This is a genomic window from Pseudomonas sp. zbq_18 (assembly GCF_043102245.1).
In the GTDB taxonomy this organism is placed as follows: Bacteria; Pseudomonadota; Gammaproteobacteria; order Pseudomonadales; family Pseudomonadaceae; genus Aquipseudomonas.
On sequence record NZ_JBICIT010000025.1, the window covers coordinates 1 to 56,507 of the forward strand.

At 62.9% G+C, this 56,507-nt stretch carries 53 protein-coding genes, 1 other RNA gene and 1 pseudogene (1 of these 55 running past the window's edge); 18 read left to right on the top strand and 37 right to left on the bottom strand.

Features of this window, described 5'->3' with window-relative positions; translation table 11 throughout:
- Positions 1-174 precede the first annotated feature (174 nt).
- From msrQ to ilvC, 4 genes are all read right to left on the bottom strand, one after another.
- The gene (msrQ, locus tag ACF8C6_RS18520; protein WP_392500672.1) at positions 175-804 is read right to left on the bottom strand and encodes a protein-methionine-sulfoxide reductase heme-binding subunit MsrQ; all 630 of its coding nucleotides are present in this window, start codon (positions 802-804) and stop codon (positions 175-177) included.
- Complete coding sequence (gene msrP / locus ACF8C6_RS18525) at positions 804-1,805, bottom strand: protein-methionine-sulfoxide reductase catalytic subunit MsrP (protein ID WP_392500673.1); 1,002 nt, start codon at positions 1,803-1,805, stop codon at positions 804-806. The genes msrQ and msrP overlap by 1 nt, the downstream gene beginning before the upstream one ends.
- A gap of 63 nt (positions 1,806-1,868) precedes the next feature.
- Entirely contained in the window at positions 1,869-2,696 is an 828-nt protein-coding gene (pssA, locus tag ACF8C6_RS18530) for a CDP-diacylglycerol--serine O-phosphatidyltransferase (protein ID WP_277689236.1), read from the bottom strand.
- A gap of 156 nt (positions 2,697-2,852) precedes the next feature.
- On the bottom strand, positions 2,853-3,869 hold the full coding sequence (ilvC, locus tag ACF8C6_RS18535) for a ketol-acid reductoisomerase (protein WP_277689235.1): 1,017 nt from the start codon (positions 3,867-3,869) through the stop codon (positions 2,853-2,855).
- A gap of 125 nt (positions 3,870-3,994) precedes the next feature.
- Here ilvC and ilvY point away from each other — a divergent pair, with 125 nt between their 5' ends.
- Positions 3,995-4,876 carry an HTH-type transcriptional activator IlvY gene (gene ilvY / locus ACF8C6_RS18540; protein ID WP_392500675.1) on the top strand — a complete coding sequence of 294 codons (882 nt, stop codon included), beginning with the start codon at positions 3,995-3,997 and terminating at the stop codon, positions 4,874-4,876.
- A gap of 40 nt (positions 4,877-4,916) precedes the next feature.
- Here the strand turns inward: ilvY and ilvN are convergent, their stop codons facing one another.
- Positions 4,917-5,408: an acetolactate synthase small subunit gene (gene ilvN, locus ACF8C6_RS18545; RefSeq protein ID WP_068829612.1), complete on the bottom strand. Its 492-nt coding sequence runs from the start codon at positions 5,406-5,408 to the stop codon at positions 4,917-4,919.
- A gap of 2 nt (positions 5,409-5,410) precedes the next feature.
- The gene (locus tag ACF8C6_RS18550) at positions 5,411-7,141 is read right to left on the bottom strand and encodes an acetolactate synthase 3 large subunit (RefSeq protein WP_392500676.1); all 1,731 of its coding nucleotides are present in this window, start codon (positions 7,139-7,141) and stop codon (positions 5,411-5,413) included.
- Between the two features lie 413 nt (positions 7,142-7,554).
- On the opposite strand from ACF8C6_RS18550, the gene ACF8C6_RS18555 reads away from it, so the two are divergent.
- Positions 7,555-7,989 carry a DUF4124 domain-containing protein gene (locus ACF8C6_RS18555; protein ID WP_392500677.1) on the top strand — a complete coding sequence of 145 codons (435 nt, stop codon included), beginning with the start codon at positions 7,555-7,557 and terminating at the stop codon, positions 7,987-7,989.
- Between the two features lie 19 nt (positions 7,990-8,008).
- Here the strand turns inward: ACF8C6_RS18555 and ACF8C6_RS18560 are convergent, their stop codons facing one another.
- From ACF8C6_RS18560 to mrcB, 3 genes are read right to left on the bottom strand one after another with little or no spacing between them, the layout of a single operon-like run.
- Positions 8,009-8,338, bottom strand: coding sequence for a YqcC family protein (locus tag ACF8C6_RS18560; RefSeq protein ID WP_392500678.1), 330 nt, complete (start codon positions 8,336-8,338; stop codon positions 8,009-8,011).
- Positions 8,338-9,060 (bottom strand): tetratricopeptide repeat protein, encoded by a 723-nt coding sequence (locus tag ACF8C6_RS18565; RefSeq protein ID WP_392500679.1) that lies wholly within the window; start codon positions 9,058-9,060, stop codon positions 8,338-8,340. The genes ACF8C6_RS18560 and ACF8C6_RS18565 overlap by 1 nt, the downstream gene beginning before the upstream one ends.
- Before the next feature lie 17 nt (positions 9,061-9,077).
- Positions 9,078-11,396 carry a penicillin-binding protein 1B gene (mrcB, locus tag ACF8C6_RS18570; RefSeq protein ID WP_392500681.1) on the bottom strand — a complete coding sequence of 773 codons (2,319 nt, stop codon included), beginning with the start codon at positions 11,394-11,396 and terminating at the stop codon, positions 9,078-9,080.
- A 117-nt stretch (positions 11,397-11,513) separates the two neighbouring features.
- Between mrcB and ACF8C6_RS18575 the strand changes: the two genes are divergently transcribed.
- The 5 genes from ACF8C6_RS18575 to ACF8C6_RS18595 all read left to right on the top strand — a co-directional run bounded on the left by ACF8C6_RS18575 (position 11,514) and on the right by ACF8C6_RS18595 (position 15,442).
- Entirely contained in the window at positions 11,514-13,076 is a 1,563-nt protein-coding gene (locus ACF8C6_RS18575; RefSeq protein WP_392500682.1) for an AAA family ATPase, read from the top strand.
- Positions 13,077-13,132: 56 nt separating this feature from the next.
- The gene (locus ACF8C6_RS18580) at positions 13,133-13,477 is read left to right on the top strand and encodes a pentapeptide repeat-containing protein (RefSeq protein WP_392500683.1); all 345 of its coding nucleotides are present in this window, start codon (positions 13,133-13,135) and stop codon (positions 13,475-13,477) included.
- On the top strand, positions 13,474-14,232 hold the full coding sequence (locus ACF8C6_RS18585) for a class I SAM-dependent methyltransferase (RefSeq protein WP_392500684.1): 759 nt from the start codon (positions 13,474-13,476) through the stop codon (positions 14,230-14,232). Before ACF8C6_RS18580 ends, ACF8C6_RS18585 begins: the two co-directional genes overlap by 4 nt.
- Before the next feature lie 30 nt (positions 14,233-14,262).
- Positions 14,263-14,535 (top strand): TfoX/Sxy family protein, encoded by a 273-nt coding sequence (locus ACF8C6_RS18590; protein WP_392500686.1) that lies wholly within the window; start codon positions 14,263-14,265, stop codon positions 14,533-14,535.
- A 106-nt stretch (positions 14,536-14,641) separates the two neighbouring features.
- Positions 14,642-15,442, top strand: coding sequence for a cyclic nucleotide-binding domain-containing protein (locus ACF8C6_RS18595; protein ID WP_277689222.1), 801 nt, complete (start codon positions 14,642-14,644; stop codon positions 15,440-15,442).
- Between the two features lie 297 nt (positions 15,443-15,739).
- Here ACF8C6_RS18595 and ACF8C6_RS18600 read toward each other — a convergent pair whose 3' ends face one another.
- Both ACF8C6_RS18600 and ACF8C6_RS18605 read right to left on the bottom strand, forming a co-directional pair.
- Positions 15,740-16,753, bottom strand: coding sequence for a DUF481 domain-containing protein (locus ACF8C6_RS18600; protein ID WP_392500688.1), 1,014 nt, complete (start codon positions 16,751-16,753; stop codon positions 15,740-15,742).
- Positions 16,754-16,850: 97 nt separating this feature from the next.
- On the bottom strand, positions 16,851-17,849 hold the full coding sequence (locus ACF8C6_RS18605) for a DUF481 domain-containing protein (protein ID WP_392500690.1): 999 nt from the start codon (positions 17,847-17,849) through the stop codon (positions 16,851-16,853).
- On the opposite strand from ACF8C6_RS18605, the gene ACF8C6_RS18610 reads away from it, so the two are divergent.
- Both ACF8C6_RS18610 and ACF8C6_RS18615 read left to right on the top strand, forming a co-directional pair.
- Positions 17,848-18,249, top strand: a complete 402-nt coding sequence (locus ACF8C6_RS18610; RefSeq protein WP_392500691.1) for an MGMT family protein — start codon at positions 17,848-17,850, stop codon at positions 18,247-18,249. The genes ACF8C6_RS18605 and ACF8C6_RS18610 overlap by 2 nt on opposite strands.
- An 85-nt stretch (positions 18,250-18,334) precedes the next feature.
- Entirely contained in the window at positions 18,335-19,924 is a 1,590-nt protein-coding gene (locus ACF8C6_RS18615) for an AmpG family muropeptide MFS transporter (RefSeq protein WP_392500693.1), read from the top strand.
- A 1-nt stretch (position 19,925) separates the two neighbouring features.
- Here ACF8C6_RS18615 and ACF8C6_RS18620 read toward each other — a convergent pair whose 3' ends face one another.
- Positions 19,926-20,762, bottom strand: coding sequence for a mechanosensitive ion channel family protein (locus tag ACF8C6_RS18620; protein WP_392500695.1), 837 nt, complete (start codon positions 20,760-20,762; stop codon positions 19,926-19,928).
- 112 nt (positions 20,763-20,874) lie between these two features.
- On the bottom strand, positions 20,875-21,354 hold the full coding sequence (locus tag ACF8C6_RS18625) for a YajQ family cyclic di-GMP-binding protein (RefSeq protein ID WP_277689216.1): 480 nt from the start codon (positions 21,352-21,354) through the stop codon (positions 20,875-20,877).
- A 142-nt stretch (positions 21,355-21,496) separates the two neighbouring features.
- Between ACF8C6_RS18625 and ACF8C6_RS18630 the strand changes: the two are divergent.
- The 4 genes and pseudogenes from ACF8C6_RS18630 to ACF8C6_RS18645 all read left to right on the top strand — a co-directional run.
- Positions 21,497-22,468: pseudogene (locus ACF8C6_RS18630) on the top strand (response regulator); the annotation flags it as partial.
- Entirely contained in the window at positions 22,465-23,379 is a 915-nt protein-coding gene (locus tag ACF8C6_RS18635) for a putative 2-dehydropantoate 2-reductase (protein WP_392500697.1), read from the top strand. The pseudogene ACF8C6_RS18630 and the gene ACF8C6_RS18635, both read left to right, overlap by 4 nt.
- Before the next feature lie 44 nt (positions 23,380-23,423).
- A complete protein-coding gene (locus ACF8C6_RS18640; RefSeq protein WP_392500699.1) occupies positions 23,424-25,445 on the top strand; it encodes an ATP-binding protein in 2,022 nt (673 codons plus the stop codon).
- Between the two features lies 1 nt (position 25,446).
- Positions 25,447-26,022 (top strand): cob(I)yrinic acid a,c-diamide adenosyltransferase, encoded by a 576-nt coding sequence (locus tag ACF8C6_RS18645; protein WP_392500700.1) that lies wholly within the window; start codon positions 25,447-25,449, stop codon positions 26,020-26,022.
- Positions 26,023-26,095: 73 nt separating this feature from the next.
- Here the strand turns inward: ACF8C6_RS18645 and ACF8C6_RS18650 are convergent, their stop codons facing one another.
- The 4 genes from ACF8C6_RS18650 to secA all read right to left on the bottom strand — a co-directional run bounded on the left by ACF8C6_RS18650 (position 26,096) and on the right by secA (position 31,864).
- Positions 26,096-27,040 (bottom strand): Nudix family hydrolase, encoded by a 945-nt coding sequence (locus ACF8C6_RS18650; RefSeq protein ID WP_392500702.1) that lies wholly within the window; start codon positions 27,038-27,040, stop codon positions 26,096-26,098.
- Entirely contained in the window at positions 27,037-27,675 is a 639-nt protein-coding gene (locus ACF8C6_RS18655; RefSeq protein WP_392500704.1) for a glutathione S-transferase family protein, read from the bottom strand. Before ACF8C6_RS18655 ends, ACF8C6_RS18650 begins: the two co-directional genes overlap by 4 nt.
- 123 nt (positions 27,676-27,798) lie before the next feature.
- On the bottom strand, positions 27,799-29,016 hold the full coding sequence (argJ, locus tag ACF8C6_RS18660) for a bifunctional glutamate N-acetyltransferase/amino-acid acetyltransferase ArgJ (protein ID WP_392500706.1): 1,218 nt from the start codon (positions 29,014-29,016) through the stop codon (positions 27,799-27,801).
- 115 nt (positions 29,017-29,131) lie between these two features.
- Positions 29,132-31,864 (bottom strand): preprotein translocase subunit SecA, encoded by a 2,733-nt coding sequence (secA, locus tag ACF8C6_RS18665; protein ID WP_392500707.1) that lies wholly within the window; start codon positions 31,862-31,864, stop codon positions 29,132-29,134.
- 235 nt (positions 31,865-32,099) lie between these two features.
- On the opposite strand from secA, the gene ACF8C6_RS18670 reads away from it, so the two are divergent.
- Positions 32,100-32,546, top strand: a complete 447-nt coding sequence (locus ACF8C6_RS18670) for a DUF721 domain-containing protein (RefSeq protein WP_392500708.1) — start codon at positions 32,100-32,102, stop codon at positions 32,544-32,546.
- Between the two features lie 58 nt (positions 32,547-32,604).
- On the opposite strand, the gene lpxC is transcribed toward ACF8C6_RS18670, so the two are convergent.
- The 18 genes from lpxC to rsmI form a co-directional block, all read right to left on the bottom strand.
- Positions 32,605-33,516: a UDP-3-O-acyl-N-acetylglucosamine deacetylase gene (gene lpxC / locus ACF8C6_RS18675; RefSeq protein WP_392500709.1), complete on the bottom strand. Its 912-nt coding sequence runs from the start codon at positions 33,514-33,516 to the stop codon at positions 32,605-32,607.
- 112 nt (positions 33,517-33,628) lie between these two features.
- A complete protein-coding gene (gene ftsZ / locus ACF8C6_RS18680; RefSeq protein WP_277689205.1) occupies positions 33,629-34,828 on the bottom strand; it encodes a cell division protein FtsZ in 1,200 nt (399 codons plus the stop codon).
- A gap of 54 nt (positions 34,829-34,882) precedes the next feature.
- Positions 34,883-36,127: a cell division protein FtsA gene (ftsA, locus tag ACF8C6_RS18685; protein ID WP_392500710.1), complete on the bottom strand. Its 1,245-nt coding sequence runs from the start codon at positions 36,125-36,127 to the stop codon at positions 34,883-34,885.
- A 20-nt stretch (positions 36,128-36,147) separates the two neighbouring features.
- Positions 36,148-36,975, bottom strand: a complete 828-nt coding sequence (locus tag ACF8C6_RS18690; RefSeq protein ID WP_392500743.1) for a cell division protein FtsQ/DivIB — start codon at positions 36,973-36,975, stop codon at positions 36,148-36,150.
- A gap of 32 nt (positions 36,976-37,007) precedes the next feature.
- Entirely contained in the window at positions 37,008-37,949 is a 942-nt protein-coding gene (locus tag ACF8C6_RS18695; protein ID WP_392500712.1) for a D-alanine--D-alanine ligase, read from the bottom strand.
- Complete coding sequence (gene murC / locus ACF8C6_RS18700; RefSeq protein WP_392500745.1) at positions 37,946-39,352, bottom strand: UDP-N-acetylmuramate--L-alanine ligase; 1,407 nt, start codon at positions 39,350-39,352, stop codon at positions 37,946-37,948. Before murC ends, ACF8C6_RS18695 begins: the two co-directional genes overlap by 4 nt.
- Positions 39,353-39,386: 34 nt before the next feature.
- Positions 39,387-40,457 carry an undecaprenyldiphospho-muramoylpentapeptide beta-N-acetylglucosaminyltransferase gene (murG, locus tag ACF8C6_RS18705; protein ID WP_392500713.1) on the bottom strand — a complete coding sequence of 357 codons (1,071 nt, stop codon included), beginning with the start codon at positions 40,455-40,457 and terminating at the stop codon, positions 39,387-39,389.
- A complete protein-coding gene (gene ftsW / locus ACF8C6_RS18710; protein ID WP_392500715.1) occupies positions 40,447-41,670 on the bottom strand; it encodes a putative lipid II flippase FtsW in 1,224 nt (407 codons plus the stop codon). Before ftsW ends, murG begins: the two co-directional genes overlap by 11 nt.
- Positions 41,667-43,013 (bottom strand): UDP-N-acetylmuramoyl-L-alanine--D-glutamate ligase, encoded by a 1,347-nt coding sequence (gene murD, locus ACF8C6_RS18715; RefSeq protein ID WP_392500716.1) that lies wholly within the window; start codon positions 43,011-43,013, stop codon positions 41,667-41,669. The genes ftsW and murD overlap by 4 nt, the downstream gene beginning before the upstream one ends.
- Positions 43,014-43,018: 5 nt before the next feature.
- Positions 43,019-44,101, bottom strand: a complete 1,083-nt coding sequence (gene mraY / locus ACF8C6_RS18720; RefSeq protein WP_277689198.1) for a phospho-N-acetylmuramoyl-pentapeptide-transferase — start codon at positions 44,099-44,101, stop codon at positions 43,019-43,021.
- Positions 44,102-44,103: 2 nt separating this feature from the next.
- The gene (gene murF / locus ACF8C6_RS18725; protein ID WP_392500718.1) at positions 44,104-45,477 is read right to left on the bottom strand and encodes a UDP-N-acetylmuramoyl-tripeptide--D-alanyl-D-alanine ligase; all 1,374 of its coding nucleotides are present in this window, start codon (positions 45,475-45,477) and stop codon (positions 44,104-44,106) included.
- Positions 45,470-46,933 carry a UDP-N-acetylmuramoyl-L-alanyl-D-glutamate--2,6-diaminopimelate ligase gene (gene murE, locus ACF8C6_RS18730; RefSeq protein ID WP_392500720.1) on the bottom strand — a complete coding sequence of 488 codons (1,464 nt, stop codon included), beginning with the start codon at positions 46,931-46,933 and terminating at the stop codon, positions 45,470-45,472. Before murE ends, murF begins: the two co-directional genes overlap by 8 nt.
- Positions 46,933-48,684 (bottom strand): peptidoglycan D,D-transpeptidase FtsI family protein, encoded by a 1,752-nt coding sequence (locus ACF8C6_RS18735; RefSeq protein WP_392500721.1) that lies wholly within the window; start codon positions 48,682-48,684, stop codon positions 46,933-46,935. The genes murE and ACF8C6_RS18735 overlap by 1 nt, the downstream gene beginning before the upstream one ends.
- Positions 48,681-48,974 (bottom strand): cell division protein FtsL, encoded by a 294-nt coding sequence (gene ftsL, locus ACF8C6_RS18740; protein WP_392500723.1) that lies wholly within the window; start codon positions 48,972-48,974, stop codon positions 48,681-48,683. The genes ACF8C6_RS18735 and ftsL overlap by 4 nt, the downstream gene beginning before the upstream one ends.
- Complete coding sequence (gene rsmH / locus ACF8C6_RS18745; RefSeq protein WP_392500724.1) at positions 48,971-49,912, bottom strand: 16S rRNA (cytosine(1402)-N(4))-methyltransferase RsmH; 942 nt, start codon at positions 49,910-49,912, stop codon at positions 48,971-48,973. The genes ftsL and rsmH overlap by 4 nt, the downstream gene beginning before the upstream one ends.
- Positions 49,913-49,914: 2 nt before the next feature.
- Entirely contained in the window at positions 49,915-50,370 is a 456-nt protein-coding gene (gene mraZ / locus ACF8C6_RS18750; RefSeq protein WP_043309109.1) for a division/cell wall cluster transcriptional repressor MraZ, read from the bottom strand.
- A 297-nt stretch (positions 50,371-50,667) separates the two neighbouring features.
- An RNA gene (gene rnpB / locus ACF8C6_RS18755) (RNase P RNA component class A) lies at positions 50,668-51,015 on the bottom strand.
- A 40-nt stretch (positions 51,016-51,055) separates the two neighbouring features.
- Positions 51,056-51,925 carry a 16S rRNA (cytidine(1402)-2'-O)-methyltransferase gene (rsmI, locus tag ACF8C6_RS18760; protein WP_392500726.1) on the bottom strand — a complete coding sequence of 290 codons (870 nt, stop codon included), beginning with the start codon at positions 51,923-51,925 and terminating at the stop codon, positions 51,056-51,058.
- 124 nt (positions 51,926-52,049) lie between these two features.
- On the opposite strand from rsmI, the gene ACF8C6_RS18765 reads away from it, so the two are divergent.
- The 4 genes from ACF8C6_RS18765 to ACF8C6_RS18780 all read left to right on the top strand — a co-directional run bounded on the left by ACF8C6_RS18765 (position 52,050) and on the right by ACF8C6_RS18780 (position 55,456).
- Complete coding sequence (locus ACF8C6_RS18765) at positions 52,050-53,861, top strand: penicillin-binding protein activator (protein WP_392500727.1); 1,812 nt, start codon at positions 52,050-52,052, stop codon at positions 53,859-53,861.
- On the top strand, positions 53,857-54,210 hold the full coding sequence (locus ACF8C6_RS18770) for a YraN family protein (RefSeq protein WP_392500747.1): 354 nt from the start codon (positions 53,857-53,859) through the stop codon (positions 54,208-54,210). The genes ACF8C6_RS18765 and ACF8C6_RS18770 overlap by 5 nt, the downstream gene beginning before the upstream one ends.
- A 122-nt stretch (positions 54,211-54,332) precedes the next feature.
- Positions 54,333-54,926, top strand: coding sequence for a phosphoheptose isomerase (locus ACF8C6_RS18775; RefSeq protein ID WP_277689190.1), 594 nt, complete (start codon positions 54,333-54,335; stop codon positions 54,924-54,926).
- Entirely contained in the window at positions 54,923-55,456 is a 534-nt protein-coding gene (locus ACF8C6_RS18780; RefSeq protein WP_392500729.1) for a BON domain-containing protein, read from the top strand. Before ACF8C6_RS18775 ends, ACF8C6_RS18780 begins: the two co-directional genes overlap by 4 nt.
- 45 nt (positions 55,457-55,501) lie before the next feature.
- Here ACF8C6_RS18780 and ACF8C6_RS18785 read toward each other — a convergent pair whose 3' ends face one another.
- Positions 55,502-55,915 (bottom strand): ClpXP protease specificity-enhancing factor, encoded by a 414-nt coding sequence (locus tag ACF8C6_RS18785; protein ID WP_392500731.1) that lies wholly within the window; start codon positions 55,913-55,915, stop codon positions 55,502-55,504.
- 17 nt (positions 55,916-55,932) lie between these two features.
- Positions 55,933-56,507: the 3' portion of a glutathione S-transferase N-terminal domain-containing protein gene (locus tag ACF8C6_RS18790; protein ID WP_392500733.1), read on the bottom strand. 43 nt of this gene lie beyond the right edge of the window; only the last 575 of its 618 coding nucleotides appear in the window; its start codon lies off the right edge, out of view — the gene reads right to left on this strand; its stop codon occupies positions 55,933-55,935.

Below are 56,507 nucleotides of genomic sequence, written 5' to 3' on the forward strand. Positions count from 1 at the left end.
TTCGATCAAAACCGACCAAAGCACTGACAGAGCAAAACCACCACCCTGCCAGCCCGGCGCATTCTATCCGAATCAGCCGCCAGCGCAACCCTTTTATTCATCTAACTCGCTGATTAACAAGGAGTTTTCAGATCAGGCAGCGCTGTAAGAGGCGCGCATTATAGGCCCCAGAACTTACCCGTCAACGGCTTTTTGCGAAGTTTTTGTCATCTTCGCCCCCGCAACCGACAAACGTCCTGCGAACAAAGGTAGGCGAAGCGCCAGCAAGACAACTCCGCAAGCCGCATAAACAGACCATTCAGCAATATCTGAGCGTACAACCCACAGCATATGTAGCAGCGCCAACCCAAGAATCACATAGACACTCTTGTGCAGCTGACGCCAACGGGTGCCCAAGCGCCGCTGGCTATACCGATTTGACGTCAGCGCTAGCACTGACAATCCCAGCAAAGCCATCACCCCCACAATGATATAGGGGCGCTCACTCAAATCAGCCCGCAACCGCTCCATATTCAGCCCAAGAATGAACAGCAGGTAGCCCGTCATATGCAGCAGGACATAAGCAAAACACCACAAACCCAATTGTCGACGCACAGCCAGCCAGCCAGCCCAGCCAGTCAAACGCCGCAATGGCGTCATGCTCAGTGTGAACAACAGCAGAATCAACGCACCCTGCCCCAACCTGTCCACAAGGACCTTGCCGGGATCAGGCCCCGTCAGCTGCATCATTCCCTGGTAAAGCCAAAACAAAGGGAGCGACAGTGCCACCGCGAACACAGCACCCCGCCAAAGCGAATAGCGCATCAGTAGTACTTCCGTAAGTCGAGGTCACCATAGAGTGACGCCACTTCGTCATAGCCATTGAACAGCCGAGTCGGTATTACATTGGGGCTAAACAGGCTATTGGGCAGGCGCCGCTCGGTAGCCTGACTCCAGCGCGGGTGATCCACCTGCGGATTGACGTTGGCATAGAAGCCGTACTCGTCGGGCGCGAGGCTCTCCCAAGTCGTCCTTGGCTGCTCCGCCACAAGACTGATACGCACGATGGACTTGATGCTCTTGAAGCCATATTTCCATGGCACCACCAAGCGCAACGGCGCACCATTCTGATTAGGCAGAACGCGACCATAGAGCCCCACAGCCATAATCGTCAGAGGGTGCATGGCTTCATCCATGCGCAGACCTTCGACATAAGGCCAGTCAATCAGCGAGAAGCCCGAGCGGACTCCGGCCATCTGCTCTGGCGCCACTCGCGTTTCGAAACGCACGTATTTCGCAGCGCCCGTAGGCTCGGCGCGCTTGATCAACTCGGCCAGCGGAAAGCCTAACCAGGGAATGACCATCGACCAAGCCTCGACACAACGCAATCGGTAGATCCGCTCCTCCAGGCGATGCGGCTGAACCAAATGCTCCAGAGAAACCACGCCCGGCTTGGCGACCTCACCATCGATCATTACCGACCACGGCTCCACCTCCAGCTTGCCTGCATAACGCGCAGGATCACCTTTGTTAGTGCCGAACTCGTAGAAGTTGTTGTAACGGGTAACGTCGGAATACGGCGTCAGCGCCTCGTCACCTGCAGTGACCGCCTGCCAGTGCACCTGGGGTAGCTTGCTGGCGAACCATGCGGGTGAAGCGCCTGCCTCGACATCGGCATAGCGCGCCTCATCTGCATAGGCAGTCGTCGCCCCCGCAGCTAGCGCACCAGCAGCTGCAGACAGAAAACGACGACGAGACAGATAAACAGACTCAGGGGTAACTTCGGATTCGCGCGCAGCGGAAACGGGAGGAGTCTTGATGAGCATAGCGGGCTCCACAACCTTGACGACTGATGCGCCAATAGACTGCGGAGCCGGGGAAAAATTACATCACTCGACCGATTTGCGGCGACGCATTTGCAGCAGGTATTGCACCGGACCGGATACTGCATAGGCGAGGAAGATCAGCAGCAGGATACGGGGCGGATCGCTGAAAACCACTGCAAAGACCAGCACAACCACCAGAATCGCCACGAAGGGTACGCGGCCTTTGAAGTCGAGATCCTTGAAGCTGTAGAACTTGATATTGCTGACCATCAAGACACCCGCCATCGCCACCAGCAGCGCATAAAGCATGACCACCGGCACCGGCATATCCACGCCGTCGACACCAAAGTCCTTCAGCGCCCACACCATGCCGGCCACCACACCAGCCGCCGCGGGACTGGCCAAGCCAACGAACCACTTCTTGTCGACCTTGCCGATCTGGGTATTGAAGCGAGCCAGACGCAGAGCTGCGCAAGCCGTGTAGATGAACGCTACGGTCAGACCGACATTACCCAGCTCGGACAACGCCCACTGGTATGCCAGCAATGCCGGAGCCAGGCCAAAAGCCACCATATCGGACAGCGAGTCGTACTCGGCGCCGAAGGCGCTCTGGGTATTGGTCAGGCGGGCAACTCGCCCATCCAGACCATCCAGCACCATGGCAATGAAAACCGCGACAGCCGCATATTCGAACTTGCCGTTCATGGCGCTGACGATGGCAAAGAAACCGGCAAACAAATTGCCCGTGGTGAACAGGTTGGGTAGCAGGTAGATCCCCCGATGGCGCACTTTGCGGCCTTCGTCGTCATGCCCTTCTTCGACATGCTCATCGATAGGCAGCAGGCTTTCTTCTTCGGAGCTCTTGGCAGAGTCCTCGGGGCGTTCGTTCATGAGCAATACCTTGCAGCGGTTAAATACGATTACGACCGGCGCCAGCACTCGAGGTTCGCTGGCAACGCCGTTCAGCGAGAAGGCTTTATACCAGAAGCCACCCGACGCATAAAAAAACGCGGCCTAAGCCGCGTTCTTTTCGAGCGTCAGATGACCTTAGTTCTTGGTCTTGTCGACGATCTTGTTGGCAGAGATCCACGGCATCATGGCACGCAGCTTCTCACCCACCACTTCGATGCCGTGTGCAGCATTGTTGCGGCGGTAGGCGGTCATGGACGGGTAGTTGGCAGCGCCTTCGCTGATGAACATCTTGGCGTATTCGCCGTCCTGAATGCGCTTCAGAGCGTTGCGCATGGCCTGGCGGGACTCGGCGTTGATCACTTCCGGGCCGGTCACGTACTCGCCGTACTCGGCGTTGTTGGAGATCGAGTAGTTCATGTTGGCGATGCCGCCTTCGAACATCAGGTCGACGATCAGCTTCAGCTCGTGCAGGCACTCGAAGTAGGCCATTTCCGGGGCGTAACCGGCTTCGACCAGGGTGTCGAAACCAGCCTTGACCAGCTCGACGCAACCGCCACAGAGAACAGCCTGCTCACCGAACAGGTCGGTCTCGGTCTCGTCCTTGAAGGTGGTTTCAATGATGCCGGTACGGCCACCGCCGACGCCTGCGGCGTAGGACAGAGCAACGTTCTTGGCGTTGCCGGAAGCGTCCTGATAAACAGCGATCAGGTCAGGGATACCGCCACCCTTGACGAACTCGGAACGCACGGTGTGGCCCGGGGCCTTCGGCGCGATCATGATCACGTCGAGGTCGGCACGCGGAACAACCTGGTTGTAATGGATGGAGAAGCCGTGGGAGAAGGCCAGGGTGGCGCCCTTCTTGATGTTTGGCTCGATCTCGTCCTTGTACAGGCGGCCCTGGAACTCGTCCGGGGTCAGGATCATGACCAGGTCGGCGTTGGCAACGGCAGTGGCCACATCGGTGACTTTCAGGCCATGGGCCTCGGCCTTGGCGACAGTAGCGGAGCCTTTGCGCAGACCGATGGTGACGTCCACACCGGAGTCCTTCAGGTTGCACGCCTGAGCGTGGCCCTGGGAGCCGTAGCCGATCACGGCGACTTTCTTACCCTGGATGATGGAGAGGTCGCAGTCTTTGTCGTAATAAACTTTCATGTTCTTGGCTCTTGTAGATCGAATGGGATGAGGTGCACAGCACCGCTACGGGGGCACCTTAAGCGATCGCACCCATTGCGTAAAATGATATATTTGCAACACAACATGCCGATATATGAAACGCAATGGATAGCCACGCACTCAGACTTTTCCTCGCCCTGGCGGACAACCTGCACTTCGGCAAAACCAGTCGCGAGCAGCATGTCAGTCCTTCGGCGCTCAGCCGCAGCATCAAGCAACTCGAAGACGAACTTGGCGCCAGGCTGTTTCTGCGCGACAACCGCTCGGTTCGCCTGACCCGCGAAGGGCAGCAGTTCCGCACATACGCCCAGGAAGTCATGAACGGCTGGCAAGCTATCCGTCAGGCATTCAAGCAGGATCAGCTGATCCTGCACGGCGAGCTTTCCCTGTATTGCTCGGTCACCGCGAGCTACAGCTTCCTGTACGACATTCTGAGCAGCTTCCGGCAGAACTACCCGCGTATCGAAATGAAGCTGCACACCGGAGATCCGGAAAAAGCGGTTGAACGTGTGCAGCAGGGCTTGGAAGACCTCGCCATCGGCGCTCGCCCGGAAACCCTGCCGGCCGACATTGAATTCCAACCCATCGCCCGCTCCGAGCTGCGCTTTATCGGCCCGCAGTCATCCCAACTGCTCAGCGACGAGCAGTTGAAACACCCCAGTGCGGAAAGCTGGCAGGACGTGCCGATGATCCTTTCCGAAGAGGGCCTCGCGCGGGCGCGCACCGACCGCTGGCTAAAGAGCCATAACATCAAACCGCGTATCTACGCCCAGGTCAGCGGCAACGAGGCCATCGTCAGCATGGTCAGCCTGGGCTTCGGCATTGGCGTAGTGCCGCAGATCGTCTTGGATAACAGCCCACTGACCGCACGCATCCGCCTCTACGACATCCAGCCGCCCCTGACCGCCTATGACATCGGCCTGTTCGCCCTGCAGAAACGCCTAAAGGACCCGCTGATCGCCGCGTTCTGGAACCGCCAGAAATAAAAAGCCCCGCACTGGGCGGGGCTTTTTCACAACATGCCGATCAGATGCTCAGCACCTTGTCGCCACGCGCAATGCCGGTGACACCACTGCGCACGGTTTCCAGAATCGACGCAGTGCCGATGGCCTGGATGAAGCTGTCCAGCTTGTCGCTGGTTCCGGCCAACTGGATGGTGTAGACACTGCTGGTCACGTCGACGATCTGCCCGCGGAAGATGTCGGTGGTGCGCTTGACCTCGGCGCGCTGGGCTCCGGTGGCCTTCACTTTCACCAGCATCAGCTCGCGCTCGATATGGGCGCTTTCCGACAGGTTCACCAGCTTGACCACTTCGATCAGTTTGTTGAGGTTCTTGGTGATCTGCTCGATCACATCGTCATGACCCACGGTGGTCAACGTCAGACGCGACAAGGTCGGGTCTTCGGTTGGCGCCACGGTCAGGCTTTCGATGTTGTAGTTACGCTGAGAGAACAGGCCAACGATGCGCGACAGTGCGCCCGGTTCGTTTTCCAGCAACAGGGAAATGATATGGCGCATGGTCAGGTCCGCTCCGTCTTGCTCAGCCACATGTCACGCATGGCACCACCGCGAATCTGCATCGGGTACACGTGCTCGCTGGTATCCACGGCGATGTCGAGGAACACCAGACGGTTCTTCATGGCGAAGGCTTCTTCCATCTTCGGCTTGAGGTCTTTCAGGTCGGTGATGCGCATGCCCACGTGACCATAGGCCTCGGCCAGCTTGACGAAGTCAGGCAGCGACTCCATGTAGGAGTGCGAGTAACGGCTGCTGTACTGCATGTCCTGCCACTGGCGAACCATGCCCAACGCACCGTTGTTCAGGTTGATGATCTTCACCGGCAGGTCGTACTGCAGGCAGGTCGACAGCTCCTGAATGTTCATCTGAATGCTGCCTTCGCCGGTCACACAAGCCACGTCGGCATCCGGGAAGTTCAGCTTGACGCCCATGGCAGCCGGGAAGCCGAAGCCCATGGTGCCCAGGCCACCGGAGTTGATCCAGCGGTTAGGCTTATTAAAGCGGTAGTACTGCGCCGCGAACATCTGGTGCTGACCGACATCGGAGGTGATGAAGGCATCGCCCTTGGTCACTTCGCTCAGGGTCTCGATCACGGTTTGCGGTTTGATAATGCTGCCGTCACCCTCGTTGTAAGGGAACAGACGGCCACTGCCGCGCCACTCGTCGATCTGCTTCCACCAGCTGGCAACGGTGTCCTTGTTCGGGGTTTCACCGATTTCCTTAAGGATGGCGACCATCTCGGTCAGCACACTGTCGACCGGGCCAACGATCGGGATGTCGGCCTTGACGGTCTTGGAGATCGAAGCCGGATCAATGTCGATATGAATGATCTTGGCGTTCGGGCAGAACTTGGCACCGGTCTCGCCGTTGATCACGCGGTCATCGAAGCGCGCGCCCACCGCCAGGATCACATCGGCGTGGTGCATGGCCAGGTTGGCGGTGTAGCTGCCGTGCATGCCGAGCATGCCGACGAACTGGCGGTCGGTGCCCGGGTAGGCGCCCAGGCCCATCAGGGTGTTGGTCACCGGAATATTGAGCATGCGCGCCAGTTCGGTCAGCTGCTCGGAAGCGCCGCCCATGACCACGCCACCGCCGGAGTACATGACCGGACGCTTGGCGGCCAGCAGCATTTCGGCAGCCTTGCGGATCTGCCCGGAATGACCACGGGTAGCCGGGCTGTAGGAACGCAGCTTGACCTTCTTCGGATAGCTGTACTCGAACTTCTGGGTCGGATCACCCATGTCCTTGGGAATATCCACGACCACAGGGCCGGGACGACCGGACTGGGCCAGGTAGAAGGCCTTCTTGATCACTTCGGGAATTTCCGAAGGGTGCTTGATGATGAAGCTGTGCTTCACGATCGGCCGGGAGATACCGACCATGTCGGTCTCCTGGAAGGCGTCGGTGCCGACCACGGTGCTGGGCACCTGACCGGAGATGACCACCATCGGAATCGAATCCATATAAGCGGTAGCGATGCCGGTGACGGCATTGGTCGCCCCCGGACCGGATGTCACCAGTACCACGCCGGCCTTGCCGGTGGCGCGGGCGTAGCCGTCCGCCATATGGGTAGCAGCCTGCTCGTGACGAACCAGAATGTGGGTCACTTCAGGCTCTTTGAACAGAGCATCGTAGATGTGCAGGAGGGCACCGCCCGGGTACCCGTAGATGTACTTCACGCCTTCGTCACGCAACGAGCGGACGACCATTTCAGCGCCGGATAAAAGCTCCACGTTGTTCACCTCTAAAACGCCAGATTACCACCCGACAACGAGTGGTCCTTGAAGTAGGTCTTACTGGTCGGCAGACGAGCGCGACTGTGGTCGCGAATAGTGCAGGGGCCTGCTTGACGAGTAGCGGAACGGCCCAATCTTGCGGAGCCTTTCCTTCCCAGCGCGAGGTAACGCGTTGCGGGTGTAACGGGGGTCGGCACGGATAGCGCCTTTTTCCACTGAGCTGAAGGACGCTTGCGGCGGACTCCACTACAGCAGGAAGACGCGATTGTTCGGATTACTGAACGGCAAGTCAAGCTGTAACACGCAGTTTATTGCAATCGCGGCTTGTGACCTGGCGCAGGATGAAGATTCGCGGGATTTGGTTATAGTAACCGGCAGGTTTTTGCTGCCGACATCAAGAAGGATATGACATGCGTCGCATGATTCTCGCGTGCAGTGTGCTGCTCGCCCTGAGCACCACCGTTAGTGCTGGCCAGATCTACAAGTGGGTGGACGCACAGGGCAATGTTCACTTTGGCTCGCAGCCGCCGGAGGGCCAGAAAGCAGCCGAGGTGAACCCCAATATTTCCCAACCCAAGCCACCCGCCCCGCAGGTAACCGCCACGCCAGCAGATAGCGAAGACGCCGTGCAAGAAAAGCTCGACCAGCAGGCACGCGAGGACGTGGCCAAGAATGAAGCAGAGAGAAAAGTCTACTGCGAGCGCATCCGCAAGGACTTGGCGCAGATGAAAGCCAACCCGCGGGTTCGCATCGAGGATGGTGGCGAGCTGCGCCGACTGACCGAAGAAGAGCGCCAGGAACGCATCAGCAAGAGCGAAGCCTCCATCAAGGAAAACTGCCAGTAACCGCTCGACTCAAGAGCGCTCAGTGAGCGCTCTTGATCAGACGATCAAACGCCTCCAACTCGCGCAACAACCCCAGCACTTCCGCTTCACGACCGCGGTAACGCATATCGGCCATCTCGCGGATCCCCGAAGCCGTCGGCAGAGGGCCTCCCGACTCCAGCAACACCTTCATCCGCGGCAGAAACAACCACTGCAGCCAGGCCTCGAAACTCATGGTATCGACGCAGAACGGCTGCACGCTGGCTAGCGCCTCGTCACTAGGCGCCTCAACAGACCAGAACCCCAGTACACGCAGCTCCCGCTCGATCAGCAGCAACTGATCGGCGAGCGCAGAAAAACGCGAGTCCATCAGAGATTGACCCGAGCGCGTTCGCGCGCCTGCGCAGCACCAGCAGGATCACCCTGGCGCTCTCGCGCTTGCGCGATCAGGTCCCACAGACCGGCCTGCAGAGCCGGACGCCCATTGGCGTAAGTCAGACCACGGCGAGCCAGCTGCTCGGCCTGAGCGGCATCACCCTGAGCAAGGCGCACTTCGGCAAGACGATAAAGCACCTGCGGCTCACGCGGCGCGATGCGTTGAGCGCGCTCCAGGCTGGACGATGCACCCTCCAGATCGCCGCTGCTCTGCTGTTGCTGGGCGCTGGTCAGCAGCGCCAGCACCGGGCCGTCGAGTTGCTCATCAGCAGCCAGCATGGTGCCACTGGGGATACCACTGGGCACGCTGGGAGTCATCGGCTGTTGCTGGTAGACATCACCATTGCCAGGCAAAGGCGCACTGCTCAGCGGAGCCGGCTCGAAAGTCGAGGGCGTGGCACTGCTGCCATCCGGAAAGGTCTGCAGGGGCGCCGAACCCGCACCGCCCGGCACCATCACCACGACACCGGAGTCCTGCGGCAGATTCTGCGATTGTGCCTGCGCTGTCGGCGCGGCAGGCGAACCATAACCACCGCCCTGCTCGTCATCGAGCAGACGACCACTGGAGTCCACCACGGGAATGGAGCCCTGCTGCACGCCGGCACAGCCCGTCAGCACCGCAGATGCCACTACTACCGCAACCCACCACTTAGCCATGCACATTCACTCCGCAATCAATTGAGCCAGCCGCGTACCCAGTCCATGACCGAGTCCGCCGGAGCACCCATACCGCAAGGGGCGCCCGCAGCGGGTTCGCTACCCCGTATATAAGGAATTTGTACCGCATTCGGGCAACCCGCCGCAGAGCCCTGGCCACTGGCGGCGTCCACCCAGGCCGACGTCACGTTATCCGGCATCGGCATGTCCAGCGGCAGCGGATCGGCCTTTTTCATGAAGCCAGTCCAAACCTGCAGCGCACCGGTGGCACCGGTCAACGGCGTCTTGCCGTTGTCATCACGGCCGAGCCAAACCACCGCCAGCAAATCCTGACTGAAGCCGGCAAACCAGCTATCGCGCGAGTCGTTGCTGGTGCCGGTCTTGCCCGCCAAGGTCAGATTGGACGACAACTGGCTGTAAACCGAGCGTCCGGTACCCTCGCGCATCACCCGCTGCATGGCGTTCTGCACCAGATAGATCGCACCAGGATCGAAGCGCTGCTGAATGCGGAACTGATAGCGCTTCAGCGGCTCGCCTTCGGCAGCCAGCACATTGCGGATACCGCGCAGCGGCGTATTGAAGCCGCCATTGGCCAGGGTCTGGTACATGGTCGCCACCTCCATCGGGCTCAGGGCGCCAGCCCCCAGCAGCATCGAGGGATAAGCCGGCCACTCGCGCTCGACCCCCAGGCGCGCAAGGGTTTTGAGTACGTTGGGCACGCCCAGTTCCAGACCGAGCTTGGCCGTCGACAAATTGTAGGAATTGGCCAGCCCCTGATAGAGGTAGATGGTGCCGTGGGCCTTGCGGTCGTAGTTCTGCGGTCGCCAGACCTGGCCATCCTGCCCCTTCACGGAGAACGGTGTGTCCTCCAGCCAGCTGGTCAGGGTGTACTGACTGGGTCGCTCCAGCGCAGTCAGATAGATCGCAGGCTTGATCAGCGAGCCAATGGGCCGGTTGGCGTCCAGCGCCCGGTTGAAGCCGGCATAACGTGGCTGACGGCTGCCGATCAGCGCCTGCACTTCCCCGGTTTCCGGATTGGTGACCACCATCGCCGCCTCGACCTCATCCACACCCTTGCGCCCGGACAGACGCTTGAGCGTTTCACTGAGCGCAGACTCGGCCTTGAGCTGGATGATTGGGTCGAAACTGGTGAAGATGCGCAGCCCTTCCTCGGTCAGATCTTCCTCGCGGTAATCCTGGCGCAGCTGGCGCTTGACCAGGTCAAGGAAACCCGGGAAGGAACTGTCGGCCAGACTGCCGCGCTTGGTCACGCCCAACGGCTTCTTCTTAGCGGCCTCGCCCTGCTCGGCACTGACCACGCCCTGCTGCACCAGTAGATCGAGGACCAGGTTACGACGTTCCAGCGCACGCTCCGGATTACGTCGGGGGTTGTAATAGGTCGGTCCCTTGACCATGCCGACCAGCAATGCCACCTGGTCCAACTTCAACTCGCCCAGCGGCTGACTGAAGAAATACTGGCTGGCCAGGCCGAAGCCATGCACGGCGCGCTGGCCATCCTGACCGAGGAACACCTCGTTGAGATAGGCCTCAAGAATTTCCTGCTTGTCGTAGTGCAACTCCAGCAGCACCGCCATCATGGCCTCGGTGAGCTTGCGGGTCAGACTACGCTCGCTGGTGAGGTAGAAGTTCTTCACCAGCTGCTGGGTCAGGGTGCTGCCACCCTGGCGCAGTTGACCGGCAGTCGCGTTGACCCACACCGCACGGGCGATACCCTTGGGTGACACGCCGAAGTGATTGAAGAACTCGCGATCCTCAACCGCCACCAGGGTTTCCACCAGGTAAGGCGGCGTCTGATCCAGCTTGATGAGAATGCGGTCCTCGTGATGCGCCGGGTATAGACCACCGATCAACAGCGGCTCCATACGCGCCACAGCCAGATTGCTGCCATTGCCCTGGGTCAGCCCGGCCACGTAGTCACCAGAGAATTTCACCCGCACTCGCTGCGCCGGCTCAACTCCCTCATAAAACTGAAAGCCGCGTGTATGCAGATCAACCAGATTGCCGTTGACCGCCGCGGCGCCCGGGCCATTGGCCGCACCCTCGCGGCGATAGCCGAGGGCATCCAGTTCGGTGAGGAAGTCCGCCTTGCTCAGCTTCTGACCGACGAACAGCTCCAATGGCCGCGCATAGACCTTGGCCGGGACCGTCCAGCGCTTGCCGGAGAATTTCTCCTGCACCACGGCATCCAGATAAACGGCAAAGCCGGCCAGCAGCACCAGGCCGACCAGCGACAGTTTGAACAGCCAGCCCAGCCAGGAACGGGAGCTGCCGGAGCGGCGCTTGGCGCCTTTACGGGGAGTACGGGATCGAGTCATGGCGCGGGATTATACGCACTTTGGCAAGCCCAGCCAGGCGCGCTCCGGCGGTTTGCAGAGTGCCGCACAGCGGCCATAATGCCGTCCCTTACCGACTTCAGAATGCAAGGAAAGACCGTGAGCCAAGCCCTGATTGCCGCCCTGCAGAACCCGGCCCTCTACCCCCACCCGGTGGAAGGCTTCCAGGTAATCGAGACGCACATCTCCTGGGTGCTGCTCACCGGCCCCTTCGCCTACAAGATCAAGAAACCGATGAACTTCGGCTTCCTCGACTTCACCACCCTGGAACAGCGCCAGCACTTCTGCGGCGAAGAGCTGCGCCTCAACCAGCGTCTCACCGAGGGTCTGTACCTCGATGTACTGCCGATCACCGGCAGCGAGAGCGCTCCTCAGCTGGGCGGAGATGGCCCGGCCATCGAGTATGCGCTGAAGATGCGCCAGTTCCCGCAGAGCCAACTGCTCAGCGCCGTGCAGGCCCGCGGCGAACTGACCCCGGCGCACATCGACGCCCTGGCCCGGCAGATCGCTGACTTCCACGCCCGCACCCCAGCCGTGGCCGCGGATCATTCGTTGTGTTCGGCGCAGGCCATCGTCGCGCCGATGCGCCAGAACTTTGAGCAGATCCGCCCGCTGCTCAGCGACGCCGCCGACCTACGCCAGGTCGACGCCCTGGAAGCCTGGACCGAGGCCAACATCATCCGCCTGGAGCCGCTGCTGGCACAGCGCGCCGCCAATGGCTCGATCCGCGAGTGCCACGGCGACATCCATCTGGGCAACGCCACTCTGCTCGACGGTTCCGTGGTGCTGTTCGATTGCATCGAGTTCAATGAGCCGTTCCGCCTGATCGACATCGCCTCGGACGCCGCGTTCCTCGCCATGGACCTGGAAGACCGCGGCCTCAAGGCGCTGTCGCGGCGCTTCGTCAGCGCCTGGCTGGAGCACAGCGGCGACTACGCGGCGCTGGAGCTGTTCAACTTCTACAAAGCTTACCGCGCCCTGGTACGGGCGAAGGTCGCGCTGTTCAGCCTGGCACACCAGAGCGATGCCGTGCAGAAGGCCGCCACCCTGCGCCAATACCGCAACTACGCCAACCTGGCGGAAAGCTACAGCGCCATCCCCTCGCCCTTCCTGGCCATCACCAGCGGCGTGTCCGCCGTTGGCAAGAGCCATGTTGCGCTGCGCCTGGTCGAGGCTCTGGGGGCTATCCGCATCCGCTCGGATATGGAGCGCAAGCGCCTGTTCGGCGAACAGGCGGAGGCCGACAAAGGCACCCTGCGCGCCGGCATTTATAGCCCGGAGGCCACCGCCGCCACTTACAAACACCTGCACCAGCTGGCGGAAAGTGCTCTGCATGCAGGCTTCCCGGTGGTGCTGGACGCCGCCTACCTCAAACATGCCCAGCGCGCTGCAGCCTGGCAGGTTGCCGAGCAGAACGGCGCCCCCTTCCTGATTCTGGACTGCCAAGCGCCCCTGGACGTCATTGCCGCATGGTTGCAACAGCGCCAGGCCGAAGGCAACGACCCCTCCGATGCCACCCTGGAAGTGATCGAAGCCCAGCTGGCTGGTCGGGAAGAGCTGAGCGCCGACGAGCAGGCTCATAGCCGCCGCGTCGACACGCACCAGGCCTCCAGCCTGGACAGCCTGATCGACAGCATTCGTCAACGCCTGCCGGGGCTCTGAAACACCCCCCTCAGGGCCTGTCTATACTGCCGACAGGCCCTGAACGGAGGCACCCCATGAGCCAGCCCCAGCAACTGGATTCACCGCTGTACCGCCTGCTGCGCAACGAGAAAGTCAGCGAGTTCAACCAGCAGAAGCCCAAGGACGGCAGCATTGACCTGCGCGGAGCCGATCTGCGCGGCCTCGATCTGCGCCAACTGGACGCCAGCCGCATCGACTTTACCGACGCCTATTTCCGCGGTGCCGACCTGCGTGGTCTGGATCTGCGCGAAGCCAATCTGCAGGGCGCCAGCATCGCCCATGCACAGATTTCCGGGGCTTACTTCCCCGCACAATTGGGCGCCGATGAAATCCTGCTCTCCATGCAGTTCGGTACGCGCATGCGCTATCGCACCGCATGAGCGAAGTTGCCGGCCTGTTTGGCAATCGCGCCAGCGCCTACGCCAGTTTCCGCCCCAGTTACCCGGAAGCGCTGTTCACCTGGCTAGTCAAGCACAGCCCCGCCCAGCAACGCGTACTGGACATTGCCTGCGGCACCGGTCAAGCGACCCGGCCGCTGCAGCGCCACTTCGACCAGGTATTGGCTTGCGACGCGAGCCTGGAACAACTGCGTGCCGCTGACCTACAAGGCATCGATAGCTTCGTAGCCGACGCCTGCAAGCAGCCACTGGAAGACAGCAGCCTCGATCTGATCGTCGTGGCCCAGGCCCTGCACTGGTTCGCCACACCCGCTTTTTTTACCGAAGCGCATCGCCTGCTCAAGCCTCACGGACTGTTCTGCGCCTGGTGCTACAACCTGCTGCGCATAGATGAAACGCTCGACCCACTGATCGACGACTTCTACTGGAACACACTCGGCGCCTACTGGCCGAGCGGCCGCGCCAGTGTGGATGCCGGCTACAGCGACATTCAGTGCCCCTTCACCCGCCTGGCTCCACCCGACCTCGCCATTGAACAACACTGGACACTCGACCAACTGCTGGGCTACCTCAGCACCTGGTCGGCCGTGCAGAGGCTGCATCACGCCAGCGGCCGCGACCCACTGCAAGAGGTCGCCCCCAAACTGAGCAAGGCCTGGGGCGACGGGCAGCAGGGGCGATTTATACGTTGGCCGCTACACTTCCTCGCAGGGACTCCCCATAACCCCCATTCGTGACTGCGCAGCAATGCAAGGAAAGGAGGCGCAATGAATGATGAACTGCAACACCTGAGGAACCTGGGCAAGACATCGGCACAATGGTTACATGCCGTGGGTATCCACAGCGCCAGCGACCTACGGCGCCTCGGTTCAGTGGACGCCTACAGAGCGGTTCGCGCCCGAGGTTTTCGCGCCTCCAAGGTACTGCTTTACGCCATAGAAGGCGCGCTGCTCGATGTTCACTGGAACGAACTGCCGCCAGACCTCAAGGCCCAGCTCAATGGCCAACTGGACGAACAGCGACCAGGCAACAAGAGCTAGCTCACAACCTCCGAGCCGCGGGATTTACCTGCATCGCGCCGCCGCCTATTGTTGCCGCTAGCGACGTGCCTTATCGTCAGCCCAGTCAGTTCAAGGAACCAACGTCATGTACCTACTCGGGGAGCAACCGGCCTACGCCGATCAGCTGATCCAACGCCTGCAGAGCATTCCCACCCAGTTACTGGACGGGCTGCAGTCCAGCGGAGCACCGCTGCGCCTCGAACAGGTCGAAGACCTGGCCAAGATACTGCCCGGCAATCAGCTGTACATCATCGAGAACGGCCTGCTGCATGCTCAGGTCGATGAGCGCCCGCTGTTCTATCTGCAGGAAGGCGACCTGGTCGGTCTGCGCCAGGGCATAGACCTGCCCAGCTGCCGCTACAGCAGCGAGGAACAACTGACCCTGATTCCCTACTCGCGCAGTGAAGTGTTCCAGCACATCTACGCCAGCGAGCAGCGCCAGGAACTCTTCATCCAGTACCTGATCGGCCATACGGCGCTGCTCTCCGACGCTCTGGCCCGCCTCAAGCAGCCGGAAATACGCCCGGCAACCGGTTTTCAACACTTCGCCACCGGTGAAGAGCTGATCCAGCAGGGCGACGATGCAGACCATGTATTCGTGATCATCGAGGGCCATGCCGATGCCTACGTGGATGGGCAGAAGGTCGGCGATGTGCAAAAAGACGAGATCTTCGGCGCCATGGCCGTGTTCACCCGCGAGAAACGCAGCGCGACGGTGATCGCCAGCGAGCCGTGCACCGTCATGGTCATCCCCAAGGATCAGTTCCTCAGCCTGATGCAGAGCAACCCGCGCATCGCTCACAGCCTGATCGAAAGCATGGCGCGCCGCATCGACCTGATGAACAAGGAAGTCACTCAGTTGCGTGCGCAGACGCAAGCGAACTGAGCTCCTGGTCCTGGAAAAACAAACCCCGGCCTCACGCCGGGGTTTGTTTTTGTAGCCGCCTCATCTTTTCGAAAATAATTCTCATCCAACCGTTGACTCAAAAATGAGAATTGTTATTATTACCACAACTGATCGCGAGATCAGCCGGTAAGCTGAGAGGCCATTCAGTCGGACTCTTCAGATTATCTCCTCATCAGGCTAATCACGGTTATTGACCCGGCACTTTGCCGGGTCTTTTTTTGCCCGAAAGACAATGGCACCTGGTAGAGCATGACGCCGCCAGGTGCCGGAAGAGCTCTACCAGCCCACGCCCAGGCCAATCAGGTAGCGCCGCTCGTTGGTGTCGCCATACACGCTGGCGACCTTGTCCCACTCTGCCTTGAGGCTCAGTGCAGCCCAGCTGTTGAGTTTGTAGCGAATACCCGCCTCGGTATCGATGATGTAGTCAATCTCATCGACGAAGGGAGCCCCCACCTCGCCCAGGGTATACAGCTCAAAACTCTTGCCGATCAGGTAACGCTTGTAGTCCCACTCAAGTGCAGCCGAGTTGAAGTGCTCGCTGCTGCCATCGGCAAATACATAGTCGTTGCGGTTGAACAACCCGGCCATGGAAAACGCGCCCAGCTCATTGTCCCAAAACTGGTAGCCGGGCCCGGTACCGACGGTACGCTGGGTTTCCAGATCCTCGACGCGGTCGTGGGTGTATTTCAGCTGGCCCTGCCAGAAGAATTGCTGGGTGAGGAAGTAGTCGAGGTCGTAGTTCAGCTCGACACGGTCGGTCTTGCGCTCGCCGTCCTTGGTCTCGTGGTCATACTCGGCCGCAATACCGTGACGCCAGGCGCCGTGCCGGGCCTTGGTATCCAGATCGATGTCATAGTCCTCGACATCGTTCTCGGCGCGCTTGTAGTCGGCGGAAAAATCCAGATTGCCCGTCCAGGTCAGGTCTTGTACCAGCGGCTTGGGCGGCAGCATCTGACTGATTGACGTCAACGCCACCACCTTGGGCTCAGTGCCATTGACCAGCTCGACCTGCCCCTCACCCGCAGCTCGAATCGACTTGGTGTGCTCACCGACGAAGTCGTCCTGCTTGACCAGCAGCGCCTGCTCGCTTTCCAGCGTGGCAATCTTCTTCACATCCAGGGTGATGTTGCCGGCATAGTCAGTTTTGAGCAGTAGCTTGCCGCCATCGAAGAGCACAATACTACCAGTCAGCTTGTCACCATTCTTCAGCCAGACCGTATCGGCCAACGCAACAGGAGAGCTGGCGAGAAGCGCCAGATAGAGCAGGGAACGAGAGAATTTCATAGGCATCAGGGGGCTGGTTGCGAACAAAGGCGCGCATTATCCGGATGCGCACCTACGGAGCAAGCACAGACCCCCACACTGCCATGGAGTTCAGGCGATTCGCTTACCAACCCACGCCAATACCAATCAAATAGTGTCTATCGGAGATTGTCGAACCCAGGCCACGCAGCTGGTTCAACTCATAGAGCAAAGACAGCCGCGCCCAATCGTTGACCCGATAACGTAGCCCCATCTCGCCATCGAGCACGTAGTCAACCTCTGCGATCTGTGGCACCTGAACCTCGGCATTGGTGTAGAACTCCACCCGCGCTCCCCAGAGCAGGCGCTTGTAGTCCCACTCCAGAGACCAACTGTCGAACTCCAGCGCGTCATAAGAGGTTTCGAGACGCACCCGATTGAACTGGGTGACCAGATCGAAGCGCCCCAGCTCGTCATCCCAGAAGCGATAGCCTGGCCCGGTGCCAAGCACCCGCTGGCTATTGATCTCCTCGAACTGGTCATCGTGCTGTTCATAGCCGCCTCGCCAGAACCAGTGTTCAGTGAGAAACCGGTCGAGGTCGTATTCCAGCTCCCAGTTGTCCTCGGATTTCTCGCCATTCTCCGTTTCACGCTCCAACTCACCACGCAACACATGTCGCCATCGACCATGCTCAATCCGAGTGTCGCCCTTGAGCCGCCACTCATCGGTGTGATCCTCGTTGCGCTCCATATCCAACTTGGCATCCAGGTTGCCTTCCCAGTGTCGATCCTTGAGCACCGGACGCGGTGGCACCAGACGATTGATCTCCGCCATCGCCACCACCTGCTCGCGGCCATTGACCAGGCGCACCATGCCGGGGCCTGCCGGCTTGAGGCGTTCGCTCTGCTCGCTGTCGAGGCCGTTGCGCCGTAGCATGAAGGACTTGTCGGCACTCAGTGTCTCGATATCCTTCCAGTCGATCAGCACACGCCCGGCATACTTGGTTTTCAACACCAGCTTGCCGCCATCGAGCAGCAGGATTTCGCCGCTCAGGCGGTCGCCATTGTTCAACCACACGGTATCGGCCTGCGCCGGCAACCACAGGGTCGACAAGCAGCACAGCAGCAGGATGCGCAAAGACATGAACAGAACACCACGCAAGCAAGCGGAAACTGTGCCTGAACATGCCCCAGCACTGCCCTCCACGGCAAGCGCCGAAGAGCGCCGCGCCGCACTCTACCTGGTGCTGGCGGCGATCCCGGAAGGCAAGGTGATCGCCTATGGCGAGCTGGCGATGCTGGCCGGCCTGGGCCGCGCAGCACGCTGGGTGGGGCGCACCCTCAGCCAGCTGCCGGAAGATACGCGCCTGCCCTGGCATCGCGTGCTTGGCGCCGGTGGCCGCCTGAGCCTGCCTGCGGGCAGTGTCCCCGGCGCCGAGCAGCGCGCACGCCTGCGCAGCGAAGGCCTGACCATCAACAATGAGCGTGTCGATATGCGCCGCCACGGCTGGCGCCCGCATGAGCCTGCAGACACATTGGAATAGCGACTGCCTGAGCGCACAACTTGCGTAGCAATACCGACAGCCCCTAGAGTGCGCCCTTTGTCCGAGCCTGCAGCAGAACACGCCCATGCCCCGTAAAACCTGGCGCGCCGCCCTTGCCACCTATGCCCACCCGGCGGCCCTGGCCTTGCTGCTGCTCGGGTTCGCGGCCGGCCTACCCTACATGCTGGTGTTTTCCACCCTCTCGGTATGGCTGCGCGAGGCCGGTGTAGCGCACCAGACCATCGGCTATGCCAGCCTGATCGGCCTGGCCTACGCGTTCAAATGGGTCTGGGCGCCCATGCTCGACCAGTGGCGCTTGCCTGTCCTGGGTCGCCTTGGCCGGCGTCGCTCCTGGCTGGTGCTGTCGCAGGTGCTGGTCGCCCTTGGCCTGATTGGCATGGCGCTGTGCAACCCACAGGAACATCTATCCTGGCTGATCGCCGTAGCGGTGGTGGTTGCCTTTGCCTCGGCCACCCAGGACATTGCGGTAGACGCTTACCGTCTGGAAATCGTTGACGACAGCCGCCAGGCCGCCCTGGCCGCCAGCTATATGACTGGCTACCGCGTCGCGGCCCTGCTGGCCACGGCCGGCGCGCTGTACTTCGCCGGCTGGTTCGGCACGCCGGGTACCGGTTACCAGCATGGGGCCTGGGCCAGCACCTATCTGCTGTTCGCCCTGTTGATGCTGCCTGGGGTGATCACCACCCTGTGGATGTGTGAGCCGCCGGTGCCCATGCAGACGCAGATGGCGGCGGCGCGCTACGGCTTATATCGTCAGCTGGCGTCGGTACTGGTACTGATCGTACTGCTGGTTTCGGTGCCTGCGATGTTCACCCAGCTCTTCCAGAGCGATGCATGGCTGACGCTGCAGGGTGAGACGGGGCTGGTCGAGCTGATCCGCGACGACCGCGCCTTCCTGCGCTTCCTGCTCTACCTGGTACTTACCAGCCTGTGCCTGTCGCGCATGGGCCGTCGCGGTCTGGCTCCGGTGCTGACGCCGGTCAACGACTTCATCCTGCGCTACCGCTGGCAGGCGCTGTTGCTGCTGGGGCTGATCGCCACCTATCGCATGTCGGACACCGTGATGGGCGTCATGGCCAACGTGTTCTATATCGACATGGGCTTCGCCAAGAGCCAGATCGCCAGCGTCAGCAAACTGTTCGGCCTGGTGATGACCCTGCTCGGGGCGGCCCTCGGCGGCCTGCTGATCGTGCGCTTCGGCATCCTGCCGATCCTGCTGCTGGGCGGCGTCGCATCGGCCGCCACCAACCTGCTGTTCGCCAGCCTGTCTGGGTTAGGGGTCATCGCCGCCCCCCTCGACTACGCCGAACGCACGGCCTGGGAGTTGATCGAGGCCCTGGACCCGCACATGCTGATGCTGGTGCTGACCATCACCCTGGACAACCTCAGCTCGGGCCTGGCCACCGCGGCTTTCGTCGCCTACCTGTCGAGCCTGACCAACCTCAAGTTCTCCGCCACCCAGTACGCGCTGCTCAGCTCCATCATGCTGCTGCTGCCACGCCTGGTCGGCGGATACTCCGGAGTGATGGTGGAAAAGCTGGGCTACGCGCAGTTCTTCCTTGCCACCGCCCTGCTCGGCATCCCCACCCTGCTGCTGATCATCCTGCAGTGGCGGCGCGGCGGCGCGCTGGTGAGCGAGCCGAGCAAGGTGTGACTCAGGCCGAAGCCTCGGAACTGATCATGCGCACCACCCGCTGCGGGAACGGAATGTCGATACCCGCCTGACGCAGACCATCGCGCACGCCCTCGTTGAGCATGAACATGACGCCCCAGTAGTCGCTGTTGTTGACCCACAGGCGCAGCGACAGGGTGATTGCACTGTCGCCCAGCGAGGTCACCACCACTTCCGGTGCCGGCTCGGCCAGCACCCGCGAATCCCGCGCCAGGCCCAGCAGCACTTCGCGCGCGGCCTGCAGGTCGGCGTCGTAGTCCACGCCGATATTGAAGATCACCTTGCGCGTGGCCTGATGCGAGCTGTTGACGATCGCACCATTGCTCAGCGAACCGTTGGGCAGGATCACGGTCTTGTTATCCACGGTGCGCAGCACGGTGTGAAAGATCTGGATACTGTCGACCGTACCCGCCACCCCCTGGGCCTCGATCCAGTCGCCAATGCGGAACGGACGGAACAGCAGAATCAGTACACCGCCGGCGAAGTTCGCCAAGCTGCCCTGCAGCGCCAGGCCAATGGCCAGTCCCGCCGCACCAATCACAGCAATGAAGGAGGCGGTCGAAATACCGATCATCGAGGCAACGCTGACCACCAGCAGCACCTTGAGGCCCATATTGGCCAGGCTGCCGATGAAACTGGTCAGCGCGGCATCCACCCGCCGTCCGCCCATCAAGGCCTGCAGCCTATGGGTCAAACGATTGATCAGCCACCAACCCAGCAGCAGCGTGAACAGCGCCAGAGTCAGCTTGCCGCTGTACTCCAGCACCACCGGCAACCAGCTTTCGGACAGTTTGATCATCTCGTCGAGATTGAACTCCATGGGGGTCACTCCTTTTTTCGGACAGCTAAAACGCCACCGCCATGGCGGGCCATGGCGGTGAAGGGTGTTCTATAGGGACGCCGGCAAGGCGTCAGGGTTCCGCCAGGCTGGCTTAGTCGCGGAAGTTGTTGTACTGCAGCGGCATGCCGAACTCCTTGCCACGCAGAGCTGCAATGGCCTCCTGCAGGTCATCGCGCTTCTTACCGGTGACGCGTACCTGCTCGCCCTGGATAGCCGCCTGAACCTTCAGCTTGCTGTCCTTGATATGGGCGACGATCTTCTTCGCCAGCTCCTTGTCGATGCCCTCGCGGAAGGTCACCTCCTGCTTCATCACCTTGCCGGAGGCGTAGGCATCCTTGGTTTCCATGCACTGGCAATCGATCTTGCGCTTGATCAGACAACTGCGCACGATGTCGAGCATCTGCTCCAGCATGAATTCGGCTTCGGCGGTCAGGGTCAGGCTCTTGTCCTTGCTTTCGATGCTGCACTTGCCGCGCAGGTCGAAGCGTCGTTCGAGCTCCTTGATGGCATTGTCGACCGCATTGGTCAGTTCGTGTTTGTCCAGTTCCGACACGACGTCGAACGAAGGCATGAGCTAGCTCCTGATGGACGGCGCGATCCTCCGCACGGAGTGAGCACGCCTGACTTGACGATAAAAATGGCGCGCCCATTATAACCAGTCTGATACGCACCGTTCGTCGCTGCGCCTTTCCCCTTCTACTTCAGTCGAGCTGCCAGCAATGCCCAACCCCCATCTCAGCATCCTGGTAGTGGACGATGCCAAGTTCTCCAGCGCCATGATCGGCCGCGCCCTGAGCCAGGCTGGCTACCAGGACGTACGTTTCGCCAACAGTGCTGCCGAGGCTCTGCGCCAGCTGGAGAAACGCCCCGCCAGCGTGCTGCTGGCCGACTGGCTGATGCCGGAGATGGACGGCCTGGAGCTGACCGGACGCGTACGCCAGCTGGACGAAACCGCCGAGCACTACACCTACGTCATCCTGCTCACCGGCAAGGAAGGTGAAAACGTACTGGCCGAGGCCTTCGACCGAGGCGTCGATGACTTCATCAGCAAATCCTCGATGAATGAGCAATTGATGCCCCGGGTGTATGCCGCCGACCGCCTGTGCAACAACCTGCAGCGCCTGCTGAACGAAAACCGCATGCTGACGCAGAACATCGCCAGCCTGGAGCAGCGCAATCTGGTCGACCCGCTGACCGGCCTCGGCAACCCGCGCTACCTGCAACAGAAGCTGGCAGACAGCCTACGCCAGGTCGAGTCGCGTGGCGGCGCCCTGTGCTACCTGTTGATCGGCCTGCAGGAAGGCGACGCGCTGCGTCGCCAGCACGGCAACGGTTTCTGGAACGAAGTGCTGCATGGCGTCGCCCGGCGCCTGCAACAACTGGTACGGCCGCTGGACGTGCTGACCCGGGTGGACGAAAACCACTTCGGCATCGTCACCCTGATCGAAGACCTGCAGGAGTGCTCGCCGAGCAGCTTCAAGCGCATGCATGACGGCCTCAACCTCAAGGCTTTCAAGACCAGCGAAGGGTTCATCAGCCTCAAGGCCGGTATCGCCCTGGTCGGCCTGGACGCCAAGTCCCTGCCCGTCGAACCCCGCCAACTGTTTGCCGAGGCCACCCGCCTGCTGCCCGAGTCCTACGTCAGCGGTCGGGTCAGCGCGGCGCGCCTGCCGCTGCCGCAGTGAATACCTGGTACATCCTCGGTGCCGGCAGCCTGGGTACACTCTGGGCCGCGCGCCTGGCCCGTGCAGGCCTGCCGGTCAAACTGCTCCTGCGTGACAGCACCCGCCTGAGCCGCTACCGCAGTGGCGGTGGCTTGAGCCTGGTGGAAAATGGCCAGACCAGCCTCTACCCCATCCCAGCGGAAACGGCCCAAGGCGGCACACCAATCGGCCGCGTGCTGCTGGCCTGCAAGGCCTACGATGCCGAAGAAGCGGCGGCCAGCCTCGCACCGCGCCTGAGCCCAGGCGCCGAGATCATCCTGCTGCAGAATGGCCTCGGCAGCCAGCAGGCCGTCGCCGAGCGACTGCCCAAGGCTCACTGCATCTTTGCCTCGAGCACCGAGGGCGCCTTTCGTGACGGCCCATTTCGCGCGGTTTTCGCCGGCCAGGGCCACACCTGGCTGGGGCAACCCGGCCAATCGGCAGAGCCTGCCTGGCTGAACGAACTGAGCCAGGCAGGCATCCCTCATCAGTGGACTGCGGACATCCTGGGCAAGCTATGGCGCAAGCTGGCGCTGAATTGCGCCATCAATCCACTGACCGTGCTGCACGGCTGCCAAAATGGCGGACTGCGCGATTTTCCCGAAGAAGTCGCCAATCTCTGCCGAGAACTGAGCGAACTTTTACTCCGCGCGGGGCAGCCCGAGGCCGCCAGCGGCTTGCACGAACAGGTACAGGGCGTGATCGAGCACACCGCGGCCAACTACTCCTCCATGTATCAGGACGTTCAGGCTGGGCGGCGCACCGAGATCAGCTTCCTGCTTGGCTATGCCTGTCATGAAGGTGAACGCCTGGGCCTGAGCCTGCCGCACCTGAAGGGCCTGCAGCAGCGCCTGCTGGCAGCACTGCAGGCCCGCGGATTGCCCCTGACCTGAAGCGAGGCTAACCTGCCCTTCCCTCTTGCTTGGAAGCCGCACCCTTGAGCCGTCTTCGCCAGCGCCTCGACAACCTGCCGGTTGGCCGCAAGCTGCTTGCCGCGCTGCTGGTACTACTGGCCACCGTCATGCTGGTGGCCAACCTGGCCTTCATCAGCGCCGCCTACTGGATCTCCCAGGAAAGTGTCGCACCGCAGGCTTTGCAAACGCTCGGCAGGCTGATCGCCACTTCGCACATCAGCAACGCCGCCTTGGCCTCGCCGGAGCAAGCCCGGCAACTGCTGGAACACCTGGACAGCTACACCCCGCTGCGTGCCGCAGCCCTCTACAACAGCGCCGGCCAACGCCTGGCCGAACTACAACTGGGCAAGCCCCTGCAGTTGCCTGCGCACAGCGAAGATCTAGAGCACTGGCGCCAGGGCGAATTCCGCACCACCCAACTCATCGACCTGCCCCAGGCAGGCAAACCTCCCGGACGCCTGCTGCTGGTCGCCTCCAGCGAGTTACCGGGTGCCTTCTACACCGGCACACTCACCGCCAGCGGCGTGATTCTGGTCATCAGCGTCATGCTCTGGGCGCTGATCGCGCGCCAGATCAAACGTCTGATCACTCGCCCCATCCGCCAGCTGGAAGAGCTCTCGCGCCAGGTCACCCGCGAGGAGAACTACGCGCTGCGCTCTGCCCGCGGCAACCAGGATGAGATCGGCAGCCTGGCCGACGCCTTCAACACCATGCTCAGCCGCATGGAAGCCCGCGAACAACAGCTCAAGCGCGCCCGTGATGATGCCGAGAGTGCCTTCGCCCAGGCCCAGAGCCTGGCCGAGGAAACCCGCCACTCCAATCGCAAGCTGGAACTGGAGGTGCAGGTACGCAGCAAGATCGAGAAAAAGCTCACCGGCTTCCAGAACTACCTCAACAACATCATCGACTCCATGCCCTCGGCGCTGATCGCCGTCGATGATCAACTCTACGTCACCCAGTGGAACCAGGAAGCCAGCGCGCTTTCAGGCACGCCACTGAACGCGGCGCTGAACCAGCCGGTGTTTCTCGCCTTTCCACCGCTCAAGCCCTTTCTGCCACAACTCAAGCGAGCCGCCGAGAAGCATCAGGTAGAAAAGGTCGAACGCGTCACCTGGCTGCGCGGAGACGAACCCCATCACTACGCCCTGACCTTCTACCCGCTGATGGGGGCCAGTGGTCGCGGCGCGGTCATCCGTATCGACGACATCACCCAGCGCCTGTCCCTCGAGGAAATGATGGTGCAGTCGGAGAAGATGCTCTCGGTCGGCGGCCTGGCCGCCGGCATGGCCCATGAGATCAACAACCCCCTCGGCGCCATCCTGCACAACGTGCAGAACGTGCGCCGGCGCCTGTCCGCCGAGCTGGCGAAGAACCAGGAACAGGCACGCGCCGTCGGTATCGCCCTGGACGACGTCAACGCCTACCTGCAGGCTAGGGAGATTCCACAGCTGCTCGACGGCATTCAGCAGGCCGGCTCGCGGGCGGCGAAGATCGTCAGCCACATGCTCGCCTTCAGTCGGCGCAGTAATCGCCAGCTGGCGCCCTGCCAGCTGCCGCAGCTGATCGAGCAGGCCCTGGAAATCGCCGGCAATGACTTCGACCTCACGGAAAGCTTCGACTTCAAGGGCCTGACCATCGTCCGCGACTTCGATCCGCAGCTGGAACCGGTACCGGCCACCGCCAACGAGCTGGAGCAGGTCATTCTCAACCTGCTGAAGAACGCCGCCCAGGCCATTCACCTGCGCGACGACGACCACCAACCGGGGCGCATCATCCTGCGTACCCGGCGCACCCCGCCCTGGGCCGAAATCCAGGTGGAGGACAACGGCGTGGGCATGCCGGAGAGCGTGCGCAAGCGCATCTTCGAGCCCTTCTTCACTACCAAGGAAGTGGGTCAGGGCACCGGCCTGGGCCTGTCCGTGTCGTATTTCATCGTCACCAACAACCACAAGGGCCAGCTGGAAGTGCACTCCACCCCCGGCCAGGGCACCTGCTTCACCCTGCGCCTGCCGCTGACGGCGGCGCCCGAACAGATGAGTCACTGAAATGGGTTACCGACTGAGCAAGATCTACACGAAGACCGGCGACAAGGGCGAGACCGGCCTGGCCGATGGCCGCAGGGTGAGCAAGGACCACCCGCGGATCGAGGCCATGGGTGAGCTGGACAACCTCAACAGCCAGATCGGCCTGCTGCTCGCCGAACTGGCCGAGCAGCAATCCGCCTGCCCCGGACTTAGCGAGATCAGCGACGTTCTGGCGCCCTGCCAGCACCGCCTGTTCGACCTTGGCGGCGAACTGGCGATGCCCGAGTATCAGGCGCTGCAGGAAGACGAGGTGGCGCGTCTGGAAGTGGCCATCGACCAGTGGAACGAGGAAGTCGGCCCGCTCACCAACTTCATCCTGCCCGGCGGTTCGCGACTGATCGCTCAGGCTCATGTCTGCCGCGGCCTGGCGCGCAGCGCCGAGCGCCGCTGCCAGCACCTCAACGCCGTGGAGCCGCTACGCCCGGTGGGCATGGCCTACGTCAATCGTCTGTCCGACCTGCTGTTCGTCGCCGCGCGCCTGATCGCACGCCGCCAAGGCATTGCCGAAGTGCTCTGGAAGGCGGCGCAGAAGCCCTAGCCGGCATCTCACGCAGCGCGCCCGCGGCGGGCGTCGCTGCGCTCAACCTAGGCGGTCCGACCCAACCTGCGGATCACCCTTGCGGCCAGAAGGCGCGGATGCCTGCCACGCCCTGAGCGCCGATCTGCCAGGCGCGCTCGCGGTCGTCCGGCCCCACGCCACCCAGCAGATAGGCGGGAATATTGCTCTCGCGCAGCAGCTGCGCCGCCTGCTCCCAGCCCAACGGCGTGGCCTCGGGGTGGGTCTGCGTGGCCTGCAATGGTGACAGGGTGACGAAGTCGACGCCCATGCGCGCCGCTAGCGCCAACTCCTCCGCACCGTGACAGGACGCGGCCAGCCAGCGCTGGCCCGGGAAGGGCCGACCATTGGGCGCGTACTTGCGCAATTGTTCGGCGGTCAGGTGCCAGCCGGCGGCCGGAAAATCGCCGAGCCATTCCAGCGGCCCCTTGAGCATCAGCTGCGCCTTGCCGGCGCACAGCCCTTGAACGTCCACCGCCAGGTCACGGTACTGCGGGTCGAACATGTTCGGCGCGCGCAGCTGGATCAGCTTCGCCCCCGCCGCCAGGGCGGCGCGCACGCCACGCAGCAGTTCGGCCGGCTCGAGGCCATCCGGGGTGATCAGGTAGCTGTCAGGCAGGCGTGCCGCAGCCACTATCGGCTGGTTGGCGGCCGGGAACTCATAGTCGAGCAGCTCACGCTCGCTGGCCCAGGCCAGCGGCTGGCCCTCGGCGCCATGAGGTTCACCGCTGAAGGCACTCACCTCCCAGACATCCAGCAGCACCTGCTTGTCCGGATAGTCGTGGTGCACCTGAATCAGCGGCCGGGCCGCTTCGACACGGATACCCAGCTCCTCGTGCAGTTCGCGCGTCAGGGCATCGCGTACCTGCTCGCCGGCCTCCACCTTGCCTCCGGGAAACTCCCACAGGCCACCCTGGTGCTGGCTGGCAGCCCGCTTGGCGATCAGTACGCGGTCATCGTCGCCGCGGATCACCGCGGCGGCCACATGCACTCGCTTCATGCTTTGTTCTCCGTTTCCTGCAAACCGGCCTGATACCAACGCTGAAAGGCCGGCCATTGATAAATTGTCGTCACGTAGGCCTGCGCCTCCTGCGGCAGCAGCACCCGGTAACTGCGCAGGCGCGCCGTCACGGGCGCGAAGAAGGCATCGGCGATGCTCGCCTGGCCGAACAGGAAGGCGCCGTCCTGACCGTACTGCTCGCGGCAGCTCTGCCACAGGGCGCAGATGCGTGCGATGTCCGCCTGCACCTCGGCTGGCACCTCGGCCAGGGCCTTGTCGCGACTCAGGTCCATCGGCAAATGGCTGCGCAGAGCCACGAAGCCACTGTGCATCTCCGCGCAAGCCGAACGCGCCAGGGCACGGGCCGCCTGACCACGGGGCCACAGATGCGCCTCGGGGAAACGCTCGGCCAGGTACTCGGCGATGGCCAGTGAGTCCCAGATTACCCCGTCTTCGCTTTTCAGTACCGGCACCTTGCCGGTAGGCGAATGCTGCAGCAAATGCCGCCGGCTCTCGGGGCCATACAGCGAGACCAGGACTTCCTCGTAGGGCGCGCCAGCCAGCTCCAGCGTCAACCAGGCGCGCAGCGACCAGGACGAGTAGTTCTTGTTGCCGATGACCAGGGTGAGGGACATGGAGCTCTCCAAATCAGGTGGGTTGGACCGACCTTAAGAGCGCCCCAGGCCAATAGCAAATTCCCGGTATTCATGGAGCCATGACTACCGGGAATCCTGACACCACTCAGCGCTACGCGTGGATCAGGTGCGGTATTCCGCGTTGATCTTCACGTACTCATGGGACAGGTCGGTAGTCCAGATGGTTTCGCTGCAGGTGCCGCGACCCAGCTCGATACGGATGGTGATTTCCTCGCGCGCCATCACCGCCGCGCCCTGCGCCTCGGTGTAGGTGGAGGCACGGCCGCCCTGGCTGGCGATGCACACCTCGCCGAGAAACACGTCGATCTTGCTCACGTCCAGGCTCGGCACACCGGCATAGCCGACAGCGGCGAGGATGCGCCCCCAGTTGGGATCGGAGGCAAACAGTGCGGTCTTGATCAGCGGCGAGTGAGCCACGGCATAACCGACATCCAGGCACTCCTGGTGGGTACCGCCGCCATTGACCTGCACGGTGACGAACTTGGTCGCGCCCTCGCCGTCACGGACGATGGCCTGAGCCACTTCCATGAACACCTCGAAAACCGCCTGCTTGAGCTTGGCAAACAGCTCGCCGGAAGCACTGGTGATTTCCGGCAGCGCCGCCTGGCCAGTGGCGATCAGCATGCAGCAGTCGTTGGTCGAGGTATCGCCATCGATGGTGATGCGGTTGAACGATTTGTTCGCCGCATCGCGCACGAGGTCCTGCAGCACGCTGCGCGCCACCTTAGCGTCGGTGGCGATGTAGCCGAGCATGGTGGCCATGTTCGGGCGGATCATGCCGGCGCCCTTGCTGATGCCGGTCACGGTCACGGTTACGCCGTCATGCACGAACTGGCGGCTGGCGCCCTTGGGCAGGGTGTCGGTGGTCATGATGCCGGTGGCCGCTTCGGCCCAGTGGTTCTCGTGCAGATCATCCAGGGCCGCCTGCAGCGCGCCTTCGATCTTCTCCACTGGCAGTGGCTCGCCAATCACCCCGGTAGAGAACGGCAGCACGGCACCGTCAGGTACACCGGCCAGCGCAGCCAGGGCGGCACAGGTGCGGCGGGCATTGGTCAGGCCGTCCGGGCCGGTACCGGCGTTGGCGTTGCCGGTGTTGGTCAGCAGGTAACGCACTTCACCTTGCATGCGCTCGCGGGTCACCAGCACCGGCGCCGCGCAGAAGGCATTGGTGGTGGTCACCCCGGCCACGCGCGAACCTTCGGCGCAGCGCATCACCACCACGTCCTTGCGCCCGGGGCGCTTGATGCCGGCAGAGGCAATACCGAGTTCGAAACCGGGAACCGGGTGCAGAGTAGGCAGGGGACCAAGACCGACGGCCATGTGGAACGCTCCTTCGAAGGCAGTGCAGATGCCGCGACACGCGGCTGAGGTTGGAAAAACGCCGCGAGCGGCAGAGCCGGTCGCGGCGTTGTCTATATAGCAGGCCCGGCCTGGATCAGCTCAGCTGACCGTGGCAGTGCTTGTACTTCTTGCCGGAGCCGCACGGACAGGGCTCGTTGCGACCGATCTTCGGCTCGCTACGCACCGCACTGGCCACGGCCACGTCACCCTCGGCCTCCGCTGCTTCGGCACCGGGCATAGCCGAAGCCTCGGCATGCTGGAACTGCATGCGGGCGGCCATGGCTTCGGCCTCCCGACGCAGACGCGCCTCTTCTTCAGCCGGATCCTCGCGACGCACCTGAACATGGGACAGTACGCGAATGGTGTCACGCTTGATCGAGTCGAGCAGCTCCTGAAACAGGGTGAAGGACTCACGCTTGTATTCCTGCTTGGGGTTCTTCTGCGCATAGCCGCGCAGATGAATGCCGTGGCGCAGGTGATCCATGGTCGCCAGGTGGTCTTTCCACAGGTCGTCGAGCACGCGCAGCAGCATCTGCTTCTCGAAGGTACGCAGGGCCTCCGCACCAGCCAGGGACTCCTTCTCGGCATAGGCGGTCAGCAGTTCCTGGAGGATGCGCTCGCGCAGGGTCTCCTCGTACAGCTTCTCGTCTTCATCGAGCCACTGCTGGATCGGCAGCTGGATGGCGAAATCACTGTTCAGCGCCGCTTCCAGGCCCTGGATATCCCACTGTTCCGGCAGCGACTGTGGGGGGATATGGGCGTCAATGGTGGCGGCCAGGGCTTCTTCGCGGAACTCGGTGATGGTTTCGGCAACATCGTTGGACGCCAGCAGGCTGTTGCGCATGTGGTAGATCACCTTGCGCTGCTCGTTGGCCACATCGTCGTACTCAAGCAGCTGCTTGCGCATGTCGAAGTTGCGCCCCTCGACCTTGCGCTGGGCCTTCTCGATGGCGTTGGTCACCATGCCGTGCTCGATGGCCTCGCCGGACTGCATGCCCAGGGCTTTCATGAAATTCTTCACCCGGTCGGAGGCGAAGATGCGCATCAGGTTGTCTTCCAGCGACAGGTAGAAGCGGCTGGAACCCGGATCACCCTGGCGGCCGGCACGGCCACGCAGCTGGTTGTCGATACGGCGGGACTCGTGGCGCTCGGAAGCAATCACGTGCAGGCCGCCGGCCTCGATCACCTGCTGATGGCGCTTCTGCCACTCGGCCTTGATCTGTGCGATCTGCTCTTCGCTCGGGTTTTCCAGGCCGGCCACTTCGGCCTCCCAGTTGCCACCGAGGAGAATGTCGGTACCGCGACCGGCCATGTTGGTGGCCAGTGTCACGGCGCCTGGACGCCCCGCCTGGGCGATGATCTCGGCTTCCTTCTCGTGGTACTTGGCGTTGAGCACCTTATGCTCGATGCCGGCCTGCTCCATGAGCTTGGAAACGTACTCGGAGGTCTCGATGGACGCGGTACCGACCAGGATCGGCCGGCCCTGGGCCTGGCTTTCCTTGATGTCGGTGATGATCGCCTGGTACTTCTCTTCCTGGGTCAGGTACACCAGGTCGTTGTAGTCCTTTCGGGCAATCGGACGGTGCGTCGGAATCACCACCACGTCGAGACCGTAAATCTGGCGGAACTCGAAGGCTTCGGTGTCGGCAGTACCGGTCATGCCGGCCAGCTTGTTGTACAGGCGGAAATAGTTCTGGAAGGTGGTCGAAGCCAGGGTCTGGCTCTCGGCCTGAATATTCACCCCCTCCTTGGCCTCGATGGCCTGGTGCAGGCCTTCGGACAGACGACGACCGGGCATGGTACGGCCGGTGTGTTCGTCGATCAGGATCACCTGGCCGTTCTGCACGATGTATTCGATGTTGCGATGGAACAGCTTGTGCGCACGCAGACCGGCATAGACGTGGGTCAGCAGGCTGAGGTTGTGCGCGGAGTACAGGCTCTCGCCCTCGCCCAGCAGGCCGGAGGCGGTGAGCATTTCCTCGACGTACTGGTGGCCGGACTCGTTGAGCTCGACCTGGCGGGCCTTCTCATCGATCTTGTAGTGGCCTTCCTGGGTAACGACGCCCTCCTCTTCCTCGATGTGCTGGGTGAGGCGCGGGATCAGCTTGTTGATCTCCATGTACAGACGCGAACTGTCTTCGGCCTGCCCGGAGATGATCAGCGGTGTACGCGCTTCGTCGATGAGGATGGAGTCCACTTCGTCGACCACGGCGAAATTCAGCTCGCGCTGGAACTTGTCTTCCAGGCTGAACGCCATGTTGTCGCGCAGGTAGTCGAAACCGAATTCGTTGTTGGTACCGTAGGTGATGTCGCTGGCGTAGGCGGCACGTTTCTCTTCCGGCGGCTGGAACGGGGTGACCACGCCCACCGACAGGCCGAGGAACTCATACAACGGGCGCATCCAGTTGGCGTCACGGCGAGCCAGGTAGTCGTTCACCGTGACCACGTGCACACCCTTGCCGGACAGTGCGTTGAGGTACACCGCCAGGGTGCCCACCAGGGTCTTGCCTTCACCGGTGCGCATCTCGGCGATCTTGCCTTCGTGCAGGGTCATGCCACCGATCAGCTGCACATCGAAGTGGCGCATGCCCATCACCCGCTTGCCGGCCTCCCGCGCCACGGCGAAAGCTTCCGGCAGCAACTGGTCAAGGGTTTCCCCCTTGGCCAGGCGTGCTTTGAACTCGTCGGTCTTGGCTTTGAGTTGCTCGTCGGAGAGCGACAGTAGCTGCTCTTCCAGGGCGTTGATCGCGGTCACTGTCTTGAGCATGCGTTTGACTTCACGCTCGTTCTTGCTTCCAAAAAGTTTCTTCAACAGTGGCGCAAACATATCGACGGATTCTTCCACGCTGGGGGATGGAGAGTGGTGCCTGAGCACGACCCGGCAGCCAGCTCGGCTGCGTGCGAAAGGGGGCATTCTACCCGGAAACGTTGGTGAGAAAAGGGCGAACTCCCACACCACTGCCGCATACTGCCAGCAGACCGTTCAACTCTATATGGGGACGAGCACCGACAGCTGCAAGGGCCTTTGCTAAGATGGCGAACATCTCCATCGAGCCCAGCCAATGAACCATCGCCCACCTGTCGCCAAGACTCCCAGCGCACTGCTGCGCGAGCACCGCCCGCTGCAGGCGTTGCTCAGCGCAGCCCAGCGCCTGGAGAAGCTGCAGGCGCTGGTGGAAACGCAACTGGAACCCGCGGCGCGCGAGCATTGCCTGGTGGCCAGCTGGCAAGCCGGCTGCCTGTTGCTACTCACCAGCAACGGTCACTGGGCAACTCGCCTGCACTATCAGCAGCGCCGGCTACAGCGCGCTCTGCAGCAACTTCCGGAATTCGCCGAACTGCAGAAGATCCAGGTGAAGGTACGCCCTCCAAATACCCAGGTAGCCTACCAGGGGCACACGGTCGAGTTGTCCCAGTCTGCGGCCGAAAGCCTCAACTGCGCAGCCGAAGGCATCCGCGACCCGAAGCTACGCGCAGCACTGGAACGCCTGGCCCGTAACGCCAAGTAACGAGAAACGAAAAGGCCACCCGAAGGTGGCCTTTTAGCTACGCGAAAGAGTCCTGCACTTAGCCGGCCGCAACCGGGCGCATGTAGGAAATCGGCGCGGTGCTGGCGTCATCGAACACCACCACTTCCCAGGCATCGGTCTGCTCCATCAGCGTACGCAGCAGGCGGTTGTTCAGCGCGTGCCCGGACTTGAAGCCCTTGAACTCGCCGATCAGGCTGTTGCCCAGCAGATAGAGGTCGCCAATGGCGTCGAGGATCTTGTGCTTGACGAACTCGTCCTCATAACGGAGGCCGTCTTCGTTAAGCACGCGGAACTCGTCGACCACGATGGCGTTATCCACGCTACCCCCCAGCGCCAGGTTGTTCGAACGAAGGAATTCGATGTCGCGCATGAAACCGAAGGTGCGTGCGCGGCTGACTTCCTTGACGAAGGAGGTGCTGGAGAAATCGACGCTGGCGGTCTGAGTACGACCGCGGAACACCGGGTGATCGAAATCGATCTCGAAGCTCACCTTGAAGCCGTCGAAGGGCAGGAAGGTGGCACGCTTGTCGCCCTCCTCCACGCTCACTTCGCGCAGGACCCGGATGAACTTCTTGGGGGCGTCCTGCTCTTCCAGTCCGGCGGACTGAATCAGGAATACAAAGGGACCGGCGCTGCCGTCCATGATCGGAACTTCGGATGCCGAGAGCTCGACGTAGGCGTTATCGATGCCCAGGCCTGCCATGGCCGAAAGCAAGTGCTCAACGGTATCCACCTTGACGTCACCATTGACCAGCGTGGTCGACATGGTGGTCTCACCGACATTCTCGGCGCGGGCGGGGATTTCCACGACCGGATCCAGATCGGTGCGACGGAACACGATACCGGTATCCACAGGGGCTGGCTTGAGGGTCAGGTACACCTTCTCCCCAGAGTGCAGGCCAACACCGGTGGCGCGGATGATGTTCTTCAGGGTGCGTTGTCTGATCATGGTTTTGGCTGCTTGTGCGCTTGTTGCGAACTGTTTTCAACAATGGGCGGCGATAATAGCAGAACCGCCCTTTGCTGAACACCAATCACCGATATACTCCTGATAGACAGCATCAATCAGCCTGACGACGCAGGAAAGCCGGAATATCGAGATAGTCCAGGTCATCCTGAGTATTCAGCTTGGCTGCTGCGGCACTACCGGCAAGGCTCTGGCGCTGAACAGTCGGGCGCTCGTAGTCCTTGTAGTTGACGGCCGGCTGCTCGGCAGCACGCGGTGCGGCAGCGTTCAGGGTAGCGGCGGCAGACGGTGCAGCAGCCTGCACGGTATTGTCGATAACCTTGACCGGCTTCTCGATTCGCGCACCCAGGCCAGTCGCCACCACGGTCACATGCAGTTCGTCGCGCATATCCGGATCGATCACCGCACCGACCTTGACGGTGGCGGCCTCGGAGGCAAACGCCTCGATGATCTCACCTACGGCGGCGTACTCGCCCAGGGACAGATCCAGACCAGCGGTGATGTTGACCAGAATGCCGCGGGCGCCCTGCAGGTTGACGTCTTCCAGCAGCGGGTTGCGGATGGCCGCTTCAGTGGCTTCACGTGCACGGTTCGGACCGCTGGCGGCGCCAGTGCCCATCATGGCCATGCCCATCTCGCCCATCACGGTCTTCACGTCGGCGAAGTCGACGTTCATCAGGCCCGGACGCTGCATGATGTCGGAGATACCGCGCACCGCGCCGGAGAGCACGTCGTCAGCCTTGGCGAAGGCGGACAGCAGGCTGGCGTCCTTGCCGAGAATGGTCAGCAGCTTCTCGTTGGGGATGGTGATCAGCGAGTCGACGCACTCGGACAGGGCACGAATACCCTCGTCGGCGACCTGCATGCGCTTGCGGCCTTCGAAGGGGAACGGACGGGTCACCACCGCGACGGTGAGGATGCCCATTTCCTTGGCCACTTCGGCGATGATCGGCGCCGCGCCGGTACCGGTACCGCCGCCCATGCCGGTGGTGATGAAGACCATGTCCGCGCCTTGCAGCACTTCGGCGATGCGATCACGGTCTTCCATGGCGGCCTGACGGCCGATTTCCGGGTTGGTGCCGGCGCCCAGGCCCTTGGTCACGCCTGGACCGAGTTGCAGCACACTGCGTGCGCCGACGTTCTTCAACGCCTGCGCATCGGTGTTGGCGCAGATGAACTCCACGCCTTCGACGTTGTTCTTGATCATGTGGTTGACAGCGTTACCGCCGCCGCCGCCCACGCCGATCACCTTGATCACTGCACTTTGAGGCGCGTTATCTACGAGCTCGAACATATCCCCTCTCCTTCCTTTTTAGTTTTATCGCCTACAACTACCGCGGGTTACACATCAGAAATTGCCCTGGACCCAGCGTTTCAGCCGTTCCAGTACAGGTGTCTTGGGCTCATCGCCAAATTGAATGCCGGGAGCGTGATAGCCGTCGGCCTGCTTCTGCAGCCCGTACATCAGCAGCCCCACGCCGGTGGAATAGATCGGGTTGCGCACCACGTCGGTCAGACCCTTGACGCTGTGCGGCACACCCAGACGCACCGGCATATGGAAAATTTCTTCGGCCAGTTCTACAGCACCTTCCATCTTGGCGGTGCCACCGGTCAGCACGATGCCGGCCGGAATCATGTCTTCGTAGCCACTGCGACGCAGCTCGGCCTGGATCAGGGTGAACAGCTCGTCGTAGCGCGGCTCGACCACTTCGGCCAGGGACTGGCGCGACAGGTCGCGGGGGGCGCGCTCACCGACGCTGGGCACCTTGATGGTCTCGCCGGCGCCAGCCAGCTTGGCCAGGGCGCAGGCGTAGCGAATCTTGATCTCTTCGGCGTACTGGGTCGGCGTACGCAGGGCCATGGCGATGTCGTTGGTGACCTGGTCGCCGGCAATCGGAATCACCGCCGTGTGGCGAATGGCGCCTTCGGTGAAGATGGCGATGTCGGTGGTACCACCGCCGATATCGACCAGGCACACGCCCAGCTCCTTCTCGTCCTCGGTCAGCACCGAGTAGGCGGAAGCCAGCTGTTCGAGAATGATGTCGTCCACTTCCAGGCCGCAGCGGCGCACGCACTTCTCGATGTTCTGCGCGGCGTTGGTGGCGCAGGTAACCACATGCACCTTGGCCTCCAGGCGTACGCCGGACATGCCCATGGGCTCGCGCACACCTTCCTGGTTATCGATCACGTAGTCCTGCGGCAGGGTGTGCAGCACGCGCTGGTCGGCCGGAATGGCCACCGCCTGGGCGGCATCCAGTACGCGCTCCAGATCGGCCGGGCTGACCTCGCGATCACGAATGGCGACGATGCCGTGGCTGTTCAGGCTGCGGATATGGTTGCCGGCAATGCCGACGAAGGCCGAGTGGATGCGGCAGCCGGCCATCAGCTGCGCTTCTTCGATGGCGCGCTGGATCGACTGCACGGTGGACTCGATGTTCACCACCACGCCCTTCTTCAAACCGCGCGACGGGCTGGTGCCGATGCCGACGATGTCCAGCTCGCCATCGGCCGTCACCTCGCCCACCAGCGCCACCACCTTGGAGGTGCCGATGTCCAGGCCGACGATCATCTTGCCGCTCTGCACGCTTGCCATGAGTTACCGTTCTCCTTGATTCACTGTGCGGCCGCGGCAACCGCCGCCGCTGGCGCCACCGGTTCGCGCCAGGCCACGGCGAGGCCGTTGGCGTAACGCAGGTCGATGCGCTCGATATTCGTCATCTGCTGCTTCAGCACCTTGTCGTGGATGGCAGCAAAGCGCCGCATCTTGTCCACCAGGTGATCCCGGCCGAGGAGAATCTCCACGCCCTGGGCGGTGCTGAGGAACCAGCTACCGTGCTCGCGCAACTCCAGGCGGGTGATGGAAAAGCCCATCGGCCGCAGGAGCTGGCTGAGCACCTGATACTGCTGCATCACCTGCTGCTGGGCGCGCTTAGGACCCGACAACAGGGGCAAGTGTTCGTAATTGGCTGCCTCGCTCGGACCGAAGGCACGGCCCTGGTTGTTGAGCAGCGCCTCGTTGCCCCAGCGCGCCACCGGCAACTGCTCCTGCAGGCTGATGGCGACCTGGTCCGGCCATACGCGGCGCACTTCGGCGTGGGCGATCCACGGCATCTGCTCCAGCTCGGCACGCATGCCGGCCAGGTCGACAGTGAAGAAGCTGGCCGAAACGAACGGCGCAATGCGCTCCTGCACCGCCTGCTGGCTGATGTAACTCAATTCACCCTGCACACTGATACGGCTGATCGGACGGTCGGCATAGGGAATCAGGCGCTGTGCCAGCTCATAGGTTCCCATGCCCAGGCCGAGCAGCATCAGCGGCCACAACAGCCGCTTGAGCCCACTGAAATCCGGCCGTGGCAGACGCGCGGACAGCGGCTGCTTGGGCACCATCCGGCTCGCCCCGCGCGCAGCAATGGGCTGACGCCGAGAGGCGCCTCCCATGGGCTGCGGGTGACGAACAGTGGCAACCATGCTTAACCCCTCGCCTCCACGCTATCGGCCAGGATCGCCAACACCAGTTGCTGGAAGTCCAGGCCGGCAGCGCGCGCAGCCATCGGCACCAGACTGTGATCGGTCATGCCCGGCACGGTGTTCACTTCCAGCAGCCAGAACTTGCCGTCGGCATCCTGCATCACATCGGCCCGGGCCCAACCCTGGGTGCCGACGGCCTCGCAGGCGCGCGCAGTCAATTCCTTCAGTTCAGCTTCCTTCTCGGTCGACAGGCCGCACGGCACGCGGTACTGGGTATCGCTGGCCAGATACTTGGCGTCGTAGTCGTAGAAGGTGTGCGGTGTGCCCAGGCCGATGGGCGGCAGCACTTCGCCGCGCAGCATGGCGACGGTGTACTCGGGGCCGTCGATCATCTGCTCGACCAGTACCTGCGAGTCGAACTGACTGGCGTCTTTCCAGGCAGCAATCAGTGCCTCCACATCGGCCACCTTGGCCATGCCGATGCTGGAACCTTCGTGAGCCGGCTTGACGAACAGCGGGAAGCCGAGCTCAGTGGCCGCAGCGCGGCAGTCCTCTTCGCAGGCCAGGGTGGCATGGGCAGGCGTCGGCAAACCCAGGCTCAGCCACACGCGCTTGGTGCGCAGCTTGTCCATGGCCAGTGCCGAAGCGAGGATGCCGCTGCCGGTGTAGGGAATGCCGGCGCACTCGAGCAAGCCCTGCATGGAGCCATCCTCACCGCCACGACCGTGCAGCACGATGAAGGCGCGGTCGATCTTCTCGGCGCTCAGGCGCTGCAGGAAGTCGTCACCCACGTCGATGCCGAAGGCGTCCACACCGGCCGCCTGCAAGGCTTCCAGCACGGCGGCGCCGGACTTCAGCGACACGGCACGCTCGGCACTCTTGCCGCCGAACAGCACGGCGACACGACCGAAGGCCTTGGGGTCGAGGGTGGATTGCAGACTCATTTCGACTCACCTTGAACAGCAAATAGCGGGTGCTTGAGCAGTTGCGGGGCCACGCCGCCGATATCGCCGGCGCCCTGGCACAGCAGAATGTCGCCGGCACGCAACAGCGGCTTGATGATCGGTGCCAGATCGGCGCCACGCTCGACGTAGATCGGGTCGAGCTGGCCGCGCTGGCGGATGCTGTGGGCCAGCTGGCGGCTGTCGGCGCCGGGGATCGGCTCTTCGCCGGCCGGGTAGACCTCCATCAGCAGCAACACGTTGGCGTCGCCCAACACCTGGACGAAGTCGTCGTACAGGTCGCGGGTACGGCTGAAACGGTGCGGCTGGTACAGGATCACCAGACGGCGCTCCGGCCAGCCGCCGCGCACGGCCTTGATCACCGCCGCCACTTCGCGCGGGTGGTGACCGTAGTCATCGACCAGCATCACGCTACCGCCGTCGACTGGCAGCTCGCCGTAGACCTGGAAGCGCCGGCCGACACCCTGAAAGCCCGACAGGCCCTGGACGATGGCGGCATCTTCGATGCCTTCGTCGCTGGCGATGGCGATGGTGGCCAGCGCGTTCAATACGTTGTGGTTGCCCGGCATGTTCACCGACACGTCCAGCGGCTCGCGGCCCGGGCGCAGCACGGTGAAGAAGGTCTGCATGCCCTGCTGGCGCACATTGATGGCGCGCACGTCGGCATCTTCGGCAAAGCCGTAGGTCACGGTCGGGCGTGCCACCTGCGGCAGCAACTCGCGCACCACCGGATCGTCCACGCAGAGCACGGCCAGGCCGTAGAACGGCAGGTTGTGCAGGAATTCGATGAAGGTCTTCTTCAGGACGTTGAAGTCGCCGCCATAGGTGCTCATGTGGTCGGCGTCGATGTTGGTGACCACCGAAACCATCGGCTGCAGGTGCAGGAAGCTGGCGTCGCTCTCGTCCGCCTCGGCGATCAGGAAACGGCTGCCACCCAGCTGGGCGTTGGTGCCGGCGGCGTTAAGACGGCCACCGATGACGAAGGTCGGGTCCAGGCCGCCAGCGGCGAATACCGAGGCCAGCAGGCTGGTGGTGGTGGTCTTGCCATGGGTTCCGGCAACGGCGATGCCGTGGCGGTAGCGCATCAACTCGGCCAGCATCTCGGCGCGCGGCACTACCGGAATGCGGCGTTCCAGGGCAGTGGCCACTTCCGGGTTAGAGGTATTGATGGCGCTGGACACCACCAGCACATCGGCCTGCTCGGCGTTCTCCGCGCGGTGGCCGATGAAGATCTGCGCGCCGAACTTTTCCAGGCGCTCGGTCACGGCCGAGGCCTTGAGGTCGGAGCCGGAAACTTCGTAGCCGAGGTTGAGCAGCACCTCGGCGATGCCGCACATGCCGGCGCCGCCGATGCCGACGAAGTGGATGCGGCGAATCCGGCGCATGCGGCGGATTTCGGAGCGGGCAGCAGCGGGAGACTTAGCCACGGGCCACCTCCAGGCAGATTTCCACCACCGTGCGGGTGGCATCGGGCTTGGCCAGGCTGCGCGCGGTGCGGCCCATGGCTTGGAGTTTTTCTGGGTGCATCAGAACCTCGGTCAACTGCGCGGCGAGTTTGTCCGCGTCAGTGGCATGTTGCGGCAGAAGGATGGCGGCGCCCTCCTTCGCCAGATAGTCGGCATTGCGGCTCTGGTGATCGTCGATCGCGTGCGGCAGCGGCACGAGGAATGACGGCAGGCCGGCGGCGGCCAGCTCGCTGACGGTCAGCGCGCCGGCGCGGCAGATCACCAGATCAGCCCAGGCGTAAGCACGGGCCATATCCTTGATGAAGGGTGCGACCTCGGCTTCGACCGCCACTTCGCGATAACGCTCCGCCGTGATCGCATCATGTTGCTTGCCCGCCTGGTGGAATACCTGAGGGCGCAGCTCGACCGGCAGCTTGGCCAGGGCCGCCGGGATCAGTTTGTTCAGCGGTTCGGCGCCCAGGCTGCCGCCCAGCACCAGCAGGCGCGGCTTGCGCCCGGCCAGGGCGTCGCGCGGGGTCTCCAGGAACAGCTCCTCGCGCACCGGGTTGCCGGTGGTGCGCAGCTTGGCGCGTCGACTGAAGGTGTTCGGGAAGGCCTCACAGACACGGGCGGCGAACGGCACCAGGCTGCGGTTGGCGGTGCCGGCCACGGCGTTCTGCTCATGGATCACCAATGGCGCACCATTCAGGCGTGCCGCCAGGCCGCCCGGCCCGGTGACGAAACCGCCCATGCCCAGCACGCATACCGGCTGTAGCTCGCGCATGACCTTGCGTGCCTGCCACAGCGCGCGCACCAGTTGGAACGGTGCCTTGAGCAGGGCCAGCTTGCTCTTGCCACGCAGGCCAGCCACCTGAATCCGGTGCAACGGCAGATCCGCTGCCGGCACCAATTCGTTCTCGATACCGCGCGGCGTGCCCAGCCAGTGCACGGCATAGCCACGGGCCTTGAACTCGCGGGCACAAGCCAGCGCCGGGAACACGTGGCCGCCAGTGCCGCCAGCCATGATCAGAACGTTACCGCGCATGCTTGACCTCCTCGGTGTCGAAGAAGTCCGACTCGCTGAATTCGATTTCCTCGCTACCCAGCGAGGTACGGCGCTCCCACTCGATGCGCAGGAGCATGGCCAGGGACACGCAGCAGATGATCAGCGAGCTGCCGCCATAGCTCAGGAACGGCAGGGTCAGCCCTTTGGTCGGCAGCAGGCCGACGTTCACGCCGATATTGATCAGCACCTGGCCGATCCACTGCATGGCGATGCCGTAGGCCACATAGGCCGAGAAGAACTGCTTGGCCTTCTCCGCCCACAGGCCGATGTACAGCGCGCGCACGGCGACGAACACGAACAGGCCGACGGTGACCAGCGCCCCGATCATGCCCAGCTCCTCGGCCAGCACGGCGAAGACGAAGTCGGTATGCGCTTCGGGCAGGTAGAACTGCTTCTGGATGCTGTTGCCCAGCCCCACGCCGAACCACTCGCCACGGCCGAAGGCGATCAGCGCTTGGCTCAGCTGGTAACCGGCGCCGTACTGGTCGGCCCAGGGATCGACGAAGTTGGTCAGGCGCTCCAGGCGATAGGCCTGGCTGGTCATCACCAGCACGCCGGCGGCCAGCACCACACCGACCAGCGGAATGAAGCGCAGCAGGTTGATGCCGCCGAGGAACAGCATGGCGATGCACGAGCCGACCAGCACCACGGTGGCGCCGAAGTCCGGCTCGGCCAGCAGCAGGGCGGCCATCGGACCGAGCACCAGCATTGGCTTGAGGAAGCCGGAGAGCTTTTCGCGCACCTCTTCCTGGCGACGCACCAGGTAGCCGGCGATGAACAGCACGGTGAACAGCTTGGCAAGCTCGGAGGGCTGTACGTTGAACATGCCGAAGCCGATCCAGCGCTTGGCGCCGTTGACCTCACGACCGATCCCCGGGATCAGCACCATGATCAACAGGGCGAAGGCGATCAACAGCAGGCTGGCGCCATAGCGCTGCCAGAAGGCCATGGGAATCATCAGCGTCACGACCGCCGCGCTGATGCCGATGGCCAGGTAAATCAGATGGCGGATCATGTGGTACAGCGGGTTGCCCGAGAGCATCGCGGCCACTTCCGAACTGGCCGAGGTGATCATCACCAGGCCCAGGCCGAGCAGGGCCAGGCAACCGGCCAGCAGCGGGAAGTCGAGGTCAATGCCGCGCAAGGTGCGCAGAGGCGACGGGGCGGCGAGCAGACGGGCGACCAGGCTCATTGCAGGGCCTCCGCCGCCTGGGCGAACAGGCGCCCGCGTTCTTCGAAGTTCTTGAACATGTCCAGGCTGGCGCAGGCCGGCGACAGCAACACGGCATCGCCGGACTCGGCCAGCTCGGCGCAGCGCTGAACGGCCTCATCCAGTGTGTTGACCCGTACCAACGGCGTGGCATCACCCAGGGCCTCGGCAAGCAGCTCGGCATCGCGCCCCAGCAGCACCACGGCGCGGCAGAATTTACCGACCGGCGCTTTGAGGGCGGAGAAGTCGGCGCCCTTGCCGTCGCCACCAGCGATCAGCACCAGCTTGCCGGCGATATCGGCGCCCAGGCCTTCGATCGCAGCCAGGGCGGCACCGACGTTGGTGGCCTTGGAGTCATCGTAGTAACTCACACCGCGCAGCTCGCGTACCCACTGGCAACGGTGCGGCAGGCCGGCGAAGTTGCGCAGGGTGTCGAGCATGGCCGCGAACGGCAGGCCGACAGCGTGGCCCAGGGCCAGAGCCGCCAGGGCGTTGGATTGGTTGTGCGCGCCGCGGATCTTCAGCTCGGCGGTCGGCATCAGCGCCTCGAACTGGAAGGCTAGCTGCTTCTCACCGTGCTCTTCGATCAGACCGAAACGTTTGAAGTCCGGCTTGCCCAGTCCGAAGGTCCAGCACGGCACCTGGTCGGCGATCAGCGGACGCGACAGGGCGTCGTCGCGATTCACCACCACCTGGCGGGCACCGCGGAAGATGCGGTGCTTGGCCAGGTGGTACTGGGCCATGCCGTCATAGCGATCCATATGGTCTTCGCTGATGTTCAGGCAGGTAGCGACCTCGGCGCCCAAGCGCTCGGTGGTCTCCAGCTGGAAGCTGGACAGCTCCAGCACGTACAGCTCGACTTCGTCGCTGAGCAGGTCCAGCGCCGGGGTGCCGATATTGCCGCCGACCGCGACCTTCCTGCCGGCGGCTGCCGCCATCTCGCCGACCAGCGTGGTCACGGTGCTCTTGGCATTGGAGCCGGTGATGGCGACGATCGGCGCCTTGGCGTGACGGGTGAACAGATCGATGTCGCCGGACATCTTCACGCCACGCGCGGCTGCTTCACGCAGCGCCGGGGTGGCCAGGGCCAGGCCAGGGCTGACGTAGAGTTCCGAGGCGCGGCAGAGGAAGTCGGCATCAAGCTCGCCGCAGCGCACTTCCACCTCGGGATAATCACGCTGCAGGGTCGCCAGCTCCGGCGGGTTCGCGCGCGTATCGGCCACGGCGAAGCGCACGCCCTGCTGCGCCAGGAAGCGCACCAGGGACATGCCGCTCTTGCCGAGGCCGACAACGATGCGGAACTGGTCGGAAGCGATCAGCGACACTCTTATTACCTCAGCTTCAGGGTGGCCAGGCCAACCAGGACGAGAATTACGGTGATGATCCAGAAGCGCACGATCACGCGCGGCTCCGGCCAGCCCTTGAGTTCGAAGTGGTGGTGGATCGGCGCCATGCGGAACACGCGCTTGCCGGTCAGCTTGAAGCTGGCGACCTGGATCATTACCGACAGGGTTTCCATGACGAACACGCCGCCCATGATGAACAGCACGATTTCCTGACGGACGATCACGGCGATGGTGCCCAGCGCGGCGCCGAGCGCCAGCGCACCGACGTCGCCCATGAACACTTGCGCCGGGTAGGTGTTGAACCAGAGGAAGCCGAGACCGGCACCGACCAGCGCGGCGCAGAATACGATCAGCTCTCCGGCACCCGGCACGTAGGGAATCAGCAGGTACTGAGCGAAATTGATGTTGCCCGACAGGTAGCAGAAGATCGCCAGCGCGCCGGCCACCATCACGGTGGGCAGGATGGCCAGGCCGTCGAGGCCGTCAGTCAGGTTCACCGCGTTGCTGGTGCCGACGATGACGAAGTAGGTCAGCACCACGAAGCCCACGCCCAGCGGCAGCGCCACATCCTTGAGCAGCGGCACGATCAGGGTGGTTTCCACCGGACTCTGCGCGGTCATATAAAGGAAGACGGCGGCGGCCAGGCCGAACACCGACTGCCAGAAATACTTCCAGCGGCTCGGCAGGCCGCGCGAATTCTTCTCGATCACCTTGCGGTAGTCGTCGACCCAGCCGATGGCGCCGAACAGCAGGGTCACGGCCAGCACTGTCCAAACGTAGCGATTGCTCAGATCGGCCCAGAGCAGCGTACTGACGGCGATGGCGGTGAGGATCAACGCGCCACCCATGGTCGGCGTGCCCTTCTTCGACAGGTGCGACTGCGGACCGTCATTGCGCACGGCCTGGCCGATCTGGCGAATTTGCAGGGTGCGGATCATCCACGGGCCGAGCCACAGCGACAGGGCCAGGGCCGTGAGCACGCCGAGAATGCCGCGCAGGGTCAGGTACTGGAAGACCCCGAAGCCGGTGTGAAACTGTTGCAGGTACTCCGCCAGCAGCAGCAGCATGATTAGTGAGCCTCCCCGGATGCCCGTTGCAGCAGGGCGTCGGCGATGTTCTCCATCGCTGCGCTGCGCGAGCCTTTAATTAGAATGGTGGTTTCACCCGACTCGCCGCGAAGCGCTTCGATCAGGCTGGCTTGATCGGCAAAATGACGGCCATTTTCGCCGAAAGCCGCCACGGCATGTGCCATCAGCGGCCCTACGGCATACAGGGCATCGACCTTGCCGGCGGCGTGTGCGCCGACATCGCGATGGCCCTGCTCGGCCCACTCGCCCAACTCGCCCATATCTCCCAGCACCAGGACGGTGCGACCGGAGAAGGCGGCGAGTATATCGACTGCCGCGCACATGGAAAGCGGGTTGGCGTTGTAACTGTCATCGATTACCCGTACACCGTTCGGCGCCAGGTCAGCCACGGCGCGGCCCTTGACTGGCTGCAAAGCTTCCAGGCCAGCCTTGATCCCGACCAGCGGCACGCCAAGGGCATGCGCGGCAGCCGCCGCAGCCAGGGCATTGGCCACGCTGTGCTCACCGAGCAGGTTGAGCTGGATACGCGCCTGGCCAGTAACGCCGGCCAGAGCGAAGCCAACGCAACCACGCGCATCGCGCCAGAGTTCCTCGGCATGCACATCGGCCGACTGATCGTGCAGGGCGAAGCTCAGTACCCGGCGACCGCCGTTGCGCGCCTGCCAGGTGGCGAAGGCCTTGTCGTCGCGATTGAGCACGGCAATACCCTGCCCGCCCAAGCCTTCGAGGATCTCGCCCTTGGCCAGGATGATCTTCTCCGGCCCGCCGAACTCGCCGACATGCGCCAGCCCGGCATTGGTGATGATGGCCACGTCCGGACGGGTCAGGCCCACGGTGTAGGCGATCTCGCCGACATGGTTGGCACCCAGCTCGATGACCGCGCCAACATGCTCGGGCGCCAGTTCCAGCAGGGTCAGCGGCGCGCCGAGGTCATTGTTCAGGTTGCCACGGGTAGCCAGCACCGGACCGCCCAGGCCGGCGCGCAGGATGCTGGCGAGCATCTCCTTGACCGTGGTCTTGCCGCTGGAGCCGGTGACGGCAGCCAGCGGCTTGTTGAAGGCCTTGCGATTGAGTGCGCCGAGCTGGCCGAGCGCGATACGGGTGTCGGCGACCAGCAGCTGCGGCAGCGGTGCACCCGGCACCTCGCGCTGGACCAAGGCGGCGACGGCGCCCTTGGCGGCGACTTCGGCCAGGTAGTTGTGGCCGTCGAAGTTCGGACCGACCAGGGCGATGAACAGCTGGCCGGCCTCGATCTTGCGGCTGTCGGTGGACACCGCAGAAAACGCCACGTCGGCACCGACCAGGCGACCATGCACAGCGGCGCAGGTTTCGCTCAACAGCAGCGGCTTAAGCATGGGCGCCCTCCCAGGCCTGCAGGGCCTTGGCGGTCTCTTGCAGATCAGAGAACGGATGGCGAACGCCAGCGATCTCCTGGTAATCCTCATGCCCCTTGCCAGCCAGCACCACCACATCACCGACCTGAGCCTTGCCGATCAGCCGAGCAATGGCATCGGCGCGGCCATGCACGAACTCGACGGTTTCGGGCGTGGCGAAGCCAGCGCGAATGTCGGCAACGATCTGCGCAGGATCTTCGCTACGCGGATTGTCGTCAGTGACCAGCACGGCGTCAGCCAGACGCTCGGCCACGGCTGCCATCAGGGGACGCTTGCCACGGTCGCGATCGCCACCACAGCCGAACAGGCACAGCAAGCGACCGGACACATGCGGCCGCAGCGCCTCGAGCACCTTCTCTAGCGCATCCGGCGTGTGGGCGTAGTCGACCACCACCAGCGGCAGGCCCTCGCCACCGAAGCGCTGCATGCGGCCCACCGGCCCTTGCAAACGCGGCATCACCGAAAGAATTTCATCCAGCGGATAACCCAAGCCCAGCAATGCACCGACCACGGCCAGCAAATTGCTCAGGTTGAAGCGACCCAGCAGCGGGCTGCGCAGCAAGCCTTCACCCTGCGGGGTGACCAGCCGGGCCTGCACGCCGTGGTCGCCAAAACTGGCCTCACGACAGAACAAATAGGCGGAGGCATCTTCCAGGCTGTAACCGATCAGGCGCGACTCGCGCGACTGCGTTGCCAGCTGGCGCCCAAACTCATCGTCCAGGTTGATCACCCGGCACTTCAGCTCTGGCCAGCTGAACAGTTTGGCCTTGGCCGCGCCGTAGGCCTCCATGGAACCGTGGTAATCCAGGTGATCACGAGACAGATTGGTGAACACCGCCACATCGAAGTCCAGCGCCGCCACACGCCCCTGATCCAGACCATGGGAGGAAACTTCCATGGCTACGGCGCGGGCACCGGCATGCTTGAGCTCCGCCAGGGTCGCCTGCACGGCGATAGGGTCTGGCGTGGTGTGCCGGCCACTTTGCAAGGCCTCGTAGAAGCCGGTACCCAGGGTTCCGACAATGCCGCAGCGCTCACCCAACAGATCGAGGGCCTGCGCCACCAACTGGCTGACGCTGGTCTTGCCGTTGGTGCCGGTCACACCGACCAGTCGCAGGGCGCGGCTGGGTTCGCCATAGAAACGCCCGGCAATGGCCGACAGCTGACCGGCCAGACCTTTGATCGGCACCAATTCGGCGCCTTTGGCGCTGACCACTGCGGCGCCCTCGGCTTCGTAGGCTACGGCGGATGCACCACGCGCGATGGCATCGGCGATATGCGCGCGACCGTCCTGGGCCAGGCCGGGTACGGCGAGGAACAGGTCGCCCGGACGCACCTTGCGGCTGTCCAGCGTCAATTCGCGGATCAGTACGGCACTGCTGGCCTGTACCAGGAGTTGGCTAAGGGGCATGGGCATCAGATTCGCCCTCCCGGAGTCGTGGCCGCATTAACAGTTTGCGGCTGAGCAGCAGCCGGATCGACCGGCGGCGGCAGGTTGTCGGGGGTAATGTTCATCAGGCGCAGAGAGCCAGCCATCACTTTGCTGAAGACCGGAGCGGAGACCAGGCCACCGAAGTAGCCATCCTTGCTCGGTTCATCGACCACGACGAACATGGCGATGCGCGGATTGGAGCTCGGCGCGAAACCAGCGAACATCGAGCGATAGGCGTTGGCGGTGTAGCCCTTGGTACCGACACTGGCCTTGCGCGCGGTGCCACTCTTGCCAGAGACGTGATAGCCGGGCACCTGGGCGCGGTAGACACCACGCGGCGCCTCGATCACCTGCTGCAACATACCTTGCAGGGTCTTGGCCACCTGCTCCGACACCACCTGGGCACCGACCGGTTGACGATCCACACGCGTCATCGACAGCGGCAGCGCCTTACCGTTGTTAGCCAGGGTGGCATAGGCATGAGCCATCTGAATGGCCGTCACCGAGACACCGTAGCCGTAGGAGAGAGTCGCAGTCTCGGCCTTGCGCCATTCGCGGTAACTGGGTAGCTCGCCAACCCGCTCGCCGGGGAAACCCAGGCCGGTATCACGGCCGAAGCCCAGCTTACTCATCATGTCGTGAATGCTCTCGCCACCGATGTCGAAGGCGATCTTGCTCATGCCGACGTTGGACGAGTTGATCAGAATGCCGGTCAGATCCAGGACCGGCCCCTGGGTTCTGGACACGTCCCTGATGGTGTAGCGGCCGATCTGCAGCGAGCCCGGATAAACCTCGACCTTGTCTTCCGGCTTCCAGCGCCCGGTCCCCAGGGCCGCAGCCATGGACAGCGGCTTGACGGTAGAGCCTGGCTCGAACACATCGATCATGGCGCGGTTGCGCATCGCCGCCGGCTGCAGGGTGCGACGGTTGTTCGGGTTGTAGGACGGCTGGTTGACCATGGCGAGAATTTCGCCGGTCTTCACGTCGATCATCACCAGACTGCCAGCCTTGGCGCCCTGCTCAATCAGCGCATTGCGCAGCTCGCGGTGGGCCAGGTACTGCAGACGCAGATCGATAGAGAGCGCCAGGGTCTTACCGGGCTTGGCGTTCTGGGTAACCTGTACATCCTTGATCAAGCGGCCACGGCGATCCTTGAGCACCTGACGTTTCCCAGGCACACCGGCCAGCCACTCCTCGAAGGCCAGTTCGACACCTTCCCGCCCGCGATCATCGACGTCGGTGAAGCCAACGACATGCGCAGTGACCTCTCCCGCGGGATAGAAGCGACGGAACTCCTCCAATCCGTACACGCCCGGCACCTTGAGATCGAGCACGCTCTGCCCCTGCTCCGGAGTCAGGCCACGCACCAGATAAATGAACTCACGGGCCTGCGCCTGGGTCAGGCGCTTGGCGAAGGACTTGGGCTCCTGCCCCAGCGCTGCCGCCAGATCGGCCCAGCGATCCTGCGCCTTGAATAGTTCCTTGCCATTGGCCCACAAGGTGGTGACCGGAGTGCTGACTGCCAGTGGCTCGCCATTGCGATCAGTAATCAAGCCACGGTGCGCCGGAATCGGGATATGCCGCACGCTGCGCGCATCGCCATGCGCCTGCAGGAAGTCATGGTCGATCACATGCAGATCGACGATACGCCAGGCGATGGCGCCCACCATCAGCGCCAACAGGGCCAGTACCAGGCGGAACCGCCAGGGGTAGAGAGCGCCTTCGAGACCGATCATGGCGCCACCATCTGCACTTCGGCCGGCTCGGGGATACGCATGCGCAACTGCTCGGACGCCAAAGCCTCGATACGGTTATGGGCAGTCCAGGTGCTCTGCTCCAGCACCAGACGCCCCCACTCGGCCTGCGCCTTGTCGCGCACGCTCAGCTCGGCATACAGCGCATTGAGCAGCTGACGATTCCAGTGCGCACAGTAAGAGACGGCAATGGCCGACAGCAGCACGGCACCGAACAGCATCACCAGCAGCAGGCTGCCAGGCGGCATGGGTTTGGCGTAGATGCGGCTCATCGCAGCTTCTCCGCCACACGCATCACCGCGCTGCGCGAGCGCGGATTGGCCTTGAGCTCGGCTTCGCCGGCATAGATCGGCTTGCCGATCAACTTCAGGCGCGGCTCGAAAGCCTTGGGAATGATCGGCAAGTCACGCGGCAGGTTGTCCGCCTCACCTTTGGCCTGCCGTTTCATGAACTGTTTGACGATGCGGTCTTCCAGGGAATGGAAGCTGATCACCACCAGACGACCGCCCACGGCCAGGGCTTCCAAGGCTGCCTCAAGGCCGCGCTCGAGGTCACCCAGCTCGTTATTGACATGAATACGCAAACCCTGGAAGGCGCGGGTCGCTGGATTCTTGCCCTTCTCCCAGGCCGGATTCGCCTCGGTCAGCACGGCAGCCAGGTCGCCAGTGCGCTCGAACGGCTTCTGCTCGCGGCGATCGACCACGGCGCGCGCCATGCGCTTGGCGAAACGCTCCTCGCCATATTCCTTGAACACATGGGCAATCTCGTCGGCACTGGCCGTAGCAATGAACTCGGCGGCACTGATGCCGGCATCCGGATTCATGCGCATGTCCAGCGGGCCATCATTTAGAAAGCTGAAGCCACGTTCGGCGTCATCCAGCTGCGGCGAGGACACGCCAAGATCCAGGAGAATGCCGTCTACTTTGCCCTGCAACCCGCGAGCCAGAGCCTCATCGCCCATATCGGCAAAGCTACGCTGTACAACGACGAAGCGGCCGTCTTCGGCCGCCAATGCATTTCCGCTTGCGATTGCCAGTGGATCCTTGTCGAACCCGAGCAACCGACCGCTGCCCCCGAGCCCCTGCAGAATCAACCTGCTATGCCCCCCTCTGCCAAAAGTGCCATCGAAGTAGCAGCCGTTCTCGCGCACGGCGAGAGCCTCGACAGCCTCGTCGAGCAGCACGGTGATATGGCGGAAGCTGCTGGTCATGGTCACAGGATCAGGTCACGGAGGTCGTCCGGCAGAGCACCGGGTTGTTTGATGGCAGCCAGGTCGGCATCGGCAAGCGCGTTCCAGGCATCTTCGTTCCACAGTTGGAATTTGTTCAGCTGACCGACCAGCATCGCGTGCTTGTCCAGACCAGCGTGCGCACGCAGACGCGGAGGCACAAGGAAACGACCACTGCCATCGAGTTCGATATCCACGGCGTTACCAATCAACAGGCGCTGCAGGCGGCGGGTTTCTTCACGCAGGGAAGGCAGGTCGCGGAGCTTGGCTTCGATCAGCTCCCACTCCGGCAGGGGGTACACGCACAGACAGGGATCCACGGCATCGATGGTGACGATGAGCTGCCCAGAGCAACGCGAAACGAGCTCATCACGATACCGACTTGGCATCGCGAGTCGCCCTTTGGCGTCGAGACTGATGGCGTTAGCTCCACGAAACACGTCTGCGCTTCCCCACTCCGATTAGCTTTCCATGCCCTTATGACCCACTTTTTTCCACTTTGTGCCACTTCGACACACTATAGGAATGCAGCCGCCTTAGCGTCAAGGCGCGCCAGAAGGGAAAAATCCTTACAGGACGGTGGTTTAGCGATTTAAAAGGGGGGTTATAAGAAGGAAATCGAAGTTTTTCGAAAGGCGAATTTCAGCGAGCTCATGAAGCTGAACTTCGAACTTAAAGTAATTTCTCAAGATTAAGATTTTTTCGGTATTGCGGAGGGGAGCAGATAGAAGAGAAAAGAGGAGAGTCGATCTGTAAGCCGGGTTCTGTCGAGGACAGTCATTCCTCTACGACGCACATCGCTGTACGCCTCTAGCAACCTACCCGGTTCCAGCGCGGGCCACGCCAATGGAACCCTATTTGGTCTTGCTCCGAGTGGGGTTTACCTAGCCACGGACTGTTACCAGCCGTGCGGTGCGCTCTTACCGCACCTTTTCACCCTTACCGGCGCCGAAACGCTTAGGCGGTTATTTTCTGTGGCACTTTCCGTAGGCTTGCGCCTCCCAGGCGTTACCTGGCACTCCGCCCTATGGAGCCCGGACTTTCCTCCCCCTTCTTACGAAGGCAGCGACTGTCCGATCGACTCTCCGTCGCCAAGGGTAACGAGACAGCCCCCTCAGGACAAGCTCAAGCACCCTTTTGCCGATCAAGCGCCGCCTGATAGAGCAGATTCTTGCGCACCCCGGTGATCTCCGCAGCCAGTGCCGCAGCGCGCTTGAGCGGTAACTCGGCCAAGAGCAGGTCAAGCACGCGCAGCGCTTCACCGCTTACCGCATCTTCGCCTTCCGGCGCCTGCCAACCCGCAACCAGAATCACACATTCACCACGCTGCTGATTGCTATCGGCTGCCACCCACTCATACAGCTCACCCAACGGCAAGCCCTTGAGCGTCTCGAAAGTCTTGGTCAGTTCACGCCCCAGCACGGCCAGGCGCTCGGGACCGAAAACATCACGCATGTCGGCAAGGGACTCCAGCAGGCGATGCGGCGCCTCGTAGTAAATAAGCGTGCGAGCATCTTCTCGGGCCAACTCCAGCCTCGCCCGCCGCCCCACCGTCTTGGCCGGCAGAAAACCCTCGAAAGCAAAGCGATCCGAAGGCAAACCGGCAGCCGAGAGCGCAGCAACCAGTGCACAGGCACCCGGCACCGGTACAACGCGAATGCCTGCTGCCCGTGCGGCCCGCACGAGATGGAAGCCAGGATCGGAAATCAGCGGGGTGCCGGCATCGGAGATCAGCGCCACATCCTCACCCGCCTGCAGCCGCGCCAGAAAACGTCCGCCCTGATCACGCTCGTTATGTTCGTGACAGGCTGCCAGGGCCGTCGAGATACCAAAATGCTGCAGCAAGCGCAGCGAGTGTCGCGTGTCCTCGGCAGCAATCAGCGCCACATCGGCCAGCACACGCAAGGCCCGCGCACTAATGTCATCGAGGTTACCGATCGGTGTGGCGACCACATACAGTGTGCCGGTAGCGGCTGGAGCAGCGGGAAGGCTCAAGAAAACACCTCGACAGTTACGCAAAGCGCGCATTGTAGCCCGTTTCCCACCCCCGACATCGCACCCATCGCGGGGCGCAGGTACAATTGCACCTTCTTTACTGATCAGTACCGGGAACGTATCGATGATCGCTTGCTTGCGTCCGCTCTCTGCCCTCTGTTTCGCCGGCCTGCTGGCCGCCTGTGCCAGCTCGCCTTCGTCCAGTCTGGGCGAACTGCCACGCACGCCCCAGGCCAGCATCGAGCAGTTACTGCAACAGGCCTCCAGCAGCGAACCCGAAGAAGCTGCGCTACTGCGTCTATCCGCTGCCGACCTGGCCTATCGCCAGCAGGATGTAGCCCGCTCCATTCGCATTCTGGATACAGTGCCGCTGGATGGGCTGAAACCGGCCCAGCAGATCTATGCCAGCACGCTGCGCGCCGAGCTGGACATGACGCGCAACAAGCCCAAGAGCGCGCTCAAGGCACTGCAACATCCAAGCCTGCAGTACCTCGGCGAGCTGCCGGTGGAACAGCAGATCCGCACCCAGCTGGTCAGCGCCCGCGCACTTGAAGCCGACGGCCAGACCCTGGCCGCGGCACGCGAACGCGTCTTCATCGCGCCCCTGCTCAGCGGCGAAGCCGCCAAAGCCAACCACGAAGCCATCTGGGCATTGGTCGCCAGCCTGCCCAAGAGCCAATTGAACGGCTCCGGCGACAGCGATCTCGACGGCTGGCTTGGCCTGGCTCTGGCCACCAAGAGCGCCGGCACCCCCGATCAGCAACTGGCCGCTATCGACACGTGGAAGAACCAGCACCCACAGCACCCCGCCGCCCAGCAATTACCGGAACCACTGACCAAGCTCAAAGAGCTGGCCGGCCAGCCACTGCAGAAAATCGCCCTGCTGCTGCCCCAGGAGGGCCAACTGGCGTCCGTGTCCCGCGCGCTGCGCGATGGCTTCCTCGCAGCCCACTATCAGGCCCAGCAGGCCGGGCAGAACCCGCCGGAAGTGCTGCTGTACGACAGCTCGCGCATGAGCTCGCTGGACGATTTCTATCGTCAGGCCCAGGCTGACGGCGTGCAGCTGGTGGTCGGCCCGCTGGAGAAACCGCTGGTCAAGCAACTCAGCGAGCGCCCGCAACTGCCGCTGACCACCCTCGCCCTGAACTACAGCGACGCAGGCCGTGAGGCCCCAGCGCAACTGTTCCAGTTCGGATTGGCCGCAGAGGACGAGGCCCGCGAAGTAGCACGCCGCGCGTGGGCAGATGGCATGCGCAGCGCCGTAGCCCTGGTACCACGTGGCGACTGGGGCAACCGCGTGCTCGCCGCCTTCCAGCAGAGCTGGCAGGAAGCCGGCGGCTCGCTGATCGCCGCCGAACACGTCGACCAGCCCGTGGAACTGGCTCAACAGATCGCCGACCTGCTACAGCTGCGCCAGAGCGAAGCACGCGCCAAGCGCCTGCAGAACACCCTGGGCACGCAACTGGCCTCGCTGCCATCGCGCCGCCAGGACATCGACTTCATCTTCCTCGCCGCAACCCCGCAGCAGGCCCAACAGATCAAGCCGACCCTGGCCTTCCAGTACGCGGGGGATCTGCCGGTCTATGCCACTTCGCACCTCTACACCGGCGGCCACAATCCGACCCAGTTCCAGGACCTTGAAGGCATCCGCTTCTGTGAAACCCCCTGGCTGCTGGATGCCAACGACAACCTGCGCCAGCAGGTCGATCAGCAATGGCCGCAGGCCGCCAGCAGCCTCGGCCGCCTCTACGCCATGGGCGCCGATGCTTTCCGCCTGGCGCCACGCCTGAGCCAGCTCAAGGCCCTGCCCGATAGTCGCGTGGAAGGACTTTCCGGCAACCTCAGCCTTAACCAGGCACAACGCATCGAGCGTCAACTGCCCTGGGCTGAATTCCGAGGCGGTCAGGTTCAGCGCCTGCCGGACAGCACTTATTAACAGCCGGCAGGACAGCGGCCGCGCAGCCGAAGACCAGGCCGAAACGCTGCTACAGCGCAGCGGCCTGCGTCTGCTGGCTCGCAACTGGCGCTGCCGCGGCGGCGAGCTCGATCTGGTCATGCTGGACGGCGATACAGTAGTATTCGTCGAAGTTCGCTACCGCCGACACGCCGCATGGGGCGGCGCACTGGAAAGCGTCGACGCACGCAAGCGCCAGCGCCTGATCCTCGCCGCAGAACTGTTCCTGCAACGCGAGAGCCGCTGGGGGAGAAGTCCATGCCGTTTCGACGTGGTGGCACTCGCCCCCGGTCAGGAACCCAACTGGCTGCGCAATGCGTTCGAAAGCTGAATGGCCCCGATCAAGGATTTCTAGTCGACGCGCCAAACACCCTCGGGTAAAACGCAAATCCCCGCGCAGGCAACTTCGCTTTTACCAGGCTGTCTCAGCCAGCACACCTAAGGTCAAACTCCATGGATATGCAATCCCGTATTCGCCAGATGTTCCAGGCCAGCATCGACACCAAGCAGCAAGCCATGGAAGTGCTGGTGCCGTTCATCGAGCATGCCAGCCAGGTCATGGTTCATTCGCTGCTCAACGAGGGCAAGATCCTAGCCTGCGGCAACGGTGGTTCGGCCGGTGACTCACAGCACTTCTCCTCGGAGCTGCTCAACCGCTTCGAGCGCGAGCGTCCCAGCCTGCCGGCTATCGCGCTGACAACCGACAGCTCAACCATCACCTCGATCGCCAACGATTACAGCTACAACGAAGTCTTCTCCAAGCAGATTCGCGCCCTGGGCCGCCCCGGCGACGTACTACTGGCGATTTCCACCAGCGGCAACTCGGCCAACGTGATCCAGGCCATCCAGGCTGCCCACGACCGTGAGATGGTGGTCGTCGCCCTTACCGGTCGTGACGGCGGCGGCATGGCTTCGCTGCTGCTGCCGGAAGACGTCGAAATTCGCGTGCCATCCAAGGTCACCGCACGCATTCAGGAAGTACATTTGCTGGCCATCCACTGCCTGTGCGACCTGATCGACCGCCAACTGTTCGGGAGTGAAGAATGATCCGCAAGCGCCTGATCCTTGCCACGATCGCCCTAAGCGTTGTGCTAGGCGGCTGCAGCAATCGCAGCATCGGCAACAAGATCGACGACCAGTTCCTGGAGCCCGCAGTCGCTAACAAGGTTGAGAAAAGCCACGCAGACCTCGCGTCACCCACCTCACACATCGTGGTCACCGCCTATAACGGTGTCATCCTGCTGGCTGGACAAACCCCACGCAGTGACCTCAAGGACAAGGCTGGCGAGGTCGCCCGCAGCGTGCAGGGCGTCACCAAGGTGCACAATGAGCTGCAGGTACTCAAGCCCAGCTCCCTGGCCGCCCGCAGCAACGACGCAGCCCTGACCACCAAGATCAAGACCCAAATGCTGTTCGACAGCGAAGTAGCCAGCACCAGGGTCAAAGTGGTTACCGAAAACGGCATCGTCTACCTGATGGGACTGGTTACCCGCGCCGAAGGCAATAGCGCCAGCCGCGTGGTGCAGAACACCTCGGGCGTACAAAAAATCGTCAAATTGTTCCAGTACACCGACTGACACAGACCAGATACAAAAAAGGCGATCCGAGGATCGCCTTTTTTATCACTTCACCACCTTCAAACTGGGTCGCCCACTGGGACGCGGGGGCTCATCACCACCAGGCCCATCGTCATCCGGGCCATCTTCGCCCTCAGCATCATCCACTGGCGGCTCCAGCTCGAAGACCATGCCCTGACCGTTTTCGCGGGCATAGATGGCAAGCATCGCACCCGTCGGGATGTACAGTTGGTGAGCGACACCCCCGAAGCGCCCCTCAAAACTCACCGCCTCATTGTCCATATGCAGGCTGCGCACTGCACTGGGGGACACATTGAGCACGATCTGGCCATCATTGGCATAACCCGGTGGCACCCGAACGCTCGGGTATTCGGCATTGACCAAGAGGTGGGGCGTGCAGCCGTTATCGACGATCCACTCATAAAGTGCTCGCACCAGATAGGGTCGACTGGAATTCATGGCAGATACCTCCTGGCTCAACGCATGTTGCGTTCGACACTGGAAAGACTGGCCTGAAAGGCCTCGCGCGTGAACATCCGCTCCATGTAGTCCAGCAATGGTTTGGCCGGGCGTGGCAACTCGATTCCCAACTGCGGCAGGCGCCATAGAATCGGCAGCAAACAGCAATCGACCAGACTCAGTTCATCACTGAGAAAGAACGACTTGTCAGCAAACAGCGGCGATACGCCGGTCAGGCTCTCACGCAGCTCCTTGCGCGCCAGTGCCTTGTCAGCCTCCTTACCGCGCGGTTCAAGAATACGATCAACCAGCTGACACCAGTCACGCTGTATCCGATGCATCAGCAGGCGACTATTGGCCCTGGCCACAGGATAGACCGGCAGCAACGGTGGATGAGGGTAGCGCTCGTCGAGGTACTCCATCACCACCGTGGACTCATACAGGACCAAATCGCGATCAATCAGTGTCGGCAGACTCGCATAGGGGTTCACTTCAGCCAGCTTTGCCGGGCAGTGCCCAGCCTGGACATCGATGATGTCCACCTGTACACCCTTCTCAGCAAGAACCAGACGCACACGATGGGAGTAATGAT

Bases quoted from the DNA above. Each gene is read 5' to 3' on its own strand.
- msrQ (WP_392500672.1), bottom strand. From the start codon at position 804: ATGCGCTATTCGCTTTGGCGGGGTGCTGTGTTCGCGGTGGCACTGTCG.
- msrP (WP_392500673.1), bottom strand. From the start codon at position 1,805: ATGCTCATCAAGACTCCTCCCGTTTCCGCTGCGCGCGAATCCGAAGTT.
- pssA (WP_277689236.1), bottom strand. From the start codon at position 2,696: ATGAACGAACGCCCCGAGGACTCTGCCAAGAGCTCCGAAGAAGAAAGC.
- ilvC (WP_277689235.1), bottom strand. From the start codon at position 3,869: ATGAAAGTTTATTACGACAAAGACTGCGACCTCTCCATCATCCAGGGT.
- ilvY (WP_392500675.1), top strand. From the start codon at position 3,995: ATGGATAGCCACGCACTCAGACTTTTCCTCGCCCTGGCGGACAACCTG.
- ilvN (WP_068829612.1), bottom strand. From the start codon at position 5,408: ATGCGCCATATCATTTCCCTGTTGCTGGAAAACGAACCGGGCGCACTG.
- ACF8C6_RS18555 (WP_392500677.1), top strand. From the start codon at position 7,555: ATGCGTCGCATGATTCTCGCGTGCAGTGTGCTGCTCGCCCTGAGCACC.
- ACF8C6_RS18560 (WP_392500678.1), bottom strand. From the start codon at position 8,338: ATGGACTCGCGTTTTTCTGCGCTCGCCGATCAGTTGCTGCTGATCGAG.
- ACF8C6_RS18565 (WP_392500679.1), bottom strand. From the start codon at position 9,060: ATGGCTAAGTGGTGGGTTGCGGTAGTAGTGGCATCTGCGGTGCTGACG.
- mrcB (WP_392500681.1), bottom strand. From the start codon at position 11,396: ATGACTCGATCCCGTACTCCCCGTAAAGGCGCCAAGCGCCGCTCCGGC.
- ACF8C6_RS18580 (WP_392500683.1), top strand. From the start codon at position 13,133: ATGAGCCAGCCCCAGCAACTGGATTCACCGCTGTACCGCCTGCTGCGC.
- ACF8C6_RS18585 (WP_392500684.1), top strand. From the start codon at position 13,474: ATGAGCGAAGTTGCCGGCCTGTTTGGCAATCGCGCCAGCGCCTACGCC.
- ACF8C6_RS18590 (WP_392500686.1), top strand. From the start codon at position 14,263: ATGAATGATGAACTGCAACACCTGAGGAACCTGGGCAAGACATCGGCA.
- ACF8C6_RS18595 (WP_277689222.1), top strand. From the start codon at position 14,642: ATGTACCTACTCGGGGAGCAACCGGCCTACGCCGATCAGCTGATCCAA.
- ACF8C6_RS18600 (WP_392500688.1), bottom strand. From the start codon at position 16,753: ATGCCTATGAAATTCTCTCGTTCCCTGCTCTATCTGGCGCTTCTCGCC.
- ACF8C6_RS18610 (WP_392500691.1), top strand. From the start codon at position 17,848: ATGAACAGAACACCACGCAAGCAAGCGGAAACTGTGCCTGAACATGCC.
- ACF8C6_RS18605 (WP_392500690.1), bottom strand. From the start codon at position 17,849: ATGTCTTTGCGCATCCTGCTGCTGTGCTGCTTGTCGACCCTGTGGTTG.
- ACF8C6_RS18615 (WP_392500693.1), top strand. From the start codon at position 18,335: ATGCCCCGTAAAACCTGGCGCGCCGCCCTTGCCACCTATGCCCACCCG.
- ACF8C6_RS18620 (WP_392500695.1), bottom strand. From the start codon at position 20,762: ATGGAGTTCAATCTCGACGAGATGATCAAACTGTCCGAAAGCTGGTTG.
- ACF8C6_RS18625 (WP_277689216.1), bottom strand. From the start codon at position 21,354: ATGCCTTCGTTCGACGTCGTGTCGGAACTGGACAAACACGAACTGACC.
- ACF8C6_RS18645 (WP_392500700.1), top strand. From the start codon at position 25,447: ATGGGTTACCGACTGAGCAAGATCTACACGAAGACCGGCGACAAGGGC.
- ACF8C6_RS18650 (WP_392500702.1), bottom strand. From the start codon at position 27,040: ATGAAGCGAGTGCATGTGGCCGCCGCGGTGATCCGCGGCGACGATGAC.
- ACF8C6_RS18655 (WP_392500704.1), bottom strand. From the start codon at position 27,675: ATGTCCCTCACCCTGGTCATCGGCAACAAGAACTACTCGTCCTGGTCG.
- argJ (WP_392500706.1), bottom strand. From the start codon at position 29,016: ATGGCCGTCGGTCTTGGTCCCCTGCCTACTCTGCACCCGGTTCCCGGT.
- secA (WP_392500707.1), bottom strand. From the start codon at position 31,864: ATGTTTGCGCCACTGTTGAAGAAACTTTTTGGAAGCAAGAACGAGCGT.
- ACF8C6_RS18670 (WP_392500708.1), top strand. From the start codon at position 32,100: ATGAACCATCGCCCACCTGTCGCCAAGACTCCCAGCGCACTGCTGCGC.
- lpxC (WP_392500709.1), bottom strand. From the start codon at position 33,516: ATGATCAGACAACGCACCCTGAAGAACATCATCCGCGCCACCGGTGTT.
- ftsZ (WP_277689205.1), bottom strand. From the start codon at position 34,828: ATGTTCGAGCTCGTAGATAACGCGCCTCAAAGTGCAGTGATCAAGGTG.
- ftsA (WP_392500710.1), bottom strand. From the start codon at position 36,127: ATGGCAAGCGTGCAGAGCGGCAAGATGATCGTCGGCCTGGACATCGGC.
- ACF8C6_RS18690 (WP_392500743.1), bottom strand. From the start codon at position 36,975: ATGGGAGGCGCCTCTCGGCGTCAGCCCATTGCTGCGCGCGGGGCGAGC.
- ACF8C6_RS18695 (WP_392500712.1), bottom strand. From the start codon at position 37,949: ATGAGTCTGCAATCCACCCTCGACCCCAAGGCCTTCGGTCGTGTCGCC.
- murC (WP_392500745.1), bottom strand. From the start codon at position 39,352: ATGCGCCGGATTCGCCGCATCCACTTCGTCGGCATCGGCGGCGCCGGC.
- murG (WP_392500713.1), bottom strand. From the start codon at position 40,457: ATGCGCGGTAACGTTCTGATCATGGCTGGCGGCACTGGCGGCCACGTG.
- ftsW (WP_392500715.1), bottom strand. From the start codon at position 41,670: ATGAGCCTGGTCGCCCGTCTGCTCGCCGCCCCGTCGCCTCTGCGCACC.
- mraY (WP_277689198.1), bottom strand. From the start codon at position 44,101: ATGCTGCTGCTGCTGGCGGAGTACCTGCAACAGTTTCACACCGGCTTC.
- murF (WP_392500718.1), bottom strand. From the start codon at position 45,477: ATGCTTAAGCCGCTGCTGTTGAGCGAAACCTGCGCCGCTGTGCATGGT.
- murE (WP_392500720.1), bottom strand. From the start codon at position 46,933: ATGCCCATGCCCCTTAGCCAACTCCTGGTACAGGCCAGCAGTGCCGTA.
- ACF8C6_RS18735 (WP_392500721.1), bottom strand. From the start codon at position 48,684: ATGATCGGTCTCGAAGGCGCTCTCTACCCCTGGCGGTTCCGCCTGGTA.
- ftsL (WP_392500723.1), bottom strand. From the start codon at position 48,974: ATGAGCCGCATCTACGCCAAACCCATGCCGCCTGGCAGCCTGCTGCTG.
- rsmH (WP_392500724.1), bottom strand. From the start codon at position 49,912: ATGACCAGCAGCTTCCGCCATATCACCGTGCTGCTCGACGAGGCTGTC.
- ACF8C6_RS18765 (WP_392500727.1), top strand. From the start codon at position 52,050: ATGATCGCTTGCTTGCGTCCGCTCTCTGCCCTCTGTTTCGCCGGCCTG.
- ACF8C6_RS18775 (WP_277689190.1), top strand. From the start codon at position 54,333: ATGGATATGCAATCCCGTATTCGCCAGATGTTCCAGGCCAGCATCGAC.
- ACF8C6_RS18780 (WP_392500729.1), top strand. From the start codon at position 54,923: ATGATCCGCAAGCGCCTGATCCTTGCCACGATCGCCCTAAGCGTTGTG.
- ACF8C6_RS18785 (WP_392500731.1), bottom strand. From the start codon at position 55,915: ATGAATTCCAGTCGACCCTATCTGGTGCGAGCACTTTATGAGTGGATC.